We start from the raw sequence: 54088 nt of genomic DNA, 5'->3' as shown, positions 1-54088 counted from the left end.
ATATTCCTTTTTGTTTCCCTTGACGTTGACGCGGCTTGCCCATCAGCACCGGCTGGAAAACCACCGCGCCGATCAGCGTGCAGACCAGCGACAGCGCAAGCAGCTTGCCCATGCTGGACGTGCCCGGATGGTGCGACAGCCACAGGCTACCAAACGCGGTGGCTGTTGTCGCCGCGCTGAACAGTACCGCATGCGTGAGGCTCGACTGCAACAGGCCGGTCTGGCCGTGTCGCCACGCCATCACGAAGTAGATCTTGAACGCGACGCCGACGCCGAGCATCAGCGGCAGCGCGATGATGTTCGCGAAGTTCAGCGGCATGCCGAACACCACGCACAACTCGAGCGTGACGAGCGCGGAGACGAGCAGCGGCACCAGCGTGCGCAGCACGTCGCCGACGCGGCGCAGCGCGACCCACAGCAGCACCGCGATCGACAGCATCGCGTAGACGGCCGATTGCAGGAACGCCTTGATGATCGTGTCGGCCGAATGCAGGATCGAGATGGGTCCGCCGATCGCGCCGGGCTCGGCGTTCTTCACCGCGTGCGCGAAGCGGGCGAGCATCTGGTCGTCATTCGGATCGACGCCGGGTGGCACCTTCGGTGCGATATCGACGAGCGCGTGGCCGCCCTTGCCGATCCACATCGCGGTGATGCCCGGAGGCAGGTTGTCCTGGGTGATTTCCGTCGGCTGCAGCAGGTTCTCCAGTTGCTTCAACGCGATGCGCAGCGGGTCGGACATCGCGACTTCGGCGCGGTCGCGCGTGGCGGGGTCGGCGGCGGCGAGCTTTTGCAAGGTCGCCGACAGATGCTGCGCCTCAGCCGCGCCCGGTCCCGGATGATCTTCGGCGGCCAGCGACAACTGATTCGCCGCGCGCTTCAATGCGGCGACGCGCACCTCGTCGGTGGCCTGCGGCGCGGGCTGCTGTTGCAACGCGGGCAGCAACTGCTGCGCGGCGCTCGCGATCAGCATCATCTTTTGCTGCTGGTCGGTAGGCACGAAGGTGCTCAGCGTGTTGACGCGGCCCACTTCAGGCAGCTTGCGCAGACGCTCGGCGATCGCGTCGGCGTCGGCAAGCGAAGGCGCGAGCACCTGCACGTTGTTGACCGCGGCTTCGGGCGAATCCTTCAGCGACAACAACGTCGACAACGACTCCGTATGCGGATCCTTCAGATGCAGCGGATTGAAGTCGAACCGCAGGTGCGCGAGCAGCGGCGCCGCACCGAACACGACGAGCAGCGTGCCGATCAGTACCGGCTTGCGATGGCGGTCGAGAAAGTCGTCGACGGGCGCGAGTTGCTTGAAACCCGGCGAGGCGGGTTCACCCGGCGGATTGAAGACCTTTAGCAGCGCCGGCAGCAGCGTCATGTTCGTGAAGTAGGCGACGAACATGCCGACGCCCGCGATCTGGCCAAGCTCCGACACACCGCGATACGCGGTCGGCAGAAACGAGAAGAAGCTCAGCGCGACGGCGACGGCCGCGAGTGTGAGCGGCACGCCGATGCTGTGCGCGGTGTGCATCAGCGCGGCCGACAGCCGGTCGTCGCGGTTGCGCTCCTCGCGATACTTGACGCCGAACTGCACGCCGAAATCGACGCCGAGCCCGACGAACAGCACCATGAACGCAACCGAAATCATGTTGAGCGCGCCGACCATCATCAGGCCGAGCGCGGCCGTGATCGCGAGCCCGACGAACAGCGTGATGAATACGGCCGCGATCATGCGGCCCGAGCGCAGCGCGAGCCACAGGATGACCAGCACGACGATGAAGGTGCCGATGCCGTTGAGTACCGCGCCGTCCTGGACCGACGCGAACTCTTCGTCCGCGAGCGGCTGCTCGCCGGTCAGGCGGATGGTCGCGCCGTAGCGCGATTCGAGATGCAGCGAGACCGCGGTCGCGCGAATCGCCTTCGATGCGCTCGCGCCCGGCTCCAGCGCGTCGTAGTTGACGACCGGCTGCACGACGATGAACGAGCGCGCCGGATTGGTGGCGACGCTCTTGTCGACCAGCGCGCGCCACGAGAACGCGGCGGGCTGGCCGGCCAGCACGTGATCGAGCGTGTTCGCGCTTTGCGCAAGCAGCCGGCTCATGTCGGGGAGATTGACCTGGCCGAGTTGCAGCGGCAGCAGCAGAGTCGTGGTCAACGTGCCGGCGAGGCCGGTCAGGCTCGGATCATGCGCGAGCGTATTGATGAGCGGGCGCGACTGCACGAGTTGCGACGTGGTGGCCATGACCTCGTCGGTGGACGGAAACAGCAGGCCATTGTGTTCGAAGAACGGGCCGCCGGCGGGCTGCGAGACCGAAGGGAACTGCTTCGGATCGGCTTTGAGCGCGGCGGTCAGCGCATTGGCGGCGGCGTCGGCGAATTCGGGCGCGTGCGCCTCGACCACCACCAGCATGGTGCCGCCACGCTCGGGGAAGGCGGCATCGATCGCGTTCGAGAGTGCCGACCATCGTTTGTCGGTCTCGATGAGACGGCTGATGTCCGTGTTGATCTTGAAGTTATGCGCGACGTAGACGCCGCTCAGGACAGCGAGCACGATCGACAACGCGATGATCCTCAGCGGATGACGCACCGAGTACGCGACGAGACGGACGATATAGGGCTTCAGCATGTAGGCGGACGTGGCCTTATCACGAGTGTTGTTTTTGACGAAGGTCCATAAGTATATAGAGGCCGGGCAAGCAAACCCGACTTCGGTAGCAAGTACGGCTCCCGACCGTACGTGCGGTCAAGATGGGAACGCAATCCCCGCTATACTGGTCTATCCGTCTTTGGCCGAGCGGCTGCAGCCCGCCGGCGCTACTTCTTTTGAGTCAAGACAAGCGTATGAAACAATATCTATGTGCTTTTCTGGCTGCGGCCGTGGTGTCCACGGCCGCGTTTGCGCAAAGCGCGCCCGACGCGGTGGTAAAAAGTGCAGTCCAAGGCACGGTGGCTGCAATGAAGGCCGACCCGCAGGCGCGCGGCGGCGATATGGCGAAGATCACCCAGATCGTCCAGACGCACTTCCTGCCCGCCACCGACTTCCAGCGCACTACGCGTATCGCGGTCGGCAAGCCGTGGTCGACCGCGACGCCGGAGCAGCAGAAGCAGCTGTACGAGCAGTTTACGCTGCTGCTCACGCGCACCTATGCCGCATCGCTGTCGCAATTGCGCGACCAGGACGTGAAGTTCCAGTTTGCCCCGGTGAACCTGCCAGGCGGGGCCACCGACGCCGTCGTGCAATCGCACGTCATCAGCACCGGCGGCGACGATGCGATCGACTATCGGCTCACCAAGGGTCCGTCCGGCTGGAAGATCTATGACATCAACATGATGGGCGCGTGGCTGATCCAGGTGTATCAGACGCAGTTCGCCGACCAGATCAACAAAGGCGGCATCGACGGGCTGATCAAATTCCTGGCCGAGCACAACGCGCGCGGCGCGTAAGCGGATCGACAGAAATTTCCATCGGCAAAAAAAAAGCGCGGTGGCCTTGACTGGCCACCGCGTTTTTTTTCATGCTGCACGCGCTAACCACCATGCGCAATGCAGAGGCGGCACGCGGCCGCCATCGTGTCCAACCGATCAGTGCGCCGCCGTTGCGGTCTGCACTTTCTTGCCCGTGCCGGCGCGCGTAATCTCTTCGAGCTTGATCTCGACATGCCGCGAGAACACGTACTCGGCGGGGCGTTGCTTGTCGAGCGGGATGTCTTCCGCGAACGCGCCGGTGGTCTTGGGACCACGCATGCTGACCTTCAGTGCCTTCAGCGGATGCGCGACCGTGTCCATTACGGCCGTCGCCTCGAAACCGCAGTGGACCATGCAGTCCGCGCACTTCTCGTAGTTGCCGGTGCCGTACTTGTCCCAGTCCGTGGTCTCCATCAGTTCCTTGAAGGTCTTCACGTAGCCTTCGCCGACCAGATAGCACGGCTTCTGCCAGCCGAACACGGTTCGCGCCGGATTACCCCACGGCGTGCATTCGTAGGTCTGGTTGCCCGCGAGGAAGTCGAGGAACATAGCCGACTGGCTGAAGGACCAGTTCTTGCCGTTGTTGCCGCGCTTGAAGATTTCGCGGAACAGCTGCTTGGTCTTGTCGCGGTTCAGGAAGTGCTGCTGGTCCGGCGCGCGCTCATAGGCATATCCCGGCGACACCGTGATGCCGTCGACACCCATCGGGCCCAGCGTGTCGAAGAACTTCGCCACACGCTCCGGCTGCGCGTCGTTGAACAGCGTGCAGTTGATGTTCACGCGGAAGCCGCGGCGCTTCGCTTCGCGGATCGCGGCAACGGCCTTCTCGTACACGCCTTCCTGCGACACCGAGTGATCGTGCGTTTCCTTGTCGCCGTCGAGGTGGACCGACCAGACGAAGTACGGATTCGGCTCGTAGTCGTCCATCTTCTTTTCCATCAGGAGCGCGTTCGTGCACAGGTACACGAACTTCTTGCGCGCCATGATGCCCTTGACGATCTGCGGCATTTCCTTGTGCAGGAGCGGCTCGCCACCCGCGATCGACACGACCGGTGCGCCGCATTCGTCGACGGCCTGCAGGCATTCTTCCAGCGACAGGCGCTGGTTCAGGATCGGATCCGGATAGTCGATCTTGCCGCAGCCATTGCAGGCGAGATTGCAGCGAAACAGCGGCTCCAGCATCAGGGCGAGCGGATAGCGTTTGTTGCCGGAGAGATGCTGGCGCATGATGTATGCGCCGACGCGGACCTTCTGTAGCAGCGGAATAGACAAGGCGTCCTCCTTAAACTTCGCGTGCAGCGAGTGGTTGCATCAGTTTCGATGGCAACTTGAATTCGACTTTTTCTTCACGGCCCGCCATCGTCGTGACATCGACGGGCCCCAGTGCGCGTAGCGCATCGATTACGTTTTCGACCATTTCTTCCGGTGCCGACGCGCCGGCCGTAATGCCGACCGCTCGCACGTTGGTGAACCATTCCGGCTTCACTTCGGAGCCGTCGGCGACGAGGTAGCTGGCCACGCCGCTCTCGCTGCCGATTTCGCGCAACCGGTTCGAGTTCGAGCTGTTGGTCGCGCCGACCACCAGCAGCACGTCGACTTCTTTGCTCAATTCGCGCACCGCCGCCTGGCGGTTCTGCGTCGCGTAGCAGATGTCGCGCGTGTCCGGACCCACGATGTCGTTGAAGCGGCGCAACAGCGCGTCGATGATGCCGCGGGTGTCGTCGACCGACAGCGTGGTTTGCGTGACGTAGGCGAGCGGCGTGTCGAGCGCCAGGTCGAGCTGCGCGACTTCGGCCTCGCTTTGCACGAGCAGCACCTTGCCGGGAATCTGGCCGATCGTGCCTTCCACTTCGGGATGGCCGGCGTGGCCGATCAGGATCAGCGTGCGGCCGGCGGCCACGTACTGACGTCCCTGCACGTGCACCTTGGTCACGAGCGGGCAGGTCGCGTCGAGCACGTCGAGACCGCGCGCTTGCGCGTCGCGCTCGACGCTTTGCGCGACGCCGTGTGCGCTGAATATCGCCACTGCACCTTGCGGCACTTCATCGAGCTCCTCGACGAAACGCGCGCCCTTCTGGCGCAGATTGTCGACCACGTGACGATTGTGGACAATCTCGTGGCGGACATACACGGGCGCGCCGTGATGCTGTAACGCACGATCGACGATTTCGATTGCGCGGACAACGCCCGCACAAAAGCCGCGGGGCTGAGCAAGGATGACTCGCATAAATTGGCGAACTCCGACTAAGGCGGGTATCGAAGAAGTCGTGAAACTGACTTTATCGCCGCGCACATCGTGATTAGTTGACGTCTTGAGCCCCGGCGACGGGCCGGTACAGCAAAACCAAACGCGCATTCTAACGCTATCGGGACTGCTTTGCTTTTTGGCCCAGCCCCTGTGTGGGGCGCTTGCCATAGCCGCGGTGCGTTGCAGAGAACCGTCGCTGCACCGTCACGGCGGAACCCTTAAACTACCGATCCTTGCCGCGCACAAAGCGCGCTGTATTACAGAATGGTTTCGATGCTCGCTGGATGGATGCCGATTAGCATGAACCTTTCCGATCCCGAGCGTGTTGCTGGCGCAGGCGCTGCGCGCCTGTCCGTATTATCCACCAGGTCGCGCGCACTGCGGCCGATATCGCCGGTGAAGGTGACGGTATTCAATCTGTCCGACGGGTGCGTGGTGGCGGCGCGCGCCTTGACAATGCAACTATCCAGGTGCGTCGGCGTGGCGGTGCGCTCAATCGAGGGTAAGGCTTAATGGCGGTGGCTCTGTTCGTTCTTTCCTGTGTTTCCCTGCTGATCTGGTGCGTGCTGCTGTTCGCGCGCGGCGGCTTCTGGCGTGCGCGTCCCGCCGCGCCCCTCACCATCGCGTCGCGCGAAGTATGGCCGGCGGTCGCGGCCGTCGTGCCGGCCCGCAATGAAGTCGACGTGATCGCCGAGGCGGTCACGTCGCTGCTCAAGCAGGACTATCCGGGGGCGTTCCATGTGATCGTCGTCGACGATCACAGCACCGACGGGACCGCCGACGCCGCGCGTGCCGCCGCGTTGCGACTGCAATGCCCCGAGCGTCTGACGGTGCTGAGCGCAAAGCCGTTGCCGCCGGGTTGGTCCGGCAAGGTGTGGGCACAGTCGCAGGGCATCGAGGCGGTGCGCACGCTCCATCTGCCCGCCGAGTTCCTGTTGCTGACCGATGCCGACATCGGCCATCCCGCCGATGCGCTCGCACAGCTGGTCGCTCGCGCGGATGCCGAGAAGCGTGACCTCGTCTCGCTGATGGTGCGGCTGCGCTGCGATTCGTTCTGGGAAAAGGCGCTGATTCCGGCGTTCGTGTTCTTCTTTGCGAAGCTGTATCCGTTTGCGTGGGTCAACAATCCACGCAATCGCACCGCGGCCGCGGCGGGCGGCTGCATGCTGGTGCGCCGCGCGGCGCTCGAGGAAGCGGGCGGCATCGAGTCGATCCGCGCCGAGCTGATCGACGATTGCAGCCTCGCCTCGCGCATCAAGCATCGCGGCACCGGCCGTCATCCGATCCGGCTCGACGTCGCGGCGAACAGCGTGTCGCTGCGTCCCTACGATAGCTGGCGCGAGATCTGGAACATGATTGCGCGCACCGCGTTCACGCAGCTGCGCTATTCGCCGCTGCTACTTGCGGGCACGCTTTTAGGCATGGCGATCATCTATCTGCTGCCGCCGGTCGCGGCCTTGGTCCTCGGGCCGCTCGGCTGGCCGGCCTGGCTCGCGTGGGCGGCGATGTGCTGCGCGTATGCGCCGATGCTCGTCTACTACCGTCGCTCGCCGCTGTGGGCGCCGTTTTTGCCGCTCGTGGCGTTGTTTTATGTCGGCGCGACGTTCGCGTCGGCGGTGCGCTATTGGCGTGGCAAGGGCGGCCAGTGGAAGGCTCGCGTGCAGGCGCCGGTGCAGGAGCGTTGAAATGGAAAAAGCGGCCGTTACGCCGCTTTTTTTACATCACGCGCTTTACGTCACGCATTCGTGAGCATCATGTACATCTGGATCACGACGTCGGGCGAGAACGTGAACGGCACCCAGCCGTGACCAGTGTGGCGCATCACGAGCAGGCGGTCGCCGTTCGACTGCTTCTGCACGGCCATCATCGGATTCTTCGTCGATGCGAATTGCCAGCCCGGCGGGATGCCCGGCGGTTGCTCCGGCGTCATCGACGCGCGCGCGTTCGACAGTTCCTCGATCAGGCGGCTGATCTGTTCGGGCCGTAGCGCGACGGTCTGATTGCCGATCGTCATCGTGATCTCGTCGCGCGCTGGGCGATCGATATGCAGCGTCGGCTGGAATTGCTGGTCGGCCAGCGCAACGTTCGCTTCGATGTTCGCGTGCTGTTGCGCTGCCGCGTCTGCTGCGGTGTCATGCGAGTCTTGCTCCACCGCTGCGTCAGTGCTTGTCTCGGGTTTGTTTTCGGCCTGCGTGGCCACGACAGCCTGAATGAGCTGGTCGACGCCCATTTCCAGCGCGCCGAGCTGTTCGTGAAGATTCATGCGAGGTTTCTCTGGTAGGACCCGCGATTTTACCTGCTGCGCGCGCGCTTGGACCCGTCGGCGGCCCGGGACTTGTAACAAAATGCTTACGGCCGCTGTTCAGTCCTTCAGGTAGCCCGCCTGCCGGAACCATTCGAGCGCATCGGCGAGACCCTCGCGGTAAGGCCTCGCGCGAAATCCGAGTTCGCGCTCGGCCTTCGCCGACGTGAAATACATCTTGTTTTTAGACATCTTCAGCCCGTCGACGGTGACGAACGGTTCGCGCTTCGTGAACCTGGCGAGCGCTTCCGCACCCATTGCGAGCGGATACAAAGGCCAGCGCGGCAGACTCAGCGTCGGCGCCTTGCGGCCGGTCAGCGCGGCGATATCGGCGAGCATCTGCTGCAGCGGCAGGTTTTCGCCGCCGAGGATATAGCGCTCGCCGATCTTGCCGCGTTCGAGTGCGAGAAAATGGCCGGCGGCGACGTCGTCGACATGCACGAGGTTCAGGCCCGTATCGACGAATGCGGGGATCTTGCCGAGCGCCGCTTCGAGGATGATGCGTCCAGTCGGCGTCGGTTTCACGTCGCGCGGGCCGATCGGCGTTGACGGATTGACGATCACCGCGGGCAGGCCATCCTCGGCGATCATGCGCTCGACCGCGCGTTCGGCCAGCACCTTGCTGCGCTTGTAGACGCCGATCGCCTGGTCGGCGCGAAGCGGAGAGGTTTCGTCGGCGGACCGGCCGGAGCTTGTCACCTTCAGCGTCGCGACGCTGCTCGTGTATACGATGCGCTCGACGCCTTCCTTCAGCGCCGCGCGCATCGTCGCTTCGGTGCCTTCGAGATTCGCGCGCTCGATTTCGCCGGGGTCCGGCGCCCACAACCGGTAATCGGCGGCCACGTGCAGCAGATAGCGTACGCCGCGCAGCGCGTTGCGCATCGACGCTTCGTCGCGCATGTCGCCGACGACGATTTCGGCATCGAGCGACTCGACGTTCTTGCGCGGACTCGTCGCGCGCACCAGCACGCGCACGCGGAATCCCTTGTTCTGCGCGATGCGCGCCACCGATGAGCCCACGAAGCCGGACGCGCCGGTCACGAGCACGAGATCGCGATTCTGTTCGGTCATTCTGTGTCCATTTCCTGCATGAAGGTCGACGGATTGTACGTGGCGCGCTCGACCGATGGGCGTTGTCGAGCACGCTCGCCGCGACGCGACTAGAATGCCGGCTTGAAAGACTGTCAGGCATCAAGAGGAGGTAGCGGCATGGTCCCGGATCTGGACGAGCGGATCGAAACGTATTACGCGCGGGTGCGCGGCATCGTGCAGGGCGTCGGCTTTCGCCACGCGACGGTGCGCCAGGCGCACGCGCTGGGCATCAAGGGATGGGTTGCGAATCTCGACGACGGTTCCGTCGAAGCGATGTTGCAGGGACCGGCCAATCAGATCGACCGGATGCTGTCGTGGCTGCGTCACGGACCGCCGGCGGCGCGCGTGACCGAGGTGAGCGGCGAGGAGCGAGCGACGGACAAACGGTACGAACGGTTCGAGCAGCATTGAGCTTGAGCCACGCGAGATAAAAAACGCGGCGCGCCATCCTGAGGAAGGCGCGCCGCTTTGTCGTGGGAGACGCATTTGCCGGGTTCTCAGCGCTTAGCGCGCCACCAGCAAACTCTCCGCGAATCCCCATTCATCCTCGATCCATTGATGGCTGCACACGAAACCGGCGCCGCCGGCGATCGCGGGCAATTCCTCCGCGCGATACTTGTGGCTGCTTTCGGTCCAGATCGTCTCGCCTTCCTTGAGCGACACCGTCAGTTGCGCGGCGCGCACGTGCGCGGTGATATCGCGCTTGGCGCGCAGATGCATCTCGATGCTGCGCGCGTCCGGATTGAACCGCGCAACGTGCTCGAACGCTTCGAGCGGAAAGTCGCCGTCGAGTTCGCGGTTGATCCGCGCGAGCAGGTTGAGGTTGAACGATGCGGTCACGCCGATCGCATCGTCGTAGGCGGCGATCAGCACCGGCGTCGGTTTGATCAGATCGGTGCCGAGCAGCAACGCGTCGCCGGGCGCGAGCATGTTGCGGATGTCGCGCAGAAAACGCGTCGCCGCGAGCCGGCCGAAGTTGCCGATCGTACTGCCGAGAAACAGGACGAGTAAGCGGTCGCCGGGCGCACGCTGCCGGCTCACTTCGGCGAGACCGGCCAGATAATCGCGCTCGTAACCAACGATCGAAATTCGCTCGATGTCGCCGAGTTCGCGCCGGCACAACTGCAATGCGCTGCGCGAAATTTCAATCGGGCAGTAGGAAGTAGGGCGTTTTTTACACAGCGCTTCGAGAATGCGCCGCGTTTTACGCCCGCTGCCGCTGCCGAGTTCGGCAACCGTCACGTCATGCGGCAGGTGCTCGACGATATCGGCCGCGTGCTTCGCGAGCAGCCGTTCTTCGGCGCGCGTGACGCCGTATTCGGGCAATACGGTAATCACTTCAAAAAGAGCGGAGCCGACTTCGTCGTACAGATACTTCGACGGCAACTCCTTCTGCGGCGTGTGGGTGAGGCCGGCGGACACTTCGGCGGCAAAGGCGCGGCGCAGTTCGGACGGCGAGTTGCTGAGCGATAGGGCTGGCTGGGTCATGCTGGCTCCAGTAGTCACATTCGATGAGCGGGATTGCTGCCGGGCGGTGGCATGCGCGATGAAACGCGGTTACGGCATGCCGTGGGCGAGATGCGCGGGCGTCGGTTCGCGGCAGCCTCCAAGACTGCGCTCGGAGCTGCATTCGTCGACCCGGCTCGAAGGTACTGCTCGTTTCATACAGCTGTGGCTGTCGGTCTGGCGACTGATGCCGCCACAGCGTGCAAAGCTTTGTAGCAAGATTCACGCGCGAGCCAATGACGGACAGCAAGAGCATCCGCCGGCCGCGACGCATGAAGTTATGTTCTAGTGCATCGACGTCCAATGCGCACGGCTAATTGCGCCCGTTCGACGAAAAAGCGCAGACCCGTTTGCGAACATCCCGTCTAGAATGCCCGATTTCCGCAGTCTGCGCTGCCGCCTCGGAACCGATCCGCAGCATCTGCCTGCTTGCCCGCCTGCCCACGAGACATCACATTCATGACGACAACGAACGCCGCGGCCCTGGATGGCGCGCCGCAAGCCTACGTGTCACGCCGAGCGCGGAGCGCGCATTGAACCCGCACGACTTCAGGCGCGGCATCGCCTTGTCGATCGGTGCGTCGGCGATGTTCGCGTTGCTGTCCGCTTACGCGACGCTGCTCAAGCCGCTCACGGGACTCGACATCTTCGCGTGGCGCATCGTGTGGACCGTGCCCGGTGCGCTGCTGCTGGTCGCGTTGCGCAAGCGTCTGCCGATTCTGCGCGCGCTCGTTGTCCGAATGATGACGCAGCCGAAGCTCGGCGCCGCGATGATCATGGCCGCGGGCCTGCTCGGCGTGCAGCTATGGCTATTTCTGTGGGCGCCGCTGCATGGGCGCATGCTCGAAGTGTCGCTTGGCTATTTCCTGCTGCCGCTCGTGATGGTGCTGGTCGGGCGCTTCCACTACCACGAGCGGCTCGACGCTTTGCAGTGGCTTGCGGTCGCGTGCGCGGCGTTCGGCGTCGGGCACGAACTGTGGGTGACGGGCGCGTTCTCGTGGCCGACGCTCGTCGTCGCGCTCGGTTATCCGCCTTATTTCGTGCTGCGTCGAAGGATCAACCAGGATTCGCTCGCAATGTTTACCGTCGAAATGGCGCTGCTGCTGCCGGTGGCCGTCGCGTGCATTCTCAGCGGCGGCTCGCTGCAAGCGATCGCCGGACGCTCGGAAATGTGGTGGCTGCTGTTGCCTGGCCTCGGCGGCTTGAGCACGCTCGCACTCGCGTCGTATCTGAAGGCGAGCCGTCTGTTGCCGGTCGCGCTGTTCGGCATTCTCGGCTATGTCGAGCCGGTGCTGCTCGTGTTCGTGTCGATCACGCTGCTGCGCGAAGCACTGAGCGCCGCGCAACTCGCGACCTATGTGCCGATCTGGATCGCCGTTGCGCTGACCGCGCTGCACAGCGTGCGCTTCGTCAGGCTCGCGTCGAATTGAGCGGCGGCGCTCGCTCAGCGATGCGCTTCCGTCCGCTGCGGATTGATGCGCGTCGGCCCCACTTGCGCCTCGATCGCGTCGCGAAGCTCGGGACGCCAGCCGATTCCGAATAGCGCTTCGGCGAGCACGAATAACGGGCCGATCAACAGGCCGATCACGTCGTCGACGAAGGCCGGCTTGCGATGTTCGTAAGCGACGTGACCGACGAACTGGAACACCCAGCCGGCCACGAAAAGCCCGATGCCGGTCGCGAGCCATACGAGCGTAGTCCGCGCGGCGATCCACTCGCCGAACGTGAGGCATAGCGCCGAAACGCAGGCCATCGCCACGCCGAGGGGCACGTCGAGCGCAAGGTAGTAGACAGTCGCCGCGACGAACAACAGCCACGCGGGCGACAACGTGACGGGAAACATCCCGGCGCCAAACGACAGGCGGCTCAGCAACACCGCCAGCGCCAGCACGATCATCGGAATTCCAACGAAGTGCGTGGCGATATTGCGCCGGTCGCGGTGGTAGGCCGCGTATTGCGTCAGTTGCTGGGTCAGCGTTCTCATCAATGCCGCTCCTGTTTCAAAGTCAGCATAATCGCGCAGAGAAGATTTTCAAACCATCGGGTAGCCGACAATCAGCGACTATCGCGCACGAACGCCATCCATGACGGAGCGTTTTTCATGGAATGGGTTGGCGCGCTGCGGCTGACGCGGCGTCTCAACGGGCCGATCGTCCCGACGGGTAACGTCGTGAGCAGCGTGTGCAACGTAAAGTCGAGATCTTCGCGCGCGATGTCGAGCTGCACGCGGACTTCTTCGCGCGCGGCTTCCGTGGAGATGACATAGACGCCGAGCGGCGAATGAAGCAGTGCGCGCAACTGAGCATGCGGCAGCGTCACGAGCAGAAGCGCGCGCGCTGATGGAAACGGAATGACGTTGTTGCCTTGAGCCTGCTTGCCGGCCGGTTGCGGCGAAAGCCCGTCGAGCGATTGCGTGAAAGCCATGATGTGGCGTTGGTGCGACGCGATGGTGGATTGGAGCGATTCCAGAGTAATCGTCCGCGAGTAAAGACGGTGCAAATATTCGCGTATCTGTCGGCAAAAAGATACGGTAGGCAAGTACTTGCCGCGCAGAAAAAAAGGCGAGTCACAAGACTCGCCTTCCCGAACGGCACGACCCGGCTTCGATCAACTTTTATTTGAACAGCACCTGCAGGGCCGGTCAGCGCCGGAACCGATCACGTGTTATTGCGTCTTGGTCGTGTCGGTTTGCGCGCCGTCGGCTTTCGCCGGGGTCGTGCTGGCCTCTTTCGCGCTCTGCGCTTTAGACTTCACGGCGCTCGTTTCGACGGCGTTTTTGCTTGCGGACTTGTGGGTCTTCTTCGTGTGGGCGGAAACCTTTTTCACGTGCTTCTGCTTGGCGGCTTCGGCAGGCGCTTTCGCCGTGGCCGCGCTGTCCTTCGTCGCGTCGGCTTGTACCGCGGTGCTCGCCTTCAGGTTCGCCTGGCCGGCGGCCGGCATCTGCGTGGCTTGCGCGGGTTGGGCGGCGGCCGGCGCGGCCGTTTGGGCAAATGCGGTCGACACGAGCAGAGCGGAAGCAACAGCGGCGAAAAGCGTCTTCATGATGTGACTCCTGGTTGAATCGGTGGATTCGTTTGTCGCGGCTGAATTATTTCAGCGCTGCCGGTTTAACGTAGAGCGGAATACAGGAGTTGACGCTGCGCTGGTGACAAAACGTAACTAGTGCGTCAGCGCGGATACATGTCGGAGCTCAAAATGCGAGCCCCCGGATGCGCGCCACGTTCACTGACGGCTCGACCGCCGTCTTTCCAAGAATTTGCGCCAAGGCCTCGGGCGAGACCGGCGGGCTAAACAGGAACCCTTGAGCGACCGTGCATCCGTGGCGGACCAGAAACTCGCGCTGGACATCGAGCTCCACGCCTTCGGCGATGACATCGAAGCTCAGCGTTTCAGCAATCGCGATGATCGCCAGAGAGAGCGCTTCGAGTTCCTTGTCTCTGCCGATTTCGCAAACGAACGCGCGATCGATCTTGATGCGGTCGACGCTGAAGCGTTTCAAATAGCTCAGGCTCGAATAGCCCGTGCCGAAGTCGTCGATGGCGATCGATACACCGAGCTCGCGCAGTTCGCGAAAAGCTCGTTGCGCTTCTTCCGCGTTGCGCATCAACGTGCCCTCGGTGACTTCGAGTTCCAGCAGTTGGGCGGGCCAATCGGCATCCCGAAGCGCTGAGCGCACCACGCCAGGAAGGTCCGCGCGCTCGAGTTGAAGTGGCGAAACGTTGACCGATATGCGCACAGGGGGAAGCCCTGAGCGTACCCATGCGTTCGCCTGCAGGCACGCCTGCCGCAATACCCACGCGCCGATGCTCTGGATCAGACCGGTTTCTTCAGCAAGCGGGATGAAGACGGCCGGCGAGACCTCACCGAGCTCTTCGTCGCGCCACCGTAACAGCGCCTCGGCACCGACGATGCGTCCGGTTTGCATGTCGACCTGCGGCTGATACGCCAGATACAACTCGTCGGCTTTTGCTGCGCGCCGCAGTCGCGTCGTGAGCCGCAACTTCTCGGCTGCGGCCCGGCTCAGTTCCGGTTCGTAGTACTGATATCCGTTTCGCCCGCGCGATTTGGCCACGAACAACGCCGCATCCGCATTTCGCATGAGCAGATCCGGCTTGGCTCCATCTTGTGGAAACGTGCTGACACCGATGCTTGCTTCAAGGTAAAGCTCGTGCTCGCCGATGCTGTACGGCTCGCTCATCCCGTGAATGAGCTTGTCGAGCATCTCGGTGAGTTCCCTTGCGTCGGCCCGTTCGACGACGACGACGAATTCGTCGCCCCCGTAGCGCGCGACGAAATCCGTTGCGTGCAGCAGACGCTGAAGCCTGCGCGCGACGGCCTGTAGCAGCAGATCGCCAACGCTGTGTCCAAGCGAATCGTTGACGTCCTTGAAGCGATCGAGATCCAGGAAAAGGACAGACACATTTTGGCGTGTAGCCGCTGCGCGTACGAGCGATTCCGAAAGACGTTCGTCGAGCATTACCCGGTTCGGCAGATCGGTCAAGGCATCGTATCTGGCTTGATGCTCGAGTCTCGTGAGCGAGCGACGAAGCTGCGCTCCAATCCGCCCATTCCAGTGGATCAGGGAAAGTAGCAGCAAGGCCGATGCGACGCCGCAGCTCAACAGCATGCGCGTGAACCACTTCGCATCGAGGGAGGATTGGCTGACGACCGAGGCGACCTTTGCGTCGGCCGCAAGCCGTACGTCGACGACCCGTTCGAGGACGCTGTAGAAATACGCGTCGATTTCCTCGAGTCGCGGGTCGCCCACCGCCACGCTGCCAGGATGTTCGTCAGTCCTGCGCGCAAGCCCGAAGCTCAGCTCGCTCAGTTTGCCGATCATGTCGTCCAGGTCCGACAGTCGCGAGACGCACTCCGGATTCTCGCTGCAACTCGCGCGCGCATCCCGCGTCAATGCGAGCAGCTCCAGCATCGGAAAGCGATAGCCGGCGCGTTTATAGAATGGCACCGTTGCTATCGAAGTGTAGAGAGTCGCATGCTCGTCGAGCATGACGTGCTGAACCTGGTCGAGATCGTGACGCAGGCGCCCGGAAGCCTGGATCGTCCGAAGCGAACCGTCCTGCTCGGTGCTCTGGCGGATTGCGAGGAAGGTACTCGTCGCAATAACGGCGAGGATCGCAATCACGGCTATGACGGTACCGGTTTTGCGCGTTGCGTCCCGTCCCAAGGCGCCTCCCTTCGCGTCGACGCCGCGTGAGCGAAATCCGGCCCGCCCGGATAGTGAATGTTCAGGTGGCTGCATGACTTGCCTCGGTGGGCTTCGGGTCTGCCTCGTAACGGCGCGCTTTGTGTGTCTGCTTGTCCGCCTATTGATCGGCAAATTCCACGCGGTTGCGCCCGCCTCGCTTGGCGCGGTAAAGAGCCGCATCGGCGAGGCCATATGCGGTGTCGAAGCCGGTTCCGATTTCGTTGATGCTGGCGCCAAAGCTGGCGGTGATGCGGCGATCGACCGGCGCAACGACCAGAGAGTCGCTGATCGCCTCCCGCATACGTTCGGCGAGAAGCGCGCCACTCGCCGGATCATGACCGGGCAGCAGCACGGTGAACTCCTCGCCGCCCACTCGTCCGATGAAGCCTTGCTCGCCCACGATTCTACGCAGGCAATCGACGACACCCAGAATGACCGCGTCTCCAGTGGGGTGACCGTAGTCGTCGTTGATCCGCTTGAACTCGTCGATGTCCAGGATGATCATGACCGCGCTGGTCGTGCGCAAGATCCTGGTGGTCCGGTCGATCACCGCACTTCGGTTCAGTACGCCGGTCAACGCGTCGTGCGATGCGCGGTACGCCAACTGCTGCGCCAGCGCCTGCATCTCGCGTTCAGCGCGGTCGCTACGGCCGATCAGCCGCCGTGTTTCACGCATCAGGCGCTGGAAGTGGTCGATCAGTTCGCCCAACGACTGGCGATACTCCGCGGCATCCGCATCGATGATCGAATGGATGGCGCGAGCCTTCTCCAGCGCCAGGCTTTCGTTCTGGAAGAGATCGGGCGCGTCCCCTGGGGGCATGTGACGGGAAGATGTCGAGCGCACCTTATTGTCCCTGGTGCGTGATGGGACGATCGGTGAACTCGATCGCGCGGAAGTCGGCCTTCAGCTCTTCGCCGAATTCGGCAATGGTTTCGTCTTCCTCGTCGCGATACCAGTTCATCAATACGCGGCATCCGGACTGCCCCGCCTGATCCAGCGCGTCGAAGATGCTGAACAGCATCTTGGTGCTCGAGCTGTTGAAGTACGTGAGCGCGACGTCGATGGTGATCTTCGCCCCGGCATTCACGGCGAGGTATTGGCGCATCTGCTCGATGATCGGTGCGTAAAAGGCGGCTGCGTTTTCAGGGTAGGACTCACCCTTGATCCACAACGCGTGCTGGTCGAAGCGAAAATCGACTTCAGGCGACGTGGCCGTCGCGGGGATGTGTAGGTTTTCCATGGTTCCTGCGCGCTCCTGCTCAGATGATGGCCATGAGGCAAAACAGCGTGGTTTCGGGTTCGTCGGCACGCGGATGAAAAGCGAATTCAAGTGGCGCGCTCGCATCGCGCGCCATCGTCAGGAAGCCGAGGCCTGCGCCCTTGCTGTCTTTCGGAGCGTCGGCACGCAAGGTCACTTTGTATGCCTCTTTGATTTCTTCAAGAGACATGGTGCGCAAGGGTTCCAGCTTGCTGCGCAGAGCGTCGACCTCGGCAGTCGCGATGGGATTCACGCACAGCATCACGTGATGCTCGCCGTGCCTCGAGATGCACACCGCGCCCTCGCGTATCGCGCCTGCCTCCTCGCCGCGGGGCTCCAAAGCATTCGCCGAGTAATGAACGATGTTCTGCGACAGCTCGATAAAGGATGAGAAGAGCTTGCGGCGGGTAGGACCGTTCACCCCCGCGACTTCCAGCTGCAGTTTCACGACCTCGCCCATGGATGCGACGATGTTATGGGAAAAGTAGCCCTTGTGATAAAAGAGCACGTTGCGTCGCTGCGCGAGTTCGAAAAAGGCGCTGTCTTGTTCGAGTAGTGGGGACATTCGGGGAATTCACTAAATGCGGGCACAGAAGAGCGTGACGTCGTCACGGCGGGGTTGACTGCCTTGCCATTGTCCGAGCGCGAGCCGGACGCGCTCGCAGATGGTCGCCGGGGTTTCGGCGCGGTGTTCGACGATCAGGTCGAGCGCACGGCGCCGGCCAAAAGAAATGTTGCGCGGGCCGCCGATCTGATCGGCGAGTCCATCGGTGTAGATGAACAGCAGGCTACCCGCCGTGACCGGAATCGAGCGCAAGCTCCATGCATAGTCGGCGCGGCTGTCCACATAACCGACGCCCATCCTGTCGGCTCGGATGGTTTCGAACTCGGCGGCCTCGGGCGACAGGACGTGTATTGCGATCCTCGCGCCGGCAAAGTGCAAGACGCTCTCGGTGGCATCGAACCAGAAGAGTGCTGTATCCAGACCGTCGTTGGACTGAGTACCTTCGCCGGCACCGTTCACTTGTCCCAACAGGCCCTTGACGTTCCGGTTGACGGCCCCGAGGAGGGCAGCCGGGTCGCGCGGACCGATCTGTTCGAGCGCCTTCGACAACGACGCCGACGCAAGCAAGGTCATGAAGGCGCCGGGAACGCCGTGCCCGGTGCAATCGGCGACGGCGCCAAACCAGCCGCTAGGAAACGCCGCGAAATGATAGAAGTCGCCGCCGACCACGTCGCGAGGTTCCCAGACCATCGCCGCGTCGTGCAGCTTTGTCGACAACGTTTCGCTCGAGGCGCGCAACATGGCGCGCTGTATCACGCTGGCGTACTCGATGCTCTGCATGATCTGGCGGTTCTTCTCGGCCTGCATTTCCGCTACCGCGCTGATGAGCTGAAGACCGCTGCCCAGGCCCGAGAAGCGTCCTTCACGCGTCACGATGAAACCATCGACGAGCGCCTTTTCTCCCGCCTCGACAGTCCTGAACGTTAGCGCTTCGATGCTCACGTCGGCATCGACGATGAGCGGCTCCTTGTCCATGAACGCGATGCAGCTCTTCTTGTCGTAAAGCTCCCGATGGAAAGGCCGGCTCATTTGCGACATGAAAATGTCGCGGTTGATCAGGCCGATGGGACGGTGATCGTCGATCACAGCCAGACTCTGCATGTCGCGGCGCGCTGAAAAGATCTCCATGACCACCGAGTTGGGATCCTCGACGTCTACCGATGGAACTTCCTGGCACAAATCTCCGGCAGTGCGTGGATTCCCCTGTGCCGAAGAACGGTGAAACCTCGAGAACGCTGGATGCATGGCGACGCCAGTCTATGTATGAAGAAACCTCGCACGCTAAGGTTTCTCCATGAACATCATGTGACAGAAGGAAGGCGATCCGTTCGATTGGCGTGAGATTGGAAAACAGGCGGTCACGCAAAGGTTTGCGTGACCGGTTTGAGGAAAAGGCGAGGATTCGCCGGGTTGCGCGAATGCAACGCAGGCGAGCCTGATTACTGGAACGGGTTCTGCGCGACCCCTGGTTTTTCGTCGGGCTCGTCCTTTACCTTCGCTGGCAAATCCGCTTGCGCCTGCAGATTCGCGACGATCGCATCGAGCGCTTCCTTGAGCGCGAGCGCCGCCTTCAGGCCGCGCTGATCGCGCGTCAATTCGAGCGTGCCGTTTAGCACGACTCGCGTTTTGCCGTTGCTGAGCGTGAGCGCGTCGCCCTGAATGTTGAGCACGTCATCATCGTTCGAATAAGGCTTAAACACCTTTTAGTCCTCCTGGGCGCTGGTCCTTGAGGTTATCCGGAATGCCCGGAAAACGGATGCCCGACATCGCTTCGAGTTCGTGAATCGTGCGCATGTCGTAGCGGTTGGTCGCTACATTATCAACCACGACTGCGAATGCGAGTTGCCGCGACGGCACATAAACGACCTTGTACAACTGAGTCGGGACGAACACGCGCGAGGGTCCAATCGTCTGCAATTGCTGGCCGGTGAATAGCGGTCCGGTGATGACGTATGTGTCGTCGTAGGCGAGCGCAATCTTGCGCACCGCGGTTTCGATGCGTGCCCACAATCGCTGATTGTTCTGACGGTCTTGCGGCACGACGTTCGCGAGCGAGAACGATTGCGCCATCGCCTCATCGTTCCAGCGATTACCCGCTGGACTCATATGGCCGCGGTCGAAACCGCTGCGCTTGTAGTCGGCGAGTGTCGCGCCTTCGCCTTCGGGCAGACGCGCATCTTCGAAGAACTTGTTGGTGCGCACCATGTCCTTCGCTTCTTCGATGTGCTCGCGCGTCAGATGCTCGGCCGACCAAAGCGGACCGTGCGTGATACCCGAATGCAGTACCGCGAAATCGCTATAGCAAAGCAGGCGCGTTTTCGGCGCCATCTTCTGATTGGCCAGCACCGGCCATTGGGCATTCGGCGTGAACTGGGTGCAGGAGGACGCCGCGCTCGCATGAGCGGCGACGGCGAATAACAGACAGGCAAGCCACTTCTTCATATGTCGGCGGTTCGATGGTTGGGGGCGAAAGTATAGCGTCGCGGCCGCGGTCTCCTCGCGCTTCGGCATCGTGCTCAGCTTTTCAGGCTCTCGTCCCTTAATTGACATTTCCAGAATACTGGAAATGTCATAGAATACTGATTCAGGAGTGTGATGACGGGCGTATTCTGCAGGCCCCAAAGCGCGTTGAATCGCTCAATCACCTCTATTTAATTGGAACTGGCAAATGGCAGGTCAATGAGATGACAGCTTGCACAATCAACGGTGAAGAGAGCTTCCCGGCCGCGAAGACAGATTACTTCGACACCAATATCGCGGCGCGCCTTGGAATGGAGGGGCAGTCACCGGTCAGGATTCTGTTGCTGTACGGTTCGCTGCGCGAGCGGTCCTATTCGCGCCTGCTCATAGAGGAAGCCGCTCGGCTGTTGCAGCGGTTCGGGGCGGAAACGCGGATTTTCGACCCGCGCGGTCTGCCGCATGCGGACGATGTCGACGCGAAAAACCATCCGAAGGTGAAGGAACTGCTCGAGCTGTCGCAGTGGTCGGAAGGCCACGTGTGGTGCAGCCCGGAGCGTCACGGCACCATTACTGGTCTGATCAAGACGCAGATTGATCACTTGCCGCTAGTCAGCGGCGGTATTCGCCCGACGCAGGCGCGCACGCTCGCTGTCATGCAGGTCAGCGGTGGTTCCCAGTCGTTCAACTCGGTGAACCAGCTGCGTCAGCTTGGACGCTGGATGCGTATGTTCACCATCCCCAATCAGTCGTCGGTTGCCAAAGCGTTCGAAGAGTTCGAAGAGGACGGGCGGATGAAACCATCGTCCTATTACGACCGACTCGTCGACGTGATGGAAGAACTCGTGAAGTTCACGCTGCTGCTCCGCGGCCGTGCCGACTATCTGGTCAACCGTTACAGCGAACGGGTGAAGGACGGCCGTCCGCTCGACCCCGCGACGGACCCAGCTTCCCAGGCAATTGCCGACCATTCCCGCAAGGAAGCGCACGCAAGTAACTGATAGAGGACAGTGATGGCAACCCTCGATTCGAAGCTGGCGGTCAAGGCACTCGCAGCGCTCGCGCACGAGACGCGTCTCGCGGTGTTCCGCCTTCTGGTGACAGCCGGACACTCGGGCATGAGTCCCGGCGCCATCGCTGAAAGGCTTGGACTCCCTGCGCCCACGCTGTCGTTCCACCTGAAGGAGCTTGCGCACGCGGGGCTCATCGAAGGCAAGAGTCAGGGCCGGTTCATCATCTACTGCGCCAGCTATGACCACATGCTGACGCTCATGGATTTCCTGATGGAAAACTGCTGCGCGGCGGAGCAAGGAGAGCAATGCGGCTGCCCGGTCAACGAAGCGGACGCGTAAACGAAGCGATTTCACGTGCACGTTATTGTCCCGCAGCTTGATGAAAACGTGCGCTTCTATAGAAGCATACTGGACACAGGACCCGGCGGGGCATGCCTTGGGAAACGTATCACAGGCTCGGCGGCATCCCCATGTTCTGCGCCGACAGCCGGCAGACGTCCTCTGTCGCCTGTTGCGCCCCGGTTGCTTCTATTCCGGTTGTGATTGAGAAGAAGACCGGCTGCTGCTGGATGCGCCGCGTGAGTAACGACGGCTGAGCGAAATGACGGAAGCGCGCCTATTCGGGTTAGCCGTTCTTCAACAGCGTTTCGACACTAGCCCAGCTCCATCGAACGCCTCCACGCTGCTGACGTGATGGACCATGTCGTCAAGATCTACGTGGCAGCGCAAATAGAACGGGCGAACGACCTGTTGAATCCGCACAGCGTCCTTGCTGGAAGACTGATTCGATTCACAGATCGACAATATATGTTTTAATATATTGGCAATCTGTGAATTGAACGACAGCCCATGGACCCATCTCACTCAGTGATCGACCTTGCCGCCATGCGGGCCGCCGCGACGAACGCCTGCGCGTTACTCAAGGTGCTCGCCAATCCGGACCGCCTGTTGCTGATGTGCCGCCTCTCCCAAGGAGAGTTGTCTGTAAGCGAGCTCGAGGGTGAACTCGGCATCCTGCAGCCGACCCTGTCCCAGCAGTTGGGCGTGCTTCGCGAAAACGGCCTGGTGGCCACGCGTCGCGAGGGCAAGAGCATCTTCTATTCGGTGGCGAGTTCAGAAGCGCTCGCCGTCATGGCGGTACTTTATCGACAGTTCTGTACCAACCCGTCAGGGGACGAATCATGCTGATTGACCTCGCCCATTTCACTCCCGGTTTGTCGTTGACCGGCGGACTCATCATCGGCCTCGCGGCCGCCGTGCTCGTGCTGTTCAACGGGCGCATCGCCGGCATCAGCGGCATCTTCGGCGGTCTGTTGAGTCTGCCGCGCAACGATATCGGCTGGCGCTTCGCGTTCGTTGCTGGCCTCATCGGCGCCCCGGTTATTGCGGGCCTGCTCGGCAAACCGGCAGTAGCAGACATCGAGGCGAACTGGAGCGTCGTGCTAGTCGCTGGTTTCCTGGTGGGGCTCGGCACCCGCTATGCCAGCGGCTGCACCAGCGGCCACGGCGTGTGTGGCCTCTCGCGCGGCTCCGTGCGTTCGCTCGTCGCCACGCTGATCTTCATGGCCGCGGGATTTTTGACTGTTTTCGTGCAACGGCACCTGATCGGAGGCTGATATGGCAATCCTCACCGCATTGCTTGCGGGCCTGGTTTTCGGCCTTGGCCTGATGGTCTCGGGCATGAGCAACCCGGCCAAGGTTCTGGGCTTCCTCGACATCGCCGGTCGGTGGGATCCCTCCCTCGCCTTCGTGATGGTCGGCGCCATCGTCGTGGCATCGCTTGCGTTCTTCGTCGCGAGACGCCGCAAACGCTCGTTACTAGGCCTGCCAGTGCAACTGCCGGCAAGCACGGCGATTACGCCGAGGCTTGCTCTTGGTAGCGCTGCTTTCGGTATCGGTTGGGGCCTGGCCGGCTTCTGCCCGGGGCCCGCGCTGGTCGCGCTCGGTGCGGGCTACCCCAAGGCGATTGGATTCGTGGCAGCCATGGTGGCGGGTATGGCCGTCTTCGAACTCGTCGAACGGACGAAATCGGGCGTGCAACGGGCGTAAGCAGGGTAGACGGCAACGGATCGCCGCTGATCGAGCGGTCCGTCGCCGCAACGCCTTACCGATGACAGAAACCGGACTCAACGCCCTTGCCGCACTGGCGATAATCGGGCTGAACACAATACCAAGCCACGGCTACAGCACACCGGCCGCCAGCGGAATCCCCACGGCGTTATATGTAAATGCGAAGAACAGGCTCTCGCGGATGTTCTTTATCGTGGCGACGCTCAACGTACGGGCGCGTGCAATGCCGCGCAGGTTTGCCTTGACGATAACGACGTGCGCGATATTCATGGCCACCTCCGTTCCGTGAATGCTCCCAGACATGCTCAGTGCCGTGTTCCAGCCACCGAATTCCGGCTCACTGCGATTCTGACGAACTATAGAAACGCTGATCCAAATATTGGTGTCCATTGACACATATCAAATCGGCCAGCCGACAAGCGCGTAGTTTTATATTGGTCAGAAGCTACAGCATCATTGGCTTGCGCATTGCGCCAGGAGGCCCTATGAGGAGGATTCTTGTCACGATGGCATTTTGCACGGCGCTGACATCGCCCGCGCTTTTCGCCGCATCGACGGATCTGGCTGGTGCGCACAGCACTTCCAGGCCCCAGAACCCAGACACTGCCGCATTCGACAAAGGTCTGGCTCAGTTTCAGGAACAGATGAAAACGATGCAGGCGCAAATGGAACAGATTCGTAAGACCCAGGACCCGCAGGAACGCCAGAAACTGCTTCAGCAGCACTTGGCCACGATGCAAACTGCAATGACGGTGATGCACGGCATGTGGGGACCGGGGATGATGGGATATGGTGGAATGGGTCCCGGCATGATGGGCGGCGCCAACTCTGGTTGTTGCGGTGGCGGCTGGGGACACATGGGAGGGTACTACTCCCAGTTGACGCCAGAACAAATCAGGAGGCGCCAGTACATGACTGACCAGTACCTTCGGATGCAGCAGGAAATGATGAACAACATGATGTGGCAGCAACAGTACTGGATGGGCCCGCCGCCTGCCGTAACGCAGTAGACCGCCGAAAGTGGTCAGAATGAAGCGGCGGTGCTCCCCATCGATTCAGGTGTCCGGTGTTCGCGGCTGCTCGGACGGTAACGCTGGAGATTCGCGCTGCAGCCTGGCCTGTCGCCGCGCCCGGTCGTTAATCACCTGATGGCGTCGGTGGTCGGCCATCTTCTTCCACCCTCGAATCTCATCAAGAGTGCGGAAGCACCCGACGCACAATATGCTCTTGCCATCGAAGGCACATACATCGATGCACGGAGACTTGACGGCCATGGTTCAGACTACCGCTCGTGCAGGTTGCACTTCGACAGTGACATGCGAAAGCCCCTCGAAGCGCCTGAGCACCGCATGATAAAAGCGCGAGTCTCGCTGGGGTTCACCTGTTGCCACCGACACCACAGCACTCATGTGACCCGGGCCCACACGCCATACGTGCAGGTCGACGACCTTGTCGCCACGGTCCTCGATAGCATGACGTACGTTCTCCACCATACGTCGGTCGGAGTTCATGTCTAGCAGGATTGCGCCCGTATCACGCATCAAGCCGTACGACCAGTTTGCAATCACCAGTGCACCGATGACGCCCGCTAACGGGTCCATCCAGAGCCAATCAAACGTGCGTGCGAGCACCAGGCCAATAATGGCCAGTACGGAGACCGCCGCATCAGCCATGACGTGAATGTAAGCCGCCCGGATGTTGTGGTCACGGGTCGAGGCCTCATGCGCTTCGTGCCCGTGCTCATGTTCTTCGAATTCGACTTCGTACTCGCCGTCCGGCAACTGGACAATGGCTTTGAAGGCGTGCGGCTCAGGAATGTCGTCCATCGATTCCAGATAGCCTCCACGGTCCGCGAACGAGAATACCTGTTGCGTTCCGTTGGGCCGCATCGTCGTAACGGACACCGCGGAAGCTTCCAGCCGCGAACCCGCCGTCTCCGGTGTGATGCGGAATACTGGCGGTACGCCATCCTCGAAGATGGAAACGGCAAACACACCGGACGGCGGGAAAATCCTCTGCATCTCGTCTTCGTGAGCATGGTCGTCGTGTCCGTGACCGTGTCCGTGTGCGTGGCCATGACCATGGCTATGGCAGTGATGGGCGCCGCTCAGCAGCCACACGCTCGCCAGGTTAACCAGCAAACCGAGCACCGCGATGGGAATCGCTTCGCCGAAGTGAATAGGTACCGGAGACAGAAAGCGTGAGACGGCTTCGTAGCCAATCAGCAATGCGATCATCGCCAGCACGATGGCACTCGTGAATCCCGCCAGATCCCCCAGCTTGCCGGTACCGAACACGAAGCGCGAATCAGTGGCATGTTTGCGCGCGTATGTATACGCCAAGGCCGCAATCAGCATCGCCCCGGCGTGCGTCGACATGTGCAGACCGTCGGCGACCAGCGCGAGCGAGCCGAACAGACTGCCTCCGACGATTTCAAGCAGCATCATCGCGCTACATAGCGCGATGACCGCCCATGTCCGTCGCTCGTTCTGTTCGTGAGCCGCGCCAAGAAAGATATGGTCGTGTCCCGCGCCGAACGCGGCGTCTTTGAAATCACTCATGTCCTGCTCTACTTGAAATAGCTGTGAACGACTTCGACGAGTTGTTCTGTCGCGCTGCCGCCGTGCTCATCGCCGTTGTCCGCATCGACAAGGTGGTTCCTGATGTGGTCTTCCAGCACGACTGCCAGCAGACCGTTCATCGCGCCACGACAACTGGTGATTCGCTGCAGCACATCCGAGCAGCCGTGTTCTTCCTCGAGCGCCCGTTCGATGGCTTCGACCTGCCCCTTAATGCGCCGAACCCGATTAAGAAGCTTCTGCTTTTCATGAATCGTGTGACTCATCGCCCCTCCAAAATACCCCGTAGGGGTATATCAACACGCGGAGTATATCATAGGGGGTGGGGGTATTTGCTGTTGAGCCAAACCAGCGGTACTGGCGTCGTCGTACGCGAAGTGCATTGTTAGTTCGTCGACCATCGACGGCTTGCTCGAGGGATGACGTCACTTACCTCGCTGATGCAGCCGCGCTGGTTCTTCTTATCTCGGTGGTTCAATAGATGAGGGGTGGAGCGATAGCGTTGCGGCCAGCACCGAGCGGCAGCACGAGACGAATCGGAGAGAGGGGAGGGAAGGAAAGAAGCGGCGTGCGTCGGGCAAAAAAGTGGGCCGCTCTGCAGTGACCCGAATGCGTGGACTTCTGAATGTACGCACGCAATCTTAAGAAGATCTTAAGCGTTACGATATTGGGTTATCCGTAATGTTCGTTGGCGCACAGGCCGATTTGCGTGTGAATACTTTGTTCGCGAGCGAGCCGGAAGTTTCGACCGCAAGAAAGAAAGCGCGGCGCGTCGCGCAAGACATTAATTACCGAACACGCTATTTTCAGCGTGGAATTTTTGACGATCCACTGCCTGCAAGCGCCAGAAACCGCTAGTCGCTTTGTGGGTTCGCAGGGCAGTCCATGCGGCGGCGCCTTGCGCGGCGCTCACTTGCTCCTTGCGATCGACGTGAAGACCGCGCAGCGTACACAGCGGCGCGTCGGCGCTCGGAGCGCACAGCGTGGTAACGCCGTTCTCGTCGCGCAGTTCGCCCCACGGGGGCAGGTCGATCCCTTGATGCGCTTCTCGCGACCACCGATGTTCATCGGTATCGAGCCAGAGCACGGCGTAGTCATGGCTTACGGTGGGATCGGAACCGTTGATCAGAATGGTCAGTCGCATATCAGTTCCGTAATTTGCGAAGTGCCTTATCAGTCTAGGCGGCGCTGCGCTTAATGCAAGTCAAAGGCATGACGCATGAGCGATGAAATATCCGCGCAACGGCGTGGCGAGGGATGGCAGCATGCTGCATCGGTCCAACGCGCATCGCGAGCCGCGATGATTCGACGCGGCCGGCAGGCGCTCAAGCGAGATCGAGTGAAGCGGTCAGATCGCCGAGCGGCGCGAGTCCGTTGCTGGCGAACGCCTTGTCGCGCGCGACCACGCCATCGAGCGGCGCGAGACCATGCACGCGGCTAATGAATCGCAGAATCGAGTTGGTGTCATACACGGTGTGATCGACATAACCCTTTTTCGCGAGCGGCGAGATCACGAGCGCGGGAACCCGTGAGCCCGGACCCCAGCGATCGCCGACCGGCGGCGCGACGTGATCCCACCAGCCGCCGTTTTCGTCGACGGTGACGATTACGACGGTGTTCTGCCATTGCGGCCCGCGCTGAATGTGCTCCATTACCGTCGCGATATGCAGGTCGCCCGATGCAACGTCGGCGTAGCCCGCATGCATGTTCAGATCGCCTTGCGGCTTGTAGAACGTGACGGTCGGCAAACGTCCCGCATCGATGTCGGCGATCAGACGATTGGTCGACGCATCATTGCCCATGCCGCCGTCGCGCAGATAGCGGCGGCGCGCGGCAGTGCCCGGCGCGTAATTGGCAAAGTAGTTGAACGGCTGATGGTGGTACTGGAAGTCCGGCATCGCCCCTGTATCGCGATGATCGAGCGCGAATTGCCACGCGCCGCTGTACCACGCCCAGTCGATACCCTTGCCGGTCAGCCGTTCGCCGATCGTTGCGTAACGCAGCGGCGGCATCACGCGCGGGTCCGACGGATCCGCGAAGGCTGGGTCGCCGCCTTCGGCCGGACGCACGCTGCTCGGCTGATACGGCGGCGCCATCGTGTTGACCGCGTAGCCGTCGGCGGTGAAAGCGCCGTCATTGACGAACTTCGGCGGACCGTCGAGCGCCGATGCGGGCGAATTGGGCGCAAGCTTCAAACGGATGCCGGTCGGATCGTCGCCCTCCACGACCGACACCATCTTTTTTGCCGGGCTGTTGTGGATGTCGGGATAGTACGGCGCCTGGGCCGAAATCAGGAAAATGTGGTTCAGCCATGAGCCACCGAAAGCGGCCATGAAGAAGTTGTCGCACAGCGTGTACTGCTGCGCGAGATTCCATAGACGAAGCGTGTCGGCGGAATTGCGGTAGTGCCCCATCACGAGCCCGCCGGAGTCCCCCCATGCCGCGAACTGGTCGTTGCGCCCCGCGTTGATCTGCATCTGGTTCTGATAGAAGCGATGCACGAGGTCGCGCGTGATCACCCCGGTGGGCAGCGGCGCGCCGTGCGCATCGACGATGCGGAACGGCTGGTTGCGCAGATGGTCGAGATCCTTTTCGCCAATCATGTAGCGCTTGCCGTCCACTTCCTGCGCCTTCGGCACGAGTCCGCCCCAGATCGCGGGCAGCCGCGGCAGCGGCGTCTTGCCGTCGCGATCGAGCTGGATGTAGCGCTCGGCCGTGACCGCGTCGAGCGGATGCTGGACGCCCGGGAAGTTGCCGAAAAGGTTCGCGAAGCTGCGATTCTCCGCGTAAATCACCACGATGTTCTTCACCTGATCGTGCAGCGCAGCGTCGAGCCGCAAGTCGGCGGCGCTACGCGGCGAGCCGTTGCTCGCGACTCCCTCGCCCGTCTTGCAGCCGGTCAACGCGAGGCCGAGGCCGACGGCCGCGAGACCGGTCAGGACGCGGCGGCGTTCGGGATCGTCGGGAGCGTCGTTGGCGTTGTCGATCGAATCGGGGTTGTCCAGTTTCGGCGGCAGGTGAGGATCGTGGTCGGTCATCGGCGGGTTCCGAAGGTGACGTGACGCTCGCATCGGCGCCGCTCGGAGCGGCGCGCGCGGGACACCGGTTATGGGTCCGCCAGGGCCGGCTGGCCTCGCGGTTTTACGGCAGCCGGCGTTTCACGCGCCAGCTGTGATGCGTGGCATCGACGGCCAATAGTAGCCAATGCCGTGCGTCGATCGGATGACGCTTTCGCGTCGCATAGCGATCGACGGTCAATTCGAGTTCGTCATGCGCGCGCCGATGACAGGTGGCGTGTGCGCCCGAGCCATCCGCAAACTCGACGCGCGCCTCGGCGGGGTGTGGCGCCCCGGCCGCTTCGGGCAGGTCCGCGATACGCACCACGCAGCCCGGATAAAGATGCGAGTCGGCAACCTGAATCTGGATCGCGTTGGGCATGGCGTGGCCTCCATACGCTTGGTCGGCGCGAGCGCGCGGCCGGGATTCTCCAAGGCCGCTGGACCGGATCAAAGCATAGCACCGCGTGTCCGATTTGCCGCATGCGTCGCGCTATCACCACGAGTTGGACGCCATGAACCGCATCAAAGCGGCAGCCACGATGACAAAGGGAGAGCAGTCAAGGATAGGGCGCAGGCCGGCCCAACCCGGCGGGGCAGCCGCCTCCGCTGCACTGCAAGAACCTGCGCAACCGCACCGGGGTAGCGTGCCTTTCTCTGGCGAAGCGCCTCGCGTCACAGCGCCTTGCGATACACGACGAACCCGGACCTGTCCGCGACCTTGTCGTAAAGCTGCATCGCGGTGTGATTGGTCTCGTGCGTCTGCCAGTAGACGCGTTGCGCACCGTCGGCTTTGGCGCGCGCATAGACCGCCTCGATCAGCGCGCGGCCGACGCCCTTGCCACGCTCGCTATCGAGCGTGTACAGGTCTTGCAGATAGCAGATCGGTCCCGCCATCGTCGTGTGGCGGTGATACAGGAAGTGCACGATGCCTTGCAATTGGCCGGCGCGTTCCGCGACGAACGCATGCATCGGCTCGTAGCCGTCGAAAAAACGGTTCCACGTGATCTGCGTGATTTCGCGTGGCAACGCGGTCTCACCCGAGCGGCCGTAAAACGCGTTGTACGCGTCCCATAGCGGTAACCATGCACCGAAATCGTCACGGGTGATGGCGCGAATCTGCAGCGGGGCGGACATATGGGCGGCTCCTTCGATAATTCGTGGAACCGCCAGCATAGAAAATTTGTGACGCGATTGTTAGCTCCACCCGATGCGCGAAATCTGGAGCCAGGGGCGCGTGCGACGGGGCGGTGACCGGGGGCATCACCGGGTAGTGTGAAGTCAGTGCTTGTGATGAAGTTTGTGGCGAAGCTCGTTGCGGACCTTCTTCGCGGCGAACAGCGGCACATAGTCGAACACGCGCGCCCCGTGCCGGAATTCCGCGAGGGTGTCGGCGTACATGCGGGAAACCGTTTCGGTCGGCGTGCCGGTTTCTTCGGCGATGCTGCGGACTACTTCGTCTACATTCGGCTCGGGCTGCGACATAAGGGTCTCTCCGGATAAGGCGGCGGGCTGGATGAACAGAACGCGGACGGCAGGAGTTCATTACAGGATGCGAAGCGCGAGCGCGCCAATAGAATCGACCTATCGCACAAGTCGTTTCACTGAGATTTTTTTCTTGCGCCGGGGAAGGCGGCCATATGATGGGGCCGCGCGGAAAATCAACGGGCAGCGCGGTGGTAAATACCCGGAAAGTGCGCAGCGGGTAAGCGAACGACGGCTCTAGTGCTCAACCTTCTGCGCCACATGCGCGATCCGGTCGCGCACTATGCCGATCGCCTGCTTCAGTGCGTAAACGTCCTGAAAGTAGCGATACGGAATGCGGATCTGGCTCGCGTGCGCGTCGATGCTTTCGATTTCCTCCCTCCATTGCGCGATCTGCGCACGAGACGGCTTGGAGTTCTTCCACACTTCGTCCTCGAGCGCCTTGAGCTCGCGATACCACACCACGAACCGTTTCTTCATACGTGCTTCGAGCATGCGCGGCAGCGCCTGCACGAGGCCGATCAGCAGCGCGAGGAACGGCACCAGGATCAGCAGTCGCCGTTCGATCAGACTCGCGAGCCAGAACGGCAGGTAGCGATACAGAAACGGCCGGCCCGATTTGAAGTAACGCACGCTTTCGTCGGAGATCGGGAATTCTTCAGTGTTCAGGTTCGGGAACGTGCCGAGCGGCGTGAAGTAGTCCTCGCCGCCGTGCACCGTGCGCGCCGCGTCGAGTAGCAGATAGACCAACGCGGGATGCAGCGTGTCCTTCGAAACCAGTAGCGCCGTCGCGGCGAGCAGCGTGACGTCGCGGCGCGGCAGATCGTCGGCCAGGCTCGTCGATGCGCGCGGCAAGACGATCTTCGACAGCGAGGGGAATTTTTGCGCCAATGCATCGGCTTGCGCGAAGTTCATCAGCTTCAGGTTGCTGGTGAGCAGCGTACGTTGCATGTCGGCGTCGGGCCGGCCGATGAAAAACGCCGCGTCGATCTGACCGTTTTCGAGTCCTTGATAAGCGGCGTGCGCGTCCATCTGCAGCAGCGTCGCGTTCTGAGCCGTTATGCCGCTATCGCCGAGCAACACCTGCGAGACGTGGAGCAGTCCGCTGCCCGGCACGCCAATCGAAATACGCTTGCCGCGCAGTTGCGAAAGCCGGTCGATCGTCGCATCGCCGCGATAGAACACCCAGATCGGTTCGTACGACACGGCCGCGATGGTTTGCAAATTGTCGGTGTCTTTCGGGGAGGTCGTGCCCGACTGGATGAAGCCGACTTCATACGGGCTGTCAGGGTCCGCAAGCCGCTGATAATTCTCGACCGAGCCCGACGAACGCCGGATGTCGAGCTTGATGCCCTCGCGTTTGAGCAGCGGCGCATAGCGATCGGCAAAGCCGCGATAGATGCCGCCGTCCGCGCCGGAGGTCATGACGATCGTGCGCTGAAACGCGGGCTGGAGCACGAGCGCGAGCATCCAGCCGAAGGCGGCGACGAGCACGATCGCGCCGACGATCAGAAGACGCCGGCGCCGTCGCGTCATCGGAGTTCTCAGGCTGCGGTGCAGCGCGGGGTTACGTCTCGGCATCGTTACCCGGGTTTGATCAGGTCCGGCCTTGGTGAGTAGCGGGATCGACTCGGTCTTTCGTTCCTGAACTTTACGATATCAGGAAGATTTATTCGATAGCGAGACATACGCATCGGATATGCGCAGCGAGTTCTACTACAGGCGCTGGCGTGCTTCCAATCCTGTCATCGGGACACAGGTCGGTTGGCCCTGATGTCGAAGATTGCTGTAACCACGCCGTTGGTGCCGCCGTGGGTATTTTGGACTATGTATTCCTGCTTGACCTTGGCGAACGAGAGGTGAACCTGTTCGTGTTGCGCGGTCATCTCTACGCCCGTGATGAATACTCGCTCATGGTGAGCCTGAGGAAGTCCAGGGGGCTGCCACCGGCCTTGCGCATGGTAAGTACCGCTGTCGAAACGTGCTTGCCGGTAAACCTCGATTTCGTTGGGGTGTGCCGCGTCCTGCGACTCGCCTGTAATCCCGTCGATTTTTATGAAGACGTCATTTGACACCAAGGCGGCTCCTCCTTCTAAATAAAAGCACAGACCCACCCCATGTGATGCCCCAGCACAGCAGGAAACTGAGCGCGAGCAGTAACGTAACCGCGGCGTCCTCCTCGCCCTCCACACCGACCGCGCCAGCGAAGTTGAAGATGGGGCGAAGCCTTTCCGACGTGGACTCGCTGCCAACCCAGCGCGCGAGCGGGTCGATCGTCGACAATGCAAGGCAGACTGGAACGGTCCGCACAAGGGACGCAGAGATCCGGAGGATATTTTTCATTGCACAAGTACCGTACCGTAGTACTTCAGTGTCGTGCCAGGTATCGTCCTGGTTGGATGCGACAGCAAAAACGCGCGTAAGCGATCGAACTGGGACTGGTCGGTGACCGTGATGCATCCTTCACTTTCTCCCCAGCGACCGTTCGGATGCAGGCGAAAGTTGCCTCGCTTCAGGCCATTGATAAATGTCCAGTCGTCAATCACGCCATCATTTGATTCTCTCCAGTGTCTGTCGAGGGGAGATCATTTGCTTCTTGCATATCCGCGAAATAGCGCATCTTTCCTGCTTCTCCTCTGCCATTAAACGGGACTCGTTGCACGCTCTAATGAGCCTTGTCCATAAAAACAAGCAATACTCAGTTTTGCGATAATGGCGTTCGGCTTACAAAATAGTTCGGATGGGAATTCAACTTCTCGGGAGCGAGAAACAGACTCTTACGTCGTGCGGCGCTACACAACCACCCCCACCTCACCCTCCAGCTCCCGCGCAATAAAATCGACAAACGCGCGAATACGATTCGACATCTGATGTCGCGGCGAATACACGGCGAAGATGTCCGCGTTCGGTGTGTCGTGATCGGGCAGCAACCGGACGAGCGATCCATCCGCGAGATACTGCCTGATGTCCCACTCGGCGCGCATCAGGATGCCGTGTCCTTCGAGCGCCCACTTGACGGCGATCTCGCCGTCGTTGGTGGTCAGCGAGCCCTTGATGCGCACTGCCTCCGTTTTGCGCGCGGCGCCACGTCCCGAAGTCAGTCGCCACACACCGTACGCTTCGTCGCCCTGACGGATGCCGATGCAGTTGTGGCGCGTCAGATCGTGCGCCGTGAGCGGTATGCCGTGCGCCGCTAGATACGACGGCGCCGCGCACAGCAGGCGCCGGTTTGGCGCAAGACGGCGCGCGACCACGCGCGTGTCCGGCGGCTCGCCGAAGCGGATGCAGACGTCGAAGCTGTCGTCGGTGAGCGGCGGCGCCGTGACCGACAGCTGCAGTTGAACCGACACCAGCGGATATCGCGCGACGAAGCGCGAGATCGCCGGTCCGACATGACTGCGTCCGAAGCCGAGCGTTGCGGTCACGCGCAGCAAACCTTTCGGCGTCTTCTTCGCCGAGCCGAGGAGTTCGGCCAGCTCGCCGATCTCGTCGAGAATCCGCCGCGCATGTTCGAGGTATAGCTCGCCTTCGGGCGTCAGCGTCATGCGGCGCGTCGTGCGGTTCACGAGCGCGACGCCCGCGCGCTGCTCCATCTGCGTGAGGCGCTTGCTGACGGCGGCTGCCGTCAACCCCAGTTCGCGCGCGGCCGCGCTCAGGCTGCCGCTTGCGGCGAGCGTCGAGAAGAAGCTCAGATCGGCCGGCTGGACGGTGTCGCGCATCGCCTGTTCAGCACCTTTGTATTTGTGAATGCAAGTTAAAGATGCTTTGAGTTTAGCACCGGTTTTTAGCTGTGCGATCGCGCTAGAGTGCCTTCAAGTCTTTCACAAGGCACAGGACGGAGACATGAAAACCTATCGCATCGCGACTATCCCCGGCGACGGCATCGGCAAGGAGGTCGTGCCGGCCGGCGCGCAGGTGCTCGACGCGCTCGCGACGACCACGCGCGCCTTCGCGTTCGAGATCGAGAACTTCGACTGGGGCGGCGACTACTATCGCCAGCACGGCACGATGATGCCGGCAAACGGGCTCGACGCGATCCGCGACAAGGACGCGATTCTGTTCGGCTCGGCGGGCGACAAGGACATTCCCGATCACATCACGCTGTGGGGTCTGCGGCTGAAGATCTGCCAGGGCTTCGATCAATACGCGAACGTGCGTCCGACGCGCATCCTGCCGGGCATCGATGCGCCTCTGAAGTACTGCAAGCCGGAGGACCTGAACTGGGTGATCGTCCGCGAAAACTCGGAGGGCGAGTATTCGGGCGTCGGCGGGCGCGTGCATCAGGGCCATCCGATCGAAGCCGCGACCGATGTGTCGATCCTCACGCGCGCCGGCGTCGAGCGCATCATGCGCTTCGCGTTCCGCCTCGCGCAGTCGCGTCCGCGCAAGCTGTTGACCGTGATCACGAAGAGCAACGCCCAGCGTCACGCGATGGTGATGTGGGACGAGATCGCGCTCGAAATCTCGAAGGAGTTTCCGGACGTCACGTGGGACAAGGAACTCGTCGATGCGGCGACGGCGCGCATGGTCAATCGTCCCGCGACGCTCGACACGATCGTCGCCACCAACCTGCACGCCGATATTCTCAGCGACCTTGCGGCCGCGCTGGCGGGCAGCCTTGGCATCGCGCCGACCGGCAACATCGATCCGGAGCGCCGCTATCCGTCGATGTTCGAGCCGATCCACGGCTCCGCGTTCGACATCATGGGCAAGGGCCTCGCGAATCCACTCGGCACGTTCTGGTCAGTCGTGATGCTGCTCGAACACCTCGGCGAATTCGACGCGGCCAGGCGCGTGATGCAGGCTGTCGAAGCGGTCACCGCGAACAAGACGCTGCATACGCGCGACCTCGGCGGCACGGCCACGACCGCGCAGGTGACGGCGGCCGTTTGCGCGTTCATCGAACAGGCGGCGTCACCCGCGGCGAACGCGGCTTGAGTTTCCGCTGCCGCGCGCCGCAGGAAGAGACAATGACTTCGGAACTCGAAAGCCGGGTGTGCCGCAAGCTGATACCGCGGATCGTCCCGTTCGTCATGCTGCTGTACTTCGTGAGCTTTCTCGATCGCGTGAATGCGGGCTAACGATCTGGATTTGAGAAGAGGACGCACGTTTGAACGAGAGACCGTGGTGGCTCGTTCTACAATGCAAGAGTAGGGAAATGGAAGTCAATTCTGTGTCAACGGCGAGTACTGCCGAATCAAGGACACGGAGCGGAACGATCCCACGATGAAATGAGGCGGCGCAACACGCGCTGAAACGCCCCAGGACAAGCGGGAAAAACAGGAAAGGAGGAGTAGATGACGAAGCGAGTGATTGTGACCGGCGGCAGCGGCATGGCCGGAAAATGGGTGGTCCAGAACCTGGTCGAACACGGTTACGAGGTGATGAATCTCGATCGGGTACCCATGGCAGCGCGCACGGCGCGCACGTTGATTACGGACATCACCGATGCGGGCCAGGTATTCAATGCGCTGGCATCGAGCACGGCGCCGGGAGAATTCGTCGACGACCTCGAACCAAAGCCGATCGACGCGATCGTGCATTTTGCGGCGATCCCTCGCATCATGATCACGCCCGACAACGAGGTCTACCGGATCAACGTGATGGGCACGTACAACATCCTCGACGCAGCGTCGAAGCTTGGCATCCGCAAGGTGATCGTGGCATCGAGCGAAACCACATACGGCATGGTGTTCGCGCACCGGGATCGCAGTCCAGAGTACTTCCCGCTCGACGAGGAATACCCGGTGAACCCAATGGACAGCTATGCAACCTCGAAGGTCATCAACGAAGTGACGGCGAAGGCGTTCCACACGCGCACCGGCTCTGACATTTACTGCTTTCGTATTGGCAACGTGCTCGAACCCAGCGACTACGCGAAGTTTCCGGCGTGGCTCGAGGACCCAGCACTGCGCAAGAGGATTGCGTGGAGCTATATCGACGGCCGCGATCTCGCGAGCGCATGCCGGCTCGCCATCGAAAAGGACGGCCTCGGTTTTCAGGTCATGAACGTCGCGGCCGACGACGTGTCGTCCGACGTACCCACCGCGGAACTGCTCCGACGCTACTACCCCGGCGTGCCGCTCAAAAAGCAACTAGGCGAGTTCGAAACCCTGCTCAGCAACGAGAAGCTCAAGCGTCTGCTTGGGTGGAAACAGCAACACTACTGGCGCGACGAGGCGAAAAGGATCGTCGAGTAGGCATGGCGGCCCAGCCCGCTTCGGTCGCGGGCCTTCTTGAGATTCAACGGGTGACTCTGTGTGATGAGAGATCAACGAATCGCGGCAACAGGTTTTGGTCTGCCAAGCGGATTTCGATATCGTCCGCATTCTTCCTGCGCAATTCATCGATCGCATCTTTTCTGACCGCGCCTCCGCTGAAAGCCGGAAATCGCTGAGCATCGGCAATGCCGCTTCCACCTAAAAACCAATCTCTAGCCAGCTTTGCGTCCTTGCGCAAAAAAGGTCAATTACATGCCTCAGACGTCGAAGGTGAAATCAAAGTCTGCGTTTGGCAAATTTGCACTATCTCGATGCTTTGAAGTTAAGTACATTTGATCCTTACGGCTGACAAACGAAGGGGACGCTCAGTGTCCAGTACTTGCCTCACGACAAGGACTACGGATCGACCTTGCCACCCTCGATCACGAAATGCTTTGCATCGGGATTCGAGGGGAATAGGCGCCAGTCCTCATCATCAGGCATTGCATCCGCAAGAATGACCAGTCGCATATCTCTCGCCAGCGAAATGACTGCATTGCCGTTCTCGCCCGCCTCGATACCCAAGACAGCCGTTGGACCATGTGACACGAGGAGATCACGGATTCGTCGTGTTGTCGCTCTTGTACTCTCTTCAGATGCTGCGAAGTCCGAGTAAGACGCAACGATCGCGTGTCCCTGCTCGATGCGCCAGTCACACTGAATATGCAGCGCCCAATCGCCCAGATACTTGATGGTGCCTCTGCTGGTCCTTACCTCCCGAAGCGGCCCGAATTGTAGCGTAAGCATGTCAGCTGCGTGTGCCACTCCACTGACGTCAAGTCCGATCAAGGCGGAAAGGTGACGTCCTACCTGCTCTTTCGTATCGATGATTCCAATTTGTCTCCAAACAGCTCCAAGGCGCGCTCCATCATGCCGTGATACTCAAGATCGTCCTGCTGGATATCATATGAAGCCGGCGTGCCTGATCCTTGTTCAGTCCAAGCGCTTTGACTACCGCCTTAAATTGCTTGTTCTGCGCCTGATTGTTACCGGGCCGACCATCGGCGCCGGCGAACTGCATCGCGCCGCCGTCCGCCATGTCGGGCCGAAAGGCGAACGGCAGTGCATTGCCGAGATTCTGCGACACGCGCGGGCCGTTACCATAAAGCGCGTTTGCCATGGTCGCGCCGTCCTCTTGTTGTGCGCGCTCGCGGCAGGATGGCATTCTTGCACCCCTGAACTCACCGGATACGGAGACGAGATGGCAACGCACGATGCTTCGCAGACGCTCGATCCCTCGGACTACATTGCGCACCATCTGCAGAACTTTTCAATGTCGTCATCGGGGGTGCCGCACGCGGGCGAGTTTCTAGGGAGCCCTTATGCGCTGGTGCTGGCAGCAGTGTTGTTCGTTGTGCTGGTGGGCGTCGCGGCGCTGAGGGACAGGGGGGCTTTGTTCAGCGTCGGACGCGAAATAAGTTTCGGGCGACGCCTGTATGTGTGGTGGTCGTGCGCATGGCGTCAGTGGCTCGCGGGTACGCTGCTTTTCATCGTGGCGGTCGTGGCGTTTCACTTTCTGGCGCCGCGCACAGCAGTGCCGTTGATGAAATTTTCGGAGCATCTGATTACACCCGAAGTCGTGGGGAGTTCACCGGCATGGTCGGAGGTGATTGCGGCAATGCCGGCGATCGTGGCGGCTGTGATCTACCTGCTGGTGAGTTTGCCGGTTGCGGGATATATGGTGCGTAGCGGGTTGGTGGCGCATGCCTTTCCTCACCCTGAACGTTTCGGAGTCTGGCACGCCCTGATGCTAGGGCTCACGACGTATGCCTGGGAGGTGCCCGGAAGCCTCGCGATTGCCGATGTTCCGATTTCGCTGCCCGATCATGCGGCGGATGTGCTGCGCGCGATCTTGGTCGTGGCGTGGGGCATGTATGTTGTTCTGCCGAGGCAGGTTAGGAGAGTGGAGAGATTGGCGCCGGAGCGAGTGGGGGCCGGCGAAGCCCGCGACAACACTTGACGCCGGACCCGCGCTACGTCACCGCGCGCAATACAAACGTATCGTCCGCGCGCCGCTTGATACCAGCGCCCAAAGGGCGGCTCTCCCGATTGAGCGTTTCTTCCAGCCATTGAATGCCTTCCTGAGGCGCCCGGTTGATACGGAAGCGCCGTGTCTGCGTCGGTGTCATCGACAGTTCGAGCAGCTTGCCCGTACCGGGATCGAGGGCGGGGAAATACATCAGCGCGAGGTCGCCGCGATACGATTCTTCACCGGTGATGCCTTCATAGTCGTTGATGAAGTCGCCGGCGCCGTACAGGATGAGCTTGTCCCGATACACTTCGATACCCTTCACGTGATGCGATGAGTGCCCGTGTACGACATCTGCCGCTGCCGAATCGATGAGGCCGTGCGCGAAACGTCGCTGCGACACGGGTATGTCGAAATCGAAGTTCGCCCCCCAATGGATCGAGACGACGACAACATCGGCAGGGCGCCTGACCGTCTCCACCTGTGCCGCGATCGCGCGCACGCAGTCGGCGGACAGATTCTTTAGCCGGTTCACGCCAGCCCGGCCCCGGACGGCAGCCCAGTCCTCATTCACACCACTGCTTTCCGTCGCAAACGCAAAGATCAGTACTCTGCCACCGCCTGCCAGGTCGATCATGGCAGGGCTCGCCGCCTCGATCTCGTTTGGCCCTGCGCCCGCCGTATGAATAGCGGCGGCTTGCAGGGTATCCAGGGTTTCGGTCAACCCACGATAGCCCCAGTCGAGCACGTGATTGTTCGCGAGCGCGCAGCAGTCGATTTTCGCAGCGCTCAGCACGGATACGTTGTCGGGATGCATGCGGTAGTGGATGCCCTTCCCCGGCCATGCGTCCTCGCTGCACGTGACAGCGGTCTCCAGATTGACGATGCGTGCGTCAGGACTCACCCGCTCCAGTTCGTGCAGCGCATCGCCCCACACGTAGTCGAATGTGACACGCTCCGGCAAGGGGCCGGATCTTGCCTCGGCAAGCGTCACATAGTCTCTCGCCGACCGCACGCAGGGCTCGAAAAGATGGGGCCGGTTGGGATGCGCCATGATCTGATCGATACCACGCCCCAACATCACGTCCCCGCACAGAAACAGCGTGATGCGGTTCATGCGTCGGACCAAAGCAATTCCTGGTGCCGCCAGTAGCCGGATATCCCGGCAGCGCCGCTCCGGCGCGTGGATGGCGTTTGATTGCGAACTAGCGTCCCACGCGCGACGCTTTCAGCATAGTTCGCTGGCATTTCCGCGTCCAGGCAGGCGATCCGTACAGTGGCGCTGCGCGTGTCGTCTTCTTTCGTCACGCTTGCGAATCGGACGGCGGTCCGCCATCACTTCGCCGTCGCGAAGCCAGGTTTTACAATCGGAACCTGTCCCGCGCAGGGCGACGCTTCGCCAGGCTTTGCCCCCGCCAGAGCGCTGGCCTGGAAGGCGGTACAGAACTGGAACGGAGGCTATCCGATGCTCGCACTCTTTACCGATTTCGGCGCCGATGACATCTATGTCGGACAGGTACGTGTCGCTTTGCTGCGACATGCGGCAGCCGGCACGCCCATCATCGACGTACTGCATACAGCCCCAAACTACAACGCGCAGGCAGGCGCGCATCTGCTCGCGGCAGTTGCGCCGTGGTATCCGTCAGATAGTGTCTTTCTGGCCGTGGTAGATCCCGGCGTGGGTAGCGAACGTGATGCCGTCGTCCTGGAAGCCGACGGGCAACGGTTCGTCGGGCCGGACAACGGACTGCTCTCGGTCGTGGCGGCCCGCGCGGCGCGCACTCGCACCTGGCGGATTGTCTGGCGTCCCCCCGCGCTCTCCGCCTCTTTTCATGGTCGCGACCTGTTCGCCCCGATGGCAGCATGGGTCAGCCGGGGCGAAGGCCCTGACGACAAGCTCGTCGAGACGACAGGCTTGCGAGTACAGCTGGATGCGGGTGATCTCGCCGAGGTCATCTACATAGACCACTACGGCAATGCACTGACGGGGCTGCGGGCCGGAGCGGTGCCGAGGACTGCACGGCTGAGGGTCGCGGACGCCGACGTCGAATATGCCCGGGTCTTTTCCGACGCAATGGCGGGTCAAGCCTTCTGGTACGAAAACTCGATCGGGCTCGTCGAGATCGCCGTGAATCGCGGCAGCGCGGCGGCGCAGCTTGGCCTACGTACCGGAGTTTCCGTTCAAGTGAAGGTGGATCACCGGCCGTGATTCGCTCCGCCGCGTCTTCGACCCGCTCGTGCCCAGCCAGATCATGCCGGACAATCCGGCGCGTCGGCGCGCAGACCGGCCGCGCTGCATCGACCTATAATGTTTTATCGGGTGTATGGGCGGATGAACGTTCCGGGGTAGGGCCATGATCAATGCGGATCTTGGGGAACAGCTCGAGGACTATGTCGCGAAGTTGGTCGAGTCGGGCCGCTACGGCTCGGAGAGCGAGGTCCTGCGCGAAGGCGTGAAGCTCATTCAGGATCGCGAAATGCAACTCAACGCGCTGGATGCGGTGATCGAGCGCGGCATTGCCGATTCGGAGGCAGGGCGGGGCAAGCCCGCCGGAGATGTGTTCGACCGGCTTGACGCAAAGTATCGTGCGTTAGCGAGCACCAGGCAATGATTGTCCAGATTCTTCCTGACGCTGAAGCCGACCTCGAGGCGATCGGCGACTACATGGCCCGCGACAACCCCCGTCGTGCGCTGGGCTTCATGCGCGAGTTGCGCGAAAAGTGCACGCGGCTTGCCGATATTTGCTTCGCATTCCCGCTGGTGCCGCGCTACGAAGACCGCGGCGTGCGTCACCGGGTTTATGGCGGTCACCAGATTTTCTACCGTGTCGTTGGCGAGCCTCCCGCTCGCGTCGACGTCATTCACGTCCTGCACAGCGCGCGCAACTACGCCGCAATCCTTTTTCCCTGAATTCGCTTGAGCCATCCGAAGCCTTATTGGCGGATGTGGCGGTGTTGTTCAAACGCGGTCTGGCATGACACGCAGCGGACCGTGTAGGGCGCGGCGGCAAGCCGCTCATAGCCGATTGGGTCCCCGCATTCGACGCAAGCCCCATAGAGGCCCGCGGTGATGCGTGCCAGCGCGCCGTCGATCCGCTGCAGTTCGTCGCGGTCGTGCCGCGCGAGCGCAGCGCGCAACTCGTCACCGGCTTTGCGCGACGCGGTCTCGTCGGGATGCGACTCGGGGCCCAGCGCTTCGGGAGGCCGGGCTCCGGCAAGATCTCCGTATTCGCCGTATAGCGCCGCCAGTAATTCGCGGCGGCGCTCGCGGAGCCTGTGGTCCAGGAGGGCGAGTTCGGAAGAGGTGAGGGTGATCATGGACAGGCTCGATGTGTTCTCGATGTGTTTTATAACGCCTCGCACAACGGTGACATCGCGCGGGGTTGTCGTCGGATGGAACGCGCCGCAGTAGGTGTTTAACTCACCCGCTTTTTAGGCAGATCATGTTTGACGGGCATACATCAAGTATAGGTTTTACAAACGCTCCGATGGTTCGGGGCAGTTCATCCTCGTGAACTTGGCATTCAGCGCATCGGCGACCGCAGCCGCCGCCCGCACCGTTCACATTGCGAAACTCAGGGCCTTGAGCGAACAGCATTTCGACAATTCCCGGGTATTCTTCAATGAACGCCAGGGCTACATCCAATTCTTCTGCTTTTCACTGCGAAGGTCTCGGAACCCAAAGGAGAAAGCATGAACATAAATGGTGCGAGCGGAATAATCGGCGCAATGTTGGCCGCGGCCATCGCGAGTTGCGTCGTTCGTGCGAACGCGCAAACAGGCGTCGGCGCGGCGGCCGACGCCGCTCCGCGAGCGGTGCCGGTTTCGACCACGCCGCCCGGAACCAGGCCGGATACGTCGGTGATTCGAGACGTTCGCCGTGCCCTCAGGCGCGTGCCGGACATGGACGATTCGGGAATTCACATCAGGGCGCACCTCGGCGTCGTCACGCTGACAGGAGAGGTACCCGAGAGCTGGCAGATCTCCCGCGCTGGCAACGCTGCAAGGTCCGTGCTCGGAGTCAGGGCAGTGACGAACAGATTGACGGTGCGAGAGGAAGACGGCGAGCATTGAGCACCGTCTCGCGTTGTCGGTCGGATAGGCTCACAGTTCAAATGCGGCCGGTGCCTCGAACGGCGGAATCTGGGCCGGGAGCGCCCCGGCGCGCGCTCCACGTCATAGCCGTGTCCGCCTAGCTGTCGCGCAGCACGTCTTCATTGGCGCTGCTGTAGAGCGGCGCAGTCTTCCCGCCGGCAATGCTGTTACCAATGGCTTCCAGATCGAGCGAAGGGTCTTTCGCAAGCAACACGTAGGCAAGCCGATTCGCGCGCCACGTGACCGTCTTCATTTGACCAACCTGACTCGAGCGCACCGGCGCGTCGCGTTCGTTTTCCTCGATCACGCACAGGGCGACCGGATCTCCGCGCTCCGGCAGATATACCATCTGAATGAGCGGGTGGTCGTGGTAATTCAGGCGCTGCACGCGCTTGAATTTCAGGCCCACCTCATGCAGATCGGGAACTTCGACCGGCATGCCGTCGCGCTGATGGATATCGGCCATCACCTGTTCGGTACTGGCTTTGTCTTCCCGGACATTGGCGACCGTGTCGCGTCCGTAGAGCACCTGATAGTCCGCCACGCTCTGCACCCACGGGTCGACACCCGACCTCAACGGATTGATACCGCCGAAATATCCAGTGAGCACGCCCGAGCAGATCGCACCGGCGACGAAGGCGGCCACCGCCCACTGCATCGGAATACGCCGGCCGCCGCGCGGCGCACTGCGCTCCTGCGGCGTGCTGACGCTCACGAGCTCTTCGATGCGGCGCTTGAGGCTTTCAGGCACGGGCGGTACCGTCTGCCGGTCATACGCGGCCCGGTACGGCAGGACCGACGCCTGCAGCGCCGCGGCCCGCGCCGCCAGGTCGTCCGAGTGCGCGATCGCCGCTTCGATCTCCGCGCGCTGCTCCGGCGAAAGCTCGCCGTCCACATAGGACATCAGCAGCGAATCATCGATATTCATAAGGATTCTCCTTTTCTTATCCCCGCAGACGCCTGCACGCTAAATTTCTGACCGATCGTCAGCCGCGCGCGCGACAGCCGGCTCATTACCGTCCCGATCGGCACGTCGAGCACCTCGGCCGCCTCGCGGTAGCTCAAGCCTTCGATCGCCACCAGCACCATCACGACGCGCTGCGCTTCGGGCAGCGCCTCGACGGCGTCGATCACCTGCCGATGCAGCAGATCGAGCTCCGGATTGTGCGCCGCAGGATCGGCAAACGATTCGATTTCCTCATCCTGCCAATCCATGCTGCCGCGGTTGCGAATCGAGCGAGCGCGCAGCTCGTTCATCCATGTCGAATGCAGGATCGAGAAGAGCCAGCTGAGCGCCGATGTGCCCGGCTGAAGCTGACTGCGCCGCTCCAACGCACGTACACACGCCCTTTGGACGAGATCCTCGGCGTCGTGCGGATTTTGCGTCAGTCGCAGCGCGAACCGCCATAGCCGCGGCAGTAACGTCGGCAGGACGGTCGTCAGGTCGTCGTCGTTCATCGGGGCAGCTCCTGGAATGGGCGCGCTCATGATTGACAACACTCCAGACGCGAATCTATTCCACGAATTTTTCGGGTTTTTTTGCGGAATAAGCCGCCGAAGGTGGCTGTTTTCGGGTCACGGAACCCGCAACGCAGCGCACTTGAACGACCGAATAGGAGACAGATCATGGAAGCCCTCCTCGACCGCGCCCGGCAGGCAGGCATGGCGGTCATGCTGGACGCGTGCATCGGACGCGAACGTTTTCATAGCATAGCTGGCTCGACGGTCACACTCGAACGATTTGCGCAGCTTTGCGAAACACCGGCGGTAAATCGCGACACGCTCGCGAACTGGGCCGCACTTTGCGAACGCGGCGACTTGCCGGCCGTGGCGGCGGCGATCAAGCGGGCGCTCGACGAATGAGCCGGCACATGATTCCGCGCTGATGCGTGACGACGAAATACGCATCGAAGCAGTATGGAAACTTAGTCGAACGAAGTAATGCGGGTAATCAACGGAAAGCTCGCAAACCACGCTTCGCAATCCAACGCGACGCGAATTTACCAGTGCCGCAAGGTGCGCATTTTTTGGAGACTGACATGGCTGTAGATATGTTTCTCAAGCTGGGCGACATCAAGGGTGAATCACAGGCGGCGGGTCACACCGACGAGATCGAGGTGCTGAGCTGGTCGTGGGGATGCTCGCAGACCGGTACGACGCACAGCGGCACGGGTGGTGGCACCGGCACCGCATCGGTGCAGGATCTCACGATCACCAAGTATGTCGACAAGAGTTCGCCCACGATCGTGCAGTCGTGCTGTCAGGGCGTGCACATGCCGGAGGCCGTGCTCACGCTACGCAAGGCAGGCGGTAAGGACCCGGTCGAGTATCTGAAGATCACGCTCAAGGAAGTGCTCATCAGCCGCCACTCGGTGGGCTCCGGCGGTTCGGATCAGGTTGCCGAGAACGTCACGCTGAACTTCGCGCAATTCAACATGGAATATCAGCCGCAGGACAACAACGGGGCCAAGAAGGGCGGCGTGGTGAGCGGCAAATGGAACATTCCGAAGAACACGGCGAGTTGAGTCGTGACTCCGGACCCGGCGCCAGCTCGCGTTCAGCGTCCCCGCCGCGGTAATAGCCCGCCTCCCGTTCAATGCCCTTCGCGGACATCGCCATGAACCACGCAGATATCGCAGTCTGGCTTACCGCCCTCACGCCGGAATCTCCGTGCGGTGAGGACGAAGAGTACAGCCCTGAGTTTCGGGCGCTGGAACAGGCGGTCGCCGGTAAGCCCGACGCCGAGTATGGCGGCACGTTCATCGCAGCGACGCCGCCCGACTGGGCGCTCGCGCGCTCGCTTTCGATGACCCTGCTCGGACGCACGCGTGATTTGCGCGTGGCGGTGTTCTACACGCGTTCGAGCATGGCGCGTGAGGGCTTCGCGGGGCTCGCATGCGGCCTCGCGCTGATCGAAGGGCTGCTCGAACAGCACTGGAGCGCCGTGCATCCGCAACTGGATGCAAGCGACGGCGACGACCCGACAGCGCGGGTCAACGCGCTGTCGGAACTCGTCGACCGCACGGGGCTCCTGGGTGAACTGCGCGACGTGCCTTTCGTCGTGCCGCATGGACAGCGCGGTTTTGCGCTGCGCGATCTCGACGTGCTGGCAGGGGAGGCGCCGCTTGGCGAAGGCGACGAGATGCCGACGCTCGCGGCCATCGATGCGGCGTTCGCGCAAGCGGGCATCGACGCAGGAAGAGCGATGTGCGAAGTGCTCTCGTCGGCGCGGGCCTCGCTCGCGAAGATCGAGAACACGCTGACCGGGCGCGTGGGGCCGGCGCGCGCACTGGACTTCGGACCGCTCGCGAGGCTTCTCGGACGCATCGGGGAGTTCGTGGCGGCGCGCATCGCGGTGCTCGATCCGGATACGGGGGGAGGGGGAAGTGCGATGGAGACCAGCAGCAGTGAAGAGGGTGCGGGTTCCGCTTTGGCGACGCAGCGCGCCGCCGCGGCGGGACCCGCCACGCCCCGGCGCATCGCGAGCGCGCGCGACGTGAGCGATGCGCTCGATGCGATCTGCGCCTACTACGCCGAGTGTGAACCATCGAGCCCGTTGCCGGTGTTGCTGCAGCGCGCCCGGAGGCTGGTCGGCAAGAGCTTCATGGAAATCATCGAGGACGTCGCGCCGGACGGCGCGCATCAATTCAGGCATCTGGGCGGGGTCGTCTGACCGGACTCAGGCAACAGCAAAGGAGTGGACATCGTGGCCAAGGAAAGCAGTCAGAAATTCATCGCGCGCAATCGTGCGCCGCGTGTGCAGATCGAATACGACGTCGAAGTCTACGGTTCGGAGAAGAAGGTCAATCTGCCCTTCGTGATGGGTGTGCTGGCGGACCTGTCGGGACAACCCGCAGAGCCGCTCGCACCGGCCGCCGAACGGAAGTTTCTCGAGATCGACGTGGACAACTTCGACGATCGTCTCAAGTCGATGAAGCCGCGCGTCGCGGTGCAGGTGCCGAACACGCTGACGGGCGACGGCAACGTCGCGGTCGATCTGACCTTCGAGAGCATGGACGACTTCACGCCCGCCGCGATCGCCCGCAAGGTCGAGCCACTGCGGCAACTGCTGGAAGCGCGGACTCAACTGGCCAACCTGCTGACCTACATGGACGGCAAGACCGGCGCCGAAGCGCTGATCGCCCGCCTGCTGGAAGAGCCCGCGTTGATGAAAGCGCTCGCCGCGCAGCCGCGCGCCGACGCGCCGTCCGACGATACGTCCAACCCCGTGCCAACTACCGGAGCATGACGCAATGAACGATTTCAGCATTCAGCAACAGACGAGCGAGTCTGTGATCGAAGCAGCGCCCGAACTCGACGATTTCTCGGCGCTGCTGCAAAAGGAATTCAAGCCGAAGTCCGAGCATGCCCGCGACGCAGTCGCGAACGCCGTGCGCACGCTCGCCGAGCAGGCGTTGCGCGACACCGGCGTGATTTCCGGCGATGTCCTCGCGAGCATCGAGGCGCTGATCGCGCAGATCGACCAGGCCCTCACCGGCCAGATCAACCTCATCCTGCACAGCGAGCCGTTCCAGAAGGTCGAGAGCGCATGGCGCGGCCTGCATTACCTCGTGAACAACACGGAGACCGACGAGTCGCTCAAGATCCGCGTGCTGAACATCTCCAAGGCGGAACTGCACAAGACGCTGAAGAAGTACCGCGGCGTCGCGTGGGACCAGAGCCCGCTGTTCAAGAAGCTCTACGAGGAAGAGTATGGCCAGTTCGGCGGCGAGCCCTACGGCGCGCTGGTCGCGGATTACTACTTCGATCACAGCGGCCCCGATGTCGATCTGCTGACGCAGATCGCGAAGATCGCGGCGGCGGCGCACGCGCCGTTCATCGCGGGCGCGGACCCGGCTGCGCTCTTGATGGAATCCTGGCAGGAACTCGCGAATCCGCGCGACCTGACCAAGATCTTCCAGACCCCCGAGCATGCCGCGTGGCGCTCGCTGCGTGATTCGGAAGATTCGCGCTACATCGGCCTTGCGATGCCGCGCTTTCTCGCGCGCGCACCCTACGGCGCGAAGACCGACCCGGTCGAGGCGTTCGATTTCGAGGAAGACACCGCGGGCGCGAACAGCAGCAAGTACGCGTGGGCGAACGCATCGTATGCAATGGCGACGAACATCACACGCTCGTTCAAGATGTCCGGCTGGTGCTCGCGCATCCGCGGCGTCGAATCGGGCGGCGCGGTGGAGGGGCTGCCGGTACACGCGTTCCCGACCGACGACGGCGGCGTCGACATGAAGTGCCCGACCGAGATCGCCATCAGCGACCGGCGCGAGGCCGAGCTCGCCAAGAACGGTTTCATGCCGCTCGTGCACAAGAAGAACTCGGACTTCGCGGCATTCATCGGCGCGCAGTCGCTGCACAAGCCGGCCGAATACGAGGACCCGGACGCCACCGCCAACGCGAATCTCGCGGCGCGGCTGCCGTATCTGTTCGCGTGCTGCCGCTTCGCGCACTACCTGAAGTGCATCGTGCGCGACAAGCTCGGCTCGTTCAGGGAGCGCGACGACATGGAGCGCTGGCTGCAGAACTGGATTCTCCAGTACGTCGACGGCGACCCCACCCACTCCTCCGACGACACCAAGGCGCGCAAGCCGCTCGCCGACGCGCAGGTCGTCGTGGAGGAAGTGGAGGGCAATCCGGGCTACTACACGTCGAAGTTCTACCTGCGCCCGCATTACCAGCTAGAAGGTCTCACGGTGTCGTTGCGGCTCGTGTCGAAGCTGCCGAGCGCGAAGACCGCCTGAGCACCGTCGCGCCCACTGATCCTGCTGGAGAGCCGCTCATGTACGAACCTTCTGCCCGGGACCGCCTGCAGCCTTCGTTGCTGGACCGCCTGACCGATCTCGAACCGCACGTGCGTCACGAATCCCGCGAGCGTCGCGTGATCTCGGCGCGTGCGCTGCGCGACAGCGTGCAGCGCGACATCGGCTGGCTGCTGAACGCGAGCGCTCTCGGGGCGGGCTCGGACGGGGCGGACTTGCCGCATGTCGCGACGTCGGTGCTCAACTACGGTCTGCCGGACCTCGCCGGGCGCGACGTTGCCGCGCTCACGGCGGGTACGCTGGAGCGCCTGATTCGCGACGCCTTGTGGGCCTTCGAGCCGCGGCTCGCGCGCGAATCGGTGCGCGTGACGGCGATCGACGATGCGAAGGGTACGAAAGGTAGCCATGTGATCCGCTTCGAGATCGAGGCTGACTTGTGGTCGCAGCCGTATCCCGAGCGACTTTTCCTGCGCACGGAACTGGATCTCGAAGCGGGCGAGGCGCGCGTTTTCGATGCATCGTCCACGCGCGCCGCATCGGCCGGGGAGCAGCGGGCATGAACCCCGAGTTCCTCAAGTACTACAGCCAGGAGCTCCAGCACGTACGGGAGATGGGCGGCGAATTCGCCGCCGCATTTCCGAAGATCGCCGGGCGGCTCGCACTCGATGGCGTCGAATGCGCAGACCCGTATGTCGAACGGTTGCTGGAGGGCTTCAGCTTTCTCGCCGCGCGCGTGCGGATGAAGCTCGAAGCCGAGTTTCCGCGCTTCACGCAGCATCTGCTGGAACTGGCGTATCCGCACTATCTGGCGCCGACGCCGTCGATGGCGGTCGTCCAGCTTCAGGCGGACCACGCGAATCCGCAACTCGCCGCCAGCGCTGACGGGATCGTCGTGCCGCGCCATACGGCGCTGCGCAGCATGCTCGACAAGTCCGCGTCGACGCGCTGCGAATACCGCACCGCGCATACGCTGACGCTTTGGCCAATCGAGATCGCGCACGCGAAGTTCTTCACGCATGCGGGTTCGCTCAACGCGTCGTCGCCGTCGTTGCCTGCGGGCGTCAAGGCGGGATTGCGCCTGCGGCTGCGCGCGACCGGCTCGCTCGGCTTCGACCGTCTCTCGCTTGATCGCCTCCCGCTCTATCTGCGCGGCCCCGACGGCCTGCCGGCACGGCTGCACGAGCGGCTGCTCGCGCATTGCGTCGGCGTCGCGGTGATGCAGCCCGGCAATGGCGCGAACGCGGCGGCCACGCTCGGCCTGTTGCCGAAGAGCGCATTGCGGCCGCTCGGCTTCGCCGAGGACGAAGCGCTGCTGCCGGTCGGCAAGCAATCGTTCGACGGCTACCGGCTGCTGCAGGAGTACTTCGCCTTCGCGCCGCGTTTCATGTTCGTCGAACTGGCCGGATTGCGCGGCGCGCTGCGTCATTGCCGCGGCCAGGACGCGGAGATCGTGATCCTGCTCGGTCAGGCGGACGCGTCGCTCGAACGTAGCGTCGATGCAGCGAATTTCGCGCTCGACTGCACGCCCGCCATCAACCTGTTTCGCCGCCGCACCGACCGCGTCGTGCTGTCGGAAGCGGCGTTCGAGCATCACATCGTCGTCGACCGCACGCGGCCGATGGACTACGAAATCCATCAGATCGAAGAAGTCACCGGCTACGGCACGGGCGCGCAGCAGCAATACCGGCCGTTCCACTGCGCGAAGGACCTCGACACGCCGGGCGAGGGCGGCGCGTTCTATCAGTTGCGCCGTGAGGCGCGACGCGCGTCGGCGCGGCAGCAGCAGAATGGCGCGCGCAGCAGCTACCTCGGCAGCGAAGCGTTCATCGCGCTGGTCGATGCGGCGAGTGCGCCGCAGGGCGGCGAAGTGCATCAGCTCGGCATCAGCGCGTGGTGCACGAACCGCGACCTGCCGCTGTCGATGCCGCTCGGCGCGGGCTCGACCGACTTCACGCTCGATGCCGAAGCGCCCGTCACCGCCGTGCGCTGCGTCGCGGGGCCGAGCCGGCCGCTGCCGTCGTTCGCCGAGGGACCGGCTGCATGGCGGCTGCTCGATCATCTGTCGCTGAACTACGCGTCGCTCGTCGATACGAACGAGCAGGAAGGCGCCCGCGCGCTGCGCGAACTGCTCACGCTGTACTGCCCGGCCGATGACGCCGCCGCGCACCGGCAGGTGGAGGGGCTGCGCTCGGTGTCGTGCGCGCCTGTCGTGCGGCGCTTGCCTTCGCCGGGGCCGATCGTCTACGGGCGCGGCCTCGCGATCACGCTGCGCTTCGACGACGCCGCGTTCGAGGGCGCGAGCGCGTTCCTGCTCGGCGCGGTGCTCGCGCAATTCTTCGCGCAATACGTGTCGATCAATTCGTTCACCGAAACTCACGTCGCGACGCTCGCGCGTGGTCCGATCATGCAGTGGCCAGCGAGGACCGGAAGATGCGCGACGCTTTGACCATCGACGGCGTGCTTGCGCGCGACGCTCGTCGCTTCGACTTCTTTCAGGCGCTGCGGCTGATCGAGCGCGCGCATGCCGAGCGCCCGCGCCTTGGCCGGTCGCTGGCCGCGCGCGACGACGCCGTACGCCTGTCGCAAGATACCGAGCTGATCTTCCATCCGACCACGCTCGGCGACTACGTGCCGGGCGAGGGCGGGCAGCCCGGCCGCCTCGCGGTGAATTTTCTCGGCCTGCTCGGACCGAACGGCCCGCTACCGACCCATCTGACCGCCTATGTGCGCGATCGCGCCCGCAACGCGAACGATCCGACGCTCGCGCGCTTTCTCGACGTGTTCCATCACCGGATGCTGTCGCTGTTCTATCGCGCGTGGGCCGACGCCCAGCCGGTCGTGAGCGCCGAGCGGCCGGGCGACGATCGGTTCGCGGCTTACGTCGGCAGCCTGTTCGGTTTGGGCGCGCCCGCGCTCGCCGATCGCGACGCCGTGCCTGATGCCGCCAAGCGTCACTTCGCGGGCGTGCTCGCCGCGCCGACGCGCCACGCGGACGGTCTGCGCTTGATTCTCGCGCGCTTCTTCGGTGTGAACGTGTCGATCGAGCCATGGCGCGGCCACTGGATCGCGCTGCCGGAGGACGCCCGCACGCGTCTTGGCGGCGCGCGGCTCGGTGTATCGACGGTCGTCGGCACGCGGGTGTGGGACTGCCAGCACAAGTTCCGCATTGCGATCGGACCGCTCGGCTACGCCGACTTCGTCCGCTTCCTGCCGGGCGGGCAGAGCCTCCCGAAGCTCGTCGACTGGGTGCGCAACTACGTGCGCGATCCGCTCGACTGGGACCTGACGCTGCATCTGAAGCGCGACGAGGTGCCCGCACTGCGCCTGCAAGGGACGGCCACGAACGCAGCCGCGAACGTGGCCACGACCGGCTCACGCCTCGGCTGGAACACCTGGCTCACGAGCGGCGCGCCGGTCCATGACAACCATCGGGTCGTGATCGCCGCGCAGGCGGGAGCGAGCCATCGCAAGGAGAGTTCACATGACTGAGATCAGCCGCGTCGCGCTGTTCGGCAAGCTCGATCCGCTTGCCTATCGCGCGATCGAAAACGGCGCCGCGTTCTGCAAGCTGCGCGGCAATCCCTATGTCGAGCTGGCGCACTGGGTGCATCAGATCCTGCTCGCGGCGGATTCGGATTTGCGGCGCCTCGTGCGTCATTTCGAGCTGGACGAGGCCGCGCTCGAACGCGATCTGACAGCCGCGCTCGATCGTCTGCCGCGCGGCGCCACCTCTGTTTCCGACATCTCCGCACAGGTCGACGAAACGGTCGAGCGCGGCTGGGTGTTCGGTTCGCTGATGTTCAATGCCGCGAAGGTGCGCACCGGACATCTCGTGATCGGCATGTTGCGCACGCCAAACCTGCGCAATGCGCTTTACGCGCTTTCGCGTCAGTTCGAGAAAATCAGCTTCGATGCGCTGTCCGGCCGCTTCGACGCGCTGCTCGAAGGTTCACCTGAAGCGCATGCCGCCAGCGCCGATGAGCCGGTGGCGCCCGTGCTCGCACCGTCCGGTCAGCAGGACGCGCTCAGCCGCTATACGGTCGATCTCACCGCCGAGGCACGCGAGGGCAAGTTGGATCCCATCGTTGGACGCGACATCGAGATTCGTCAGGTCATCGACATTCTGATGCGCCGGCGCCAGAACAATCCGATCCTCACGGGCGAGGCAGGCGTCGGCAAGACGGCGGTGGTGGAAGGTTTCGCGCAGCGTGTCGTCGCGGGCGAGGTGCCTCCGGCCTTGCGCGAGGCCGTCGTGCGCACGCTCGACGTCGGTCTGCTGCAGGCGGGCGCGAGCGTCAAAGGCGAGTTCGAAAACCGGCTCAAGCAGGTGATCGAGCAGGTGCAGGCGTCGCCAAAACCGGTGATTCTTTTCATCGACGAAGCGCATACGCTGGTCGGCGCGGGCGGCGCGGCCGGCACCGGCGATGCCGCCAACCTGCTCAAGCCTGCGCTCGCACGCGGCACACTGCGCACCATCGCCGCGACGACGTGGGTCGAATACAAGAAGCACATCGAGAAGGACCCGGCGCTCACGCGGCGCTTCCAGGTGGTCAAGGTGCCGGAGCCTTCCGAGGCAGGCGCGATCGCGATGATGCGCGGCCTCGTGGGCAAGATGGAACAGCATCACGGCGTCCAGGTGCTCGACGAGGCGCTGGAGGCCGCCGTGAAGCTCTCACATCGCTTCATCCCGGCGCGCCAGTTGCCCGACAAGGCGGTGAGCCTGCTCGACACGGCCTGTGCACGCGTCGCGGTGAGCCAGCAGGCGCTGCCGCCCGCCATCGACGATGCGAAGCGGCGCATCGAGACATGGCAGACCGAAAGCGAGATCGTCACGCGCGAAGCGGCGCTTGGCATCGACACGCGGGAACGCGCCGCCGATGTCGCGGCGCGTCTTGATGCGGAGCGCGCGCGCCTCGCCGATCTCACCGCGCGCTGGGAAGCGGAGCGCGCGCTGGTCGTGCGCATCCTCGCGTTGCGGCGGGCCATCGAGGAGGGTGGCGAGGTTGCGACGCCCGCCGAATTGCAGGCGTTGACCGCTGAGCTGGCAGAACGTCAGGGCGAAGCGCCGCTCATTTTGCCGAGCGTGGATGCGCACGCGGTCGCGTCGGTAGTGCAGGACTGGACCGGCATTCCGGTCGGCCGCATGGTTCGCGACGAAGCCGCGAGTGTGCTCGATCTGGCGGCGACGCTGAACCGCCGCATCGTCGGGCAGCGTCACGCGATGGAGATGATCGCGCGCCGCGTGCAGACCGCGCGCGCAGGGCTCGACGATCCTTGCAAGCCGGTCGGCGTGTTCATGCTGGCGGGCACCTCGGGGGTCGGCAAGACCGAAACCGCGCTCGCACTTGCCGAGGCGCTGTATGGCGGCGAAGACAACATCATCACCGTGAACATGAGCGAATACCAGGAGGCGCATACGGCGTCGCTGCTCAAGGGCGCGCCGCCGGGATACGTCGGCTATGGCGAGGGCGGCGTGCTCACCGAGGCGGTGCGGCGGCGTCCCTACAGCGTCGTGCTGCTCGACGAATTCGAGAAGGCCCACCCGGATGTGCACAAGCTCTTCTTTCAGGTCTTCGACAAGGGCCGCATGGAAGACGGCGAAGGCCGCGAGATCGATTTCAGCAACACGCTGATCCTGCTCACCACCAACGTCGGCACCGAACTGATCACGCATCTGTGCGGCGGCGGGCGCGAGGCGC

General features: G+C 62.8%; 61 protein-coding genes and 3 pseudogenes (2 of these 64 cut by a window edge). 27 read left to right on the top strand and 37 right to left on the bottom strand.

Features of this window, described 5'->3' with window-relative positions; genetic code table 11:
• Positions 1–2614 carry the 5' portion of a hopanoid transporter HpnN gene (gene hpnN, locus LJ655_RS14135; protein WP_230561854.1) on the bottom strand. It extends 2 nt beyond the left edge of the window, so the window shows 2614 of its 2616 coding nt (coding positions 1–2614); the start codon lies at positions 2612–2614; the stop codon is cut by the window's left edge — 1 of its three bases falls inside, at position 1.
• A 215-nt stretch (positions 2615–2829) separates the two neighbouring features.
• On the opposite strand from hpnN, the gene LJ655_RS14130 reads away from it, so the two are divergent.
• Positions 2830–3432: an MlaC/ttg2D family ABC transporter substrate-binding protein gene (locus LJ655_RS14130; RefSeq protein ID WP_230561853.1), complete on the top strand. Its 603-nt coding sequence runs from the start codon at positions 2830–2832 to the stop codon at positions 3430–3432.
• Between the two features lie 138 nt (positions 3433–3570).
• On the opposite strand, the gene hpnH is transcribed toward LJ655_RS14130, so the two are convergent.
• Both hpnH and ispH read right to left on the bottom strand, forming a co-directional pair.
• Complete coding sequence (gene hpnH, locus LJ655_RS14125; protein ID WP_230561852.1) at positions 3571–4725, bottom strand: adenosyl-hopene transferase HpnH; 1155 nt, start codon at positions 4723–4725, stop codon at positions 3571–3573.
• Positions 4726–4735: 10 nt separating this feature from the next.
• Complete coding sequence (gene ispH / locus LJ655_RS14120; RefSeq protein ID WP_230561851.1) at positions 4736–5680, bottom strand: 4-hydroxy-3-methylbut-2-enyl diphosphate reductase; 945 nt, start codon at positions 5678–5680, stop codon at positions 4736–4738.
• A 533-nt stretch (positions 5681–6213) separates the two neighbouring features.
• Between ispH and LJ655_RS14115 the strand changes: the two genes are divergently transcribed.
• A complete protein-coding gene (locus tag LJ655_RS14115) occupies positions 6214–7386 on the top strand; it encodes a glycosyltransferase (protein ID WP_230561850.1) in 1173 nt (390 codons plus the stop codon).
• Between the two features lie 50 nt (positions 7387–7436).
• Here LJ655_RS14115 and LJ655_RS14110 read toward each other — a convergent pair whose 3' ends face one another.
• Complete coding sequence (locus tag LJ655_RS14110; RefSeq protein WP_230561849.1) at positions 7437–7964, bottom strand: hypothetical protein; 528 nt, start codon at positions 7962–7964, stop codon at positions 7437–7439.
• A 99-nt stretch (positions 7965–8063) separates the two neighbouring features.
• The gene (hpnA, locus tag LJ655_RS14105) at positions 8064–9074 is read right to left on the bottom strand and encodes a hopanoid-associated sugar epimerase (protein WP_230561848.1); all 1011 of its coding nucleotides are present in this window, start codon (positions 9072–9074) and stop codon (positions 8064–8066) included.
• Positions 9075–9212: 138 nt separating this feature from the next.
• On the opposite strand from hpnA, the gene LJ655_RS14100 reads away from it, so the two are divergent.
• Positions 9213–9506 carry an acylphosphatase gene (locus tag LJ655_RS14100; protein WP_230561847.1) on the top strand — a complete coding sequence of 98 codons (294 nt, stop codon included), beginning with the start codon at positions 9213–9215 and terminating at the stop codon, positions 9504–9506.
• 93 nt (positions 9507–9599) lie between these two features.
• Here LJ655_RS14100 and egtD read toward each other — a convergent pair whose 3' ends face one another.
• Positions 9600–10583, bottom strand: coding sequence for an L-histidine N(alpha)-methyltransferase (egtD, locus tag LJ655_RS14095; protein WP_230561846.1), 984 nt, complete (start codon positions 10581–10583; stop codon positions 9600–9602).
• Positions 10584–11134: 551 nt separating this feature from the next.
• Between egtD and rarD the strand changes: the two genes are divergently transcribed.
• Positions 11135–12031 carry an EamA family transporter RarD gene (gene rarD / locus LJ655_RS14090; RefSeq protein ID WP_230561845.1) on the top strand — a complete coding sequence of 299 codons (897 nt, stop codon included), beginning with the start codon at positions 11135–11137 and terminating at the stop codon, positions 12029–12031.
• Positions 12032–12045: 14 nt separating this feature from the next.
• Here the strand turns inward: rarD and LJ655_RS14085 are convergent, their stop codons facing one another.
• The 4 genes from LJ655_RS14085 to LJ655_RS14070 form a co-directional block, all read right to left on the bottom strand.
• Positions 12046–12585: an Mpo1 family 2-hydroxy fatty acid dioxygenase gene (locus tag LJ655_RS14085; RefSeq protein ID WP_230561844.1), complete on the bottom strand. Its 540-nt coding sequence runs from the start codon at positions 12583–12585 to the stop codon at positions 12046–12048.
• Between the two features lie 71 nt (positions 12586–12656).
• Positions 12657–13025, bottom strand: coding sequence for a hypothetical protein (locus LJ655_RS14080; protein ID WP_230561843.1), 369 nt, complete (start codon positions 13023–13025; stop codon positions 12657–12659).
• Positions 13026–13265: 240 nt separating this feature from the next.
• Positions 13266–13643 (bottom strand): hypothetical protein, encoded by a 378-nt coding sequence (locus LJ655_RS14075; protein WP_230561842.1) that lies wholly within the window; start codon positions 13641–13643, stop codon positions 13266–13268.
• A gap of 148 nt (positions 13644–13791) precedes the next feature.
• Positions 13792–15567 (bottom strand): putative bifunctional diguanylate cyclase/phosphodiesterase, encoded by a 1776-nt coding sequence (locus LJ655_RS14070; RefSeq protein ID WP_230561841.1) that lies wholly within the window; start codon positions 15565–15567, stop codon positions 13792–13794.
• Positions 15568–15594: 27 nt separating this feature from the next.
• Here LJ655_RS14070 and LJ655_RS14065 point away from each other — a divergent pair, with 27 nt between their 5' ends.
• Positions 15595–15816 (top strand): hypothetical protein, encoded by a 222-nt coding sequence (locus LJ655_RS14065; RefSeq protein ID WP_230561840.1) that lies wholly within the window; start codon positions 15595–15597, stop codon positions 15814–15816.
• 109 nt (positions 15817–15925) lie between these two features.
• Here the strand turns inward: LJ655_RS14065 and LJ655_RS14060 are convergent, their stop codons facing one another.
• The 6 genes from LJ655_RS14060 to LJ655_RS14035 form a co-directional block, all read right to left on the bottom strand.
• Positions 15926–16651, bottom strand: a complete 726-nt coding sequence (locus tag LJ655_RS14060; RefSeq protein ID WP_230561839.1) for a GGDEF domain-containing protein — start codon at positions 16649–16651, stop codon at positions 15926–15928.
• A 1-nt stretch (position 16652) separates the two neighbouring features.
• Positions 16653–17048, bottom strand: coding sequence for a DUF1987 domain-containing protein (locus LJ655_RS14055; protein WP_230561838.1), 396 nt, complete (start codon positions 17046–17048; stop codon positions 16653–16655).
• Between the two features lie 19 nt (positions 17049–17067).
• Positions 17068–17631: a SiaB family protein kinase gene (locus LJ655_RS14050; RefSeq protein ID WP_230561837.1), complete on the bottom strand. Its 564-nt coding sequence runs from the start codon at positions 17629–17631 to the stop codon at positions 17068–17070.
• A gap of 12 nt (positions 17632–17643) precedes the next feature.
• On the bottom strand, positions 17644–18876 hold the full coding sequence (locus tag LJ655_RS14045) for a SpoIIE family protein phosphatase (RefSeq protein ID WP_425605805.1): 1233 nt from the start codon (positions 18874–18876) through the stop codon (positions 17644–17646).
• Positions 18877–19070: 194 nt separating this feature from the next.
• Positions 19071–19331 (bottom strand): hypothetical protein, encoded by a 261-nt coding sequence (locus LJ655_RS14040; protein ID WP_230561835.1) that lies wholly within the window; start codon positions 19329–19331, stop codon positions 19071–19073.
• Entirely contained in the window at positions 19324–20073 is a 750-nt protein-coding gene (locus tag LJ655_RS14035; RefSeq protein WP_230561834.1) for a DNA/RNA non-specific endonuclease, read from the bottom strand. Before LJ655_RS14035 ends, LJ655_RS14040 begins: the two co-directional genes overlap by 8 nt.
• Positions 20074–20402: 329 nt before the next feature.
• On the opposite strand from LJ655_RS14035, the gene arsH reads away from it, so the two are divergent.
• The 5 genes from arsH (at position 20403) to LJ655_RS14010 (ending at position 23150) form a co-directional block, all read left to right on the top strand.
• Positions 20403–21089: an arsenical resistance protein ArsH gene (gene arsH / locus LJ655_RS14030; protein WP_230561919.1), complete on the top strand. Its 687-nt coding sequence runs from the start codon at positions 20403–20405 to the stop codon at positions 21087–21089.
• 12 nt (positions 21090–21101) lie between these two features.
• A complete protein-coding gene (locus LJ655_RS14025) occupies positions 21102–21440 on the top strand; it encodes an ArsR/SmtB family transcription factor (protein ID WP_230561833.1) in 339 nt (112 codons plus the stop codon).
• A 510-nt stretch (positions 21441–21950) separates the two neighbouring features.
• A complete protein-coding gene (locus LJ655_RS14020; protein WP_230561832.1) occupies positions 21951–22289 on the top strand; it encodes an ArsR/SmtB family transcription factor in 339 nt (112 codons plus the stop codon).
• A complete protein-coding gene (locus tag LJ655_RS14015; RefSeq protein WP_230561831.1) occupies positions 22283–22717 on the top strand; it encodes a YeeE/YedE family protein in 435 nt (144 codons plus the stop codon). Before LJ655_RS14020 ends, LJ655_RS14015 begins: the two co-directional genes overlap by 7 nt.
• A 1-nt stretch (position 22718) precedes the next feature.
• A complete protein-coding gene (locus LJ655_RS14010) occupies positions 22719–23150 on the top strand; it encodes a YeeE/YedE family protein (RefSeq protein ID WP_230561830.1) in 432 nt (143 codons plus the stop codon).
• Positions 23151–23177: 27 nt separating this feature from the next.
• Here the strand turns inward: LJ655_RS14010 and LJ655_RS14005 are convergent.
• Positions 23178–23456: pseudogene (locus tag LJ655_RS14005) on the bottom strand (copper-transporting ATPase); the annotation flags it as partial.
• A gap of 200 nt (positions 23457–23656) precedes the next feature.
• Here LJ655_RS14005 and LJ655_RS14000 point away from each other — a divergent pair.
• Entirely contained in the window at positions 23657–24181 is a 525-nt protein-coding gene (locus tag LJ655_RS14000; RefSeq protein ID WP_230561829.1) for a hypothetical protein, read from the top strand.
• Between the two features lie 45 nt (positions 24182–24226).
• Here LJ655_RS14000 and LJ655_RS13995 read toward each other — a convergent pair whose 3' ends face one another.
• From LJ655_RS13995 to LJ655_RS13940, 12 genes and pseudogenes are all read right to left on the bottom strand, one after another.
• Positions 24227–24445, bottom strand: coding sequence for a DUF1289 domain-containing protein (locus tag LJ655_RS13995; protein ID WP_230561828.1), 219 nt, complete (start codon positions 24443–24445; stop codon positions 24227–24229).
• A gap of 3 nt (positions 24446–24448) precedes the next feature.
• Complete coding sequence (gene dmeF, locus LJ655_RS13990; RefSeq protein ID WP_230561827.1) at positions 24449–25732, bottom strand: CDF family Co(II)/Ni(II) efflux transporter DmeF; 1284 nt, start codon at positions 25730–25732, stop codon at positions 24449–24451.
• Positions 25733–25740: 8 nt separating this feature from the next.
• On the bottom strand, positions 25741–26016 hold the full coding sequence (locus tag LJ655_RS13985) for a metal/formaldehyde-sensitive transcriptional repressor (protein WP_230561826.1): 276 nt from the start codon (positions 26014–26016) through the stop codon (positions 25741–25743).
• A 518-nt stretch (positions 26017–26534) separates the two neighbouring features.
• Entirely contained in the window at positions 26535–26894 is a 360-nt protein-coding gene (locus LJ655_RS13980) for a DUF3564 domain-containing protein (RefSeq protein WP_230561825.1), read from the bottom strand.
• A gap of 181 nt (positions 26895–27075) precedes the next feature.
• Complete coding sequence (locus LJ655_RS13975; protein ID WP_230561824.1) at positions 27076–28788, bottom strand: acid phosphatase; 1713 nt, start codon at positions 28786–28788, stop codon at positions 27076–27078.
• 103 nt (positions 28789–28891) lie between these two features.
• Positions 28892–29188, bottom strand: a complete 297-nt coding sequence (locus tag LJ655_RS13970; protein WP_230561823.1) for a hypothetical protein — start codon at positions 29186–29188, stop codon at positions 28892–28894.
• Between the two features lie 293 nt (positions 29189–29481).
• A complete protein-coding gene (locus LJ655_RS13965; protein WP_230561822.1) occupies positions 29482–29943 on the bottom strand; it encodes a GNAT family N-acetyltransferase in 462 nt (153 codons plus the stop codon).
• 144 nt (positions 29944–30087) lie between these two features.
• Positions 30088–30291, bottom strand: a complete 204-nt coding sequence (locus LJ655_RS13960) for a DUF3562 domain-containing protein (RefSeq protein ID WP_230561821.1) — start codon at positions 30289–30291, stop codon at positions 30088–30090.
• A gap of 237 nt (positions 30292–30528) precedes the next feature.
• Positions 30529–31827, bottom strand: coding sequence for a TAXI family TRAP transporter solute-binding subunit (locus LJ655_RS13955; RefSeq protein WP_230561820.1), 1299 nt, complete (start codon positions 31825–31827; stop codon positions 30529–30531).
• Between the two features lie 209 nt (positions 31828–32036).
• Positions 32037–32366 (bottom strand): annotated as a pseudogene (locus tag LJ655_RS13950) (Hcp family type VI secretion system effector).
• 264 nt (positions 32367–32630) lie between these two features.
• Positions 32631–32846: pseudogene (locus LJ655_RS13945) on the bottom strand (tlde1 domain-containing protein); the annotation flags it as partial.
• A gap of 237 nt (positions 32847–33083) precedes the next feature.
• Positions 33084–34010, bottom strand: a complete 927-nt coding sequence (locus LJ655_RS13940) for a LysR family transcriptional regulator (protein ID WP_230561819.1) — start codon at positions 34008–34010, stop codon at positions 33084–33086.
• 124 nt (positions 34011–34134) lie between these two features.
• On the opposite strand from LJ655_RS13940, the gene LJ655_RS13935 reads away from it, so the two are divergent.
• Both LJ655_RS13935 and LJ655_RS13930 read left to right on the top strand, forming a co-directional pair.
• Positions 34135–35229 (top strand): tartrate dehydrogenase, encoded by a 1095-nt coding sequence (locus LJ655_RS13935; protein WP_230561818.1) that lies wholly within the window; start codon positions 34135–34137, stop codon positions 35227–35229.
• Positions 35230–35588: 359 nt separating this feature from the next.
• Positions 35589–36491 carry an NAD-dependent epimerase/dehydratase family protein gene (locus LJ655_RS13930; RefSeq protein ID WP_230561817.1) on the top strand — a complete coding sequence of 301 codons (903 nt, stop codon included), beginning with the start codon at positions 35589–35591 and terminating at the stop codon, positions 36489–36491.
• A 43-nt stretch (positions 36492–36534) separates the two neighbouring features.
• Here the strand turns inward: LJ655_RS13930 and LJ655_RS13925 are convergent, their stop codons facing one another.
• The 3 genes from LJ655_RS13925 to LJ655_RS13915 all read right to left on the bottom strand — a co-directional run bounded on the left by LJ655_RS13925 (position 36535) and on the right by LJ655_RS13915 (position 37671).
• A complete protein-coding gene (locus LJ655_RS13925) occupies positions 36535–36750 on the bottom strand; it encodes a hypothetical protein (protein ID WP_230561816.1) in 216 nt (71 codons plus the stop codon).
• Positions 36751–36908: 158 nt separating this feature from the next.
• The gene (locus LJ655_RS13920; RefSeq protein WP_230561815.1) at positions 36909–37298 is read right to left on the bottom strand and encodes a hypothetical protein; all 390 of its coding nucleotides are present in this window, start codon (positions 37296–37298) and stop codon (positions 36909–36911) included.
• A gap of 121 nt (positions 37299–37419) precedes the next feature.
• A complete protein-coding gene (locus LJ655_RS13915; RefSeq protein WP_230561814.1) occupies positions 37420–37671 on the bottom strand; it encodes a hypothetical protein in 252 nt (83 codons plus the stop codon).
• 81 nt (positions 37672–37752) lie between these two features.
• Between LJ655_RS13915 and LJ655_RS13910 the strand changes: the two genes are divergently transcribed.
• The gene (locus LJ655_RS13910) at positions 37753–38511 is read left to right on the top strand and encodes a hypothetical protein (RefSeq protein ID WP_230561813.1); all 759 of its coding nucleotides are present in this window, start codon (positions 37753–37755) and stop codon (positions 38509–38511) included.
• A 13-nt stretch (positions 38512–38524) separates the two neighbouring features.
• On the opposite strand, the gene LJ655_RS13905 is transcribed toward LJ655_RS13910, so the two are convergent.
• Positions 38525–39637: a CapA family protein gene (locus LJ655_RS13905; protein ID WP_230561812.1), complete on the bottom strand. Its 1113-nt coding sequence runs from the start codon at positions 39635–39637 to the stop codon at positions 38525–38527.
• Between the two features lie 159 nt (positions 39638–39796).
• On the opposite strand from LJ655_RS13905, the gene LJ655_RS13900 reads away from it, so the two are divergent.
• From LJ655_RS13900 to LJ655_RS13890, 3 genes are all read left to right on the top strand, one after another.
• Positions 39797–40729: an SAM hydrolase/SAM-dependent halogenase family protein gene (locus LJ655_RS13900; RefSeq protein ID WP_230561811.1), complete on the top strand. Its 933-nt coding sequence runs from the start codon at positions 39797–39799 to the stop codon at positions 40727–40729.
• A 145-nt stretch (positions 40730–40874) separates the two neighbouring features.
• Positions 40875–41132 carry a type II toxin-antitoxin system ParD family antitoxin gene (locus LJ655_RS13895; RefSeq protein ID WP_230561810.1) on the top strand — a complete coding sequence of 86 codons (258 nt, stop codon included), beginning with the start codon at positions 40875–40877 and terminating at the stop codon, positions 41130–41132.
• Positions 41133–41185: 53 nt separating this feature from the next.
• Entirely contained in the window at positions 41186–41431 is a 246-nt protein-coding gene (locus tag LJ655_RS13890; RefSeq protein ID WP_425605804.1) for a type II toxin-antitoxin system RelE/ParE family toxin, read from the top strand.
• Between the two features lie 23 nt (positions 41432–41454).
• Here LJ655_RS13890 and LJ655_RS13885 read toward each other — a convergent pair whose 3' ends face one another.
• Positions 41455–41838, bottom strand: a complete 384-nt coding sequence (locus LJ655_RS13885) for a TraR/DksA family transcriptional regulator (RefSeq protein ID WP_230561808.1) — start codon at positions 41836–41838, stop codon at positions 41455–41457.
• 302 nt (positions 41839–42140) lie between these two features.
• Positions 42141–42425 (bottom strand): hypothetical protein, encoded by a 285-nt coding sequence (locus LJ655_RS13880; protein ID WP_230561924.1) that lies wholly within the window; start codon positions 42423–42425, stop codon positions 42141–42143.
• Here LJ655_RS13880 and LJ655_RS13875 point away from each other — a divergent pair.
• Entirely contained in the window at positions 42424–42594 is a 171-nt protein-coding gene (locus LJ655_RS13875) for a BON domain-containing protein (protein WP_230561918.1), read from the top strand. The genes LJ655_RS13880 and LJ655_RS13875 overlap by 2 nt on opposite strands.
• A gap of 118 nt (positions 42595–42712) precedes the next feature.
• On the opposite strand, the gene LJ655_RS13870 is transcribed toward LJ655_RS13875, so the two are convergent.
• Positions 42713–43543: a zf-HC2 domain-containing protein gene (locus LJ655_RS13870; RefSeq protein ID WP_230561807.1), complete on the bottom strand. Its 831-nt coding sequence runs from the start codon at positions 43541–43543 to the stop codon at positions 42713–42715.
• Complete coding sequence (locus LJ655_RS13865; RefSeq protein WP_230561806.1) at positions 43540–44073, bottom strand: RNA polymerase sigma factor; 534 nt, start codon at positions 44071–44073, stop codon at positions 43540–43542. Before LJ655_RS13865 ends, LJ655_RS13870 begins: the two co-directional genes overlap by 4 nt.
• A gap of 168 nt (positions 44074–44241) precedes the next feature.
• Here LJ655_RS13865 and LJ655_RS13860 point away from each other — a divergent pair, with 168 nt between their 5' ends.
• From LJ655_RS13860 to tssH, 9 genes are all read left to right on the top strand, one after another.
• Entirely contained in the window at positions 44242–44478 is a 237-nt protein-coding gene (locus tag LJ655_RS13860; protein WP_230561805.1) for a hypothetical protein, read from the top strand.
• Positions 44479–44654: 176 nt separating this feature from the next.
• A complete protein-coding gene (locus LJ655_RS13855) occupies positions 44655–45140 on the top strand; it encodes an Hcp family type VI secretion system effector (protein WP_230561804.1) in 486 nt (161 codons plus the stop codon).
• 92 nt (positions 45141–45232) lie between these two features.
• Positions 45233–46288, top strand: coding sequence for a type VI secretion system protein TssA (gene tssA / locus LJ655_RS13850; protein ID WP_230561803.1), 1056 nt, complete (start codon positions 45233–45235; stop codon positions 46286–46288).
• A gap of 33 nt (positions 46289–46321) precedes the next feature.
• Positions 46322–46864 (top strand): type VI secretion system contractile sheath small subunit, encoded by a 543-nt coding sequence (gene tssB / locus LJ655_RS13845; protein ID WP_230561802.1) that lies wholly within the window; start codon positions 46322–46324, stop codon positions 46862–46864.
• A gap of 4 nt (positions 46865–46868) precedes the next feature.
• Positions 46869–48371, top strand: coding sequence for a type VI secretion system contractile sheath large subunit (gene tssC, locus LJ655_RS13840; RefSeq protein WP_230561801.1), 1503 nt, complete (start codon positions 46869–46871; stop codon positions 48369–48371).
• Positions 48372–48409: 38 nt separating this feature from the next.
• On the top strand, positions 48410–48949 hold the full coding sequence (gene tssE / locus LJ655_RS13835) for a type VI secretion system baseplate subunit TssE (protein ID WP_230561800.1): 540 nt from the start codon (positions 48410–48412) through the stop codon (positions 48947–48949).
• Complete coding sequence (gene tssF / locus LJ655_RS13830; RefSeq protein ID WP_230561799.1) at positions 48946–50835, top strand: type VI secretion system baseplate subunit TssF; 1890 nt, start codon at positions 48946–48948, stop codon at positions 50833–50835. Before tssE ends, tssF begins: the two co-directional genes overlap by 4 nt.
• Positions 50820–51878, top strand: coding sequence for a type VI secretion system baseplate subunit TssG (tssG, locus tag LJ655_RS13825; RefSeq protein ID WP_230561798.1), 1059 nt, complete (start codon positions 50820–50822; stop codon positions 51876–51878). Before tssF ends, tssG begins: the two co-directional genes overlap by 16 nt.
• Positions 51871–54088: the 5' portion of a type VI secretion system ATPase TssH gene (tssH, locus tag LJ655_RS13820; protein ID WP_230561797.1), read on the top strand. 389 nt of this gene lie beyond the right edge of the window; 2218 of the gene's 2607 nt are visible here — the first part of the coding sequence; its start codon is at positions 51871–51873; the stop codon falls past the right edge of the window. The genes tssG and tssH overlap by 8 nt, the downstream gene beginning before the upstream one ends.

The sequence above is a fragment of the Paraburkholderia translucens genome, assembly GCF_020881035.1.
GTDB classification, from domain to species: domain Bacteria; phylum Pseudomonadota; class Gammaproteobacteria; order Burkholderiales; family Burkholderiaceae; genus Paraburkholderia; species Paraburkholderia translucens.
The sequence above is the reverse complement of the archived record's forward strand: the minus strand, read 5'-3'. Positions and strand labels throughout refer to the sequence as shown.

What these genes read in the sequence shown, in the direction of transcription:
- LJ655_RS13960 (WP_230561821.1), bottom strand. Translation starts at nt 30,291, where the DNA reads ATGTCGCAGCCCGAGCCGAATGTAGACGAAGTAGTCCGCAGCATCGCC.
- LJ655_RS13915 (WP_230561814.1), bottom strand. Translation starts at nt 37,671, where the DNA reads ATGGCAAACGCGCTTTATGGTAACGGCCCGCGCGTGTCGCAGAATCTC.
- LJ655_RS14115 (WP_230561850.1), top strand. Translation starts at nt 6,214, where the DNA reads ATGGCGGTGGCTCTGTTCGTTCTTTCCTGTGTTTCCCTGCTGATCTGG.
- LJ655_RS14015 (WP_230561831.1), top strand. Translation starts at nt 22,283, where the DNA reads ATGCTGATTGACCTCGCCCATTTCACTCCCGGTTTGTCGTTGACCGGC.
- LJ655_RS13985 (WP_230561826.1), bottom strand. Translation starts at nt 26,016, where the DNA reads ATGAGTCACACGATTCATGAAAAGCAGAAGCTTCTTAATCGGGTTCGG.
- LJ655_RS13890 (WP_425605804.1), top strand. Translation starts at nt 41,186, where the DNA reads ATGGCCCGCGACAACCCCCGTCGTGCGCTGGGCTTCATGCGCGAGTTG.
- LJ655_RS14035 (WP_230561834.1), bottom strand. Translation starts at nt 20,073, where the DNA reads ATGAAGAAGTGGCTTGCCTGTCTGTTATTCGCCGTCGCCGCTCATGCG.
- LJ655_RS14055 (WP_230561838.1), bottom strand. Translation starts at nt 17,048, where the DNA reads ATGGAAAACCTACACATCCCCGCGACGGCCACGTCGCCTGAAGTCGAT.
- LJ655_RS13860 (WP_230561805.1), top strand. Translation starts at nt 44,242, where the DNA reads ATGGAAGCCCTCCTCGACCGCGCCCGGCAGGCAGGCATGGCGGTCATG.
- LJ655_RS13865 (WP_230561806.1), bottom strand. Translation starts at nt 44,073, where the DNA reads ATGAACGACGACGACCTGACGACCGTCCTGCCGACGTTACTGCCGCGG.
- LJ655_RS13920 (WP_230561815.1), bottom strand. Translation starts at nt 37,298, where the DNA reads ATGCTTACGCTACAATTCGGGCCGCTTCGGGAGGTAAGGACCAGCAGA.
- LJ655_RS13965 (WP_230561822.1), bottom strand. Translation starts at nt 29,943, where the DNA reads ATGTCCGCCCCGCTGCAGATTCGCGCCATCACCCGTGACGATTTCGGT.
- arsH (WP_230561919.1), top strand. Translation starts at nt 20,403, where the DNA reads ATGGAGGGGCAGTCACCGGTCAGGATTCTGTTGCTGTACGGTTCGCTG.
- LJ655_RS13930 (WP_230561817.1), top strand. Translation starts at nt 35,589, where the DNA reads ATGACGAAGCGAGTGATTGTGACCGGCGGCAGCGGCATGGCCGGAAAA.
- LJ655_RS14100 (WP_230561847.1), top strand. Translation starts at nt 9,213, where the DNA reads ATGGTCCCGGATCTGGACGAGCGGATCGAAACGTATTACGCGCGGGTG.
- LJ655_RS14000 (WP_230561829.1), top strand. Translation starts at nt 23,657, where the DNA reads ATGAGGAGGATTCTTGTCACGATGGCATTTTGCACGGCGCTGACATCG.
- LJ655_RS14020 (WP_230561832.1), top strand. Translation starts at nt 21,951, where the DNA reads ATGGACCCATCTCACTCAGTGATCGACCTTGCCGCCATGCGGGCCGCC.
- tssC (WP_230561801.1), top strand. Translation starts at nt 46,869, where the DNA reads ATGAACGATTTCAGCATTCAGCAACAGACGAGCGAGTCTGTGATCGAA.
- tssF (WP_230561799.1), top strand. Translation starts at nt 48,946, where the DNA reads ATGAACCCCGAGTTCCTCAAGTACTACAGCCAGGAGCTCCAGCACGTA.
- tssE (WP_230561800.1), top strand. Translation starts at nt 48,410, where the DNA reads ATGTACGAACCTTCTGCCCGGGACCGCCTGCAGCCTTCGTTGCTGGAC.
- LJ655_RS14025 (WP_230561833.1), top strand. Translation starts at nt 21,102, where the DNA reads ATGGCAACCCTCGATTCGAAGCTGGCGGTCAAGGCACTCGCAGCGCTC.
- LJ655_RS13885 (WP_230561808.1), bottom strand. Translation starts at nt 41,838, where the DNA reads ATGATCACCCTCACCTCTTCCGAACTCGCCCTCCTGGACCACAGGCTC.
- dmeF (WP_230561827.1), bottom strand. Translation starts at nt 25,732, where the DNA reads ATGAGTGATTTCAAAGACGCCGCGTTCGGCGCGGGACACGACCATATC.
- LJ655_RS13895 (WP_230561810.1), top strand. Translation starts at nt 40,875, where the DNA reads ATGATCAATGCGGATCTTGGGGAACAGCTCGAGGACTATGTCGCGAAG.
- LJ655_RS14065 (WP_230561840.1), top strand. Translation starts at nt 15,595, where the DNA reads ATGCTCGTCGAGCATGACGTGCTGAACCTGGTCGAGATCGTGACGCAG.
- LJ655_RS14080 (WP_230561843.1), bottom strand. Translation starts at nt 13,025, where the DNA reads ATGGCTTTCACGCAATCGCTCGACGGGCTTTCGCCGCAACCGGCCGGC.
- LJ655_RS14085 (WP_230561844.1), bottom strand. Translation starts at nt 12,585, where the DNA reads ATGAGAACGCTGACCCAGCAACTGACGCAATACGCGGCCTACCACCGC.
- tssA (WP_230561803.1), top strand. Translation starts at nt 45,233, where the DNA reads ATGAACCACGCAGATATCGCAGTCTGGCTTACCGCCCTCACGCCGGAA.
- LJ655_RS13995 (WP_230561828.1), bottom strand. Translation starts at nt 24,445, where the DNA reads ATGGCCGTCAAGTCTCCGTGCATCGATGTATGTGCCTTCGATGGCAAG.
- LJ655_RS13910 (WP_230561813.1), top strand. Translation starts at nt 37,753, where the DNA reads ATGGCAACGCACGATGCTTCGCAGACGCTCGATCCCTCGGACTACATT.
- LJ655_RS13905 (WP_230561812.1), bottom strand. Translation starts at nt 39,637, where the DNA reads ATGAACCGCATCACGCTGTTTCTGTGCGGGGACGTGATGTTGGGGCGT.
- LJ655_RS13880 (WP_230561924.1), bottom strand. Translation starts at nt 42,425, where the DNA reads ATGTCCGGCACGCGCCTGAGGGCACGGCGAACGTCTCGAATCACCGAC.
- hpnA (WP_230561848.1), bottom strand. Translation starts at nt 9,074, where the DNA reads ATGACCGAACAGAATCGCGATCTCGTGCTCGTGACCGGCGCGTCCGGC.
- LJ655_RS13855 (WP_230561804.1), top strand. Translation starts at nt 44,655, where the DNA reads ATGGCTGTAGATATGTTTCTCAAGCTGGGCGACATCAAGGGTGAATCA.
- LJ655_RS13940 (WP_230561819.1), bottom strand. Translation starts at nt 34,010, where the DNA reads ATGCGCGACACCGTCCAGCCGGCCGATCTGAGCTTCTTCTCGACGCTC.
- LJ655_RS14045 (WP_425605805.1), bottom strand. Translation starts at nt 18,876, where the DNA reads ATGCATCCAGCGTTCTCGAGGTTTCACCGTTCTTCGGCACAGGGGAAT.
- LJ655_RS13875 (WP_230561918.1), top strand. Translation starts at nt 42,424, where the DNA reads ATGGACGATTCGGGAATTCACATCAGGGCGCACCTCGGCGTCGTCACG.
- egtD (WP_230561846.1), bottom strand. Translation starts at nt 10,583, where the DNA reads ATGACCCAGCCAGCCCTATCGCTCAGCAACTCGCCGTCCGAACTGCGC.
- LJ655_RS14130 (WP_230561853.1), top strand. Translation starts at nt 2,830, where the DNA reads ATGAAACAATATCTATGTGCTTTTCTGGCTGCGGCCGTGGTGTCCACG.
- LJ655_RS14075 (WP_230561842.1), bottom strand. Translation starts at nt 13,643, where the DNA reads ATGAAGACGCTTTTCGCCGCTGTTGCTTCCGCTCTGCTCGTGTCGACC.
- LJ655_RS13970 (WP_230561823.1), bottom strand. Translation starts at nt 29,188, where the DNA reads ATGCCCAACGCGATCCAGATTCAGGTTGCCGACTCGCATCTTTATCCG.
- ispH (WP_230561851.1), bottom strand. Translation starts at nt 5,680, where the DNA reads ATGCGAGTCATCCTTGCTCAGCCCCGCGGCTTTTGTGCGGGCGTTGTC.
- LJ655_RS13935 (WP_230561818.1), top strand. Translation starts at nt 34,135, where the DNA reads ATGAAAACCTATCGCATCGCGACTATCCCCGGCGACGGCATCGGCAAG.
- LJ655_RS13955 (WP_230561820.1), bottom strand. Translation starts at nt 31,827, where the DNA reads ATGACGCGACGGCGCCGGCGTCTTCTGATCGTCGGCGCGATCGTGCTC.
- LJ655_RS14110 (WP_230561849.1), bottom strand. Translation starts at nt 7,964, where the DNA reads ATGAATCTTCACGAACAGCTCGGCGCGCTGGAAATGGGCGTCGACCAG.
- LJ655_RS13870 (WP_230561807.1), bottom strand. Translation starts at nt 43,543, where the DNA reads ATGAATATCGATGATTCGCTGCTGATGTCCTATGTGGACGGCGAGCTT.
- LJ655_RS14050 (WP_230561837.1), bottom strand. Translation starts at nt 17,631, where the DNA reads ATGTCCCCACTACTCGAACAAGACAGCGCCTTTTTCGAACTCGCGCAG.
- LJ655_RS13975 (WP_230561824.1), bottom strand. Translation starts at nt 28,788, where the DNA reads ATGACCGACCACGATCCTCACCTGCCGCCGAAACTGGACAACCCCGAT.
- tssG (WP_230561798.1), top strand. Translation starts at nt 50,820, where the DNA reads ATGCGCGACGCTTTGACCATCGACGGCGTGCTTGCGCGCGACGCTCGT.
- LJ655_RS14010 (WP_230561830.1), top strand. Translation starts at nt 22,719, where the DNA reads ATGGCAATCCTCACCGCATTGCTTGCGGGCCTGGTTTTCGGCCTTGGC.
- LJ655_RS13980 (WP_230561825.1), bottom strand. Translation starts at nt 26,894, where the DNA reads ATGCGACTGACCATTCTGATCAACGGTTCCGATCCCACCGTAAGCCAT.